Origin of the sequence: Stenotrophomonas thermophila, from assembly GCF_001499715.1 — a bacterium.
In the GTDB taxonomy this organism is placed as follows: domain Bacteria; phylum Pseudomonadota; class Gammaproteobacteria; order Xanthomonadales; family Xanthomonadaceae; genus Stenotrophomonas; species Stenotrophomonas hibiscicola.
The window spans coordinates 1-57,671 of record NZ_CVIW01000013.1 but is presented as its reverse complement, the minus strand read 5'-3'; the positions used below and the strand labels follow the sequence as shown (position 1 = coordinate 57,671).

At 66.6% G+C, this 57,671-nt stretch carries 45 protein-coding genes (1 of these 45 running past the window's edge); 31 read left to right on the top strand and 14 right to left on the bottom strand.

All coding sequences use genetic code 11. From position 1 onward, the window contains the following. The 7 genes from selB to fdnG all read right to left on the bottom strand — a co-directional run. Nucleotides 1–1,783, bottom strand: the 5' portion of a protein-coding gene (gene selB, locus BN1263_RS08580) for a selenocysteine-specific translation elongation factor (protein ID WP_058980534.1). It extends 149 nt beyond the left edge of the window; only the first 1,783 of its 1,932 coding nucleotides appear in the window; its start codon is at nt 1,781–1,783; the stop codon falls past the left edge of the window. Continuing rightward, nucleotides 1,780–3,204 (bottom strand): L-seryl-tRNA(Sec) selenium transferase, encoded by a 1,425-nt coding sequence (gene selA / locus BN1263_RS08575; protein WP_058980520.1) that lies wholly within the window; start codon nt 3,202–3,204, stop codon nt 1,780–1,782. Before selA ends, selB begins: the two co-directional genes overlap by 4 nt. 4 nt (nt 3,205–3,208) lie before the next feature. Next, the gene (gene fdhE, locus BN1263_RS08570; protein WP_058980519.1) at nt 3,209–4,192 is read right to left on the bottom strand and encodes a formate dehydrogenase accessory protein FdhE; all 984 of its coding nucleotides are present in this window, start codon (nt 4,190–4,192) and stop codon (nt 3,209–3,211) included. Beyond that, the gene (locus BN1263_RS20430; protein ID WP_144435333.1) at nt 4,173–4,391 is read right to left on the bottom strand and encodes a hypothetical protein; all 219 of its coding nucleotides are present in this window, start codon (nt 4,389–4,391) and stop codon (nt 4,173–4,175) included. The genes fdhE and BN1263_RS20430 overlap by 20 nt, the downstream gene beginning before the upstream one ends. A gap of 270 nt (nt 4,392–4,661) precedes the next feature. Continuing rightward, entirely contained in the window at nt 4,662–5,309 is a 648-nt protein-coding gene (locus BN1263_RS08565; RefSeq protein ID WP_058980518.1) for a formate dehydrogenase subunit gamma, read from the bottom strand. Further along, nucleotides 5,306–6,223: a formate dehydrogenase subunit beta gene (gene fdxH / locus BN1263_RS08560; protein ID WP_058980517.1), complete on the bottom strand. Its 918-nt coding sequence runs from the start codon at nt 6,221–6,223 to the stop codon at nt 5,306–5,308. The genes BN1263_RS08565 and fdxH overlap by 4 nt, the downstream gene beginning before the upstream one ends. Before the next feature lie 10 nt (nt 6,224–6,233). Next, complete coding sequence (gene fdnG, locus BN1263_RS08555) at nt 6,234–9,302, bottom strand: formate dehydrogenase-N subunit alpha (RefSeq protein WP_144435332.1); 3,069 nt, start codon at nt 9,300–9,302, stop codon at nt 6,234–6,236. A 290-nt stretch (nt 9,303–9,592) separates the two neighbouring features. On the opposite strand from fdnG, the gene gmk reads away from it, so the two are divergent. From gmk to BN1263_RS08475, 15 genes are all read left to right on the top strand, one after another. Further along, nucleotides 9,593–10,258, top strand: a complete 666-nt coding sequence (gmk, locus tag BN1263_RS08545) for a guanylate kinase (RefSeq protein ID WP_019661981.1) — start codon at nt 9,593–9,595, stop codon at nt 10,256–10,258. Nucleotides 10,259–10,368: 110 nt separating this feature from the next. Next, complete coding sequence (rpoZ, locus tag BN1263_RS08540) at nt 10,369–10,668, top strand: DNA-directed RNA polymerase subunit omega (protein ID WP_005410877.1); 300 nt, start codon at nt 10,369–10,371, stop codon at nt 10,666–10,668. Between the two features lie 105 nt (nt 10,669–10,773). Next, nucleotides 10,774–12,936, top strand: a complete 2,163-nt coding sequence (locus tag BN1263_RS08535) for a RelA/SpoT family protein (RefSeq protein ID WP_019661980.1) — start codon at nt 10,774–10,776, stop codon at nt 12,934–12,936. Nucleotides 12,937–13,119: 183 nt separating this feature from the next. After that, on the top strand, nt 13,120–13,506 hold the full coding sequence (locus BN1263_RS08530; protein WP_058980515.1) for a RidA family protein: 387 nt from the start codon (nt 13,120–13,122) through the stop codon (nt 13,504–13,506). 7 nt (nt 13,507–13,513) lie between these two features. Then, nucleotides 13,514–15,625: an ATP-dependent DNA helicase RecG gene (gene recG / locus BN1263_RS08525; protein ID WP_058980514.1), complete on the top strand. Its 2,112-nt coding sequence runs from the start codon at nt 13,514–13,516 to the stop codon at nt 15,623–15,625. A 392-nt stretch (nt 15,626–16,017) separates the two neighbouring features. Beyond that, on the top strand, nt 16,018–16,956 hold the full coding sequence (locus BN1263_RS08520) for a nucleoside hydrolase (protein ID WP_005410872.1): 939 nt from the start codon (nt 16,018–16,020) through the stop codon (nt 16,954–16,956). A gap of 88 nt (nt 16,957–17,044) precedes the next feature. After that, nucleotides 17,045–17,287: a type B 50S ribosomal protein L31 gene (locus BN1263_RS08515; RefSeq protein WP_005410871.1), complete on the top strand. Its 243-nt coding sequence runs from the start codon at nt 17,045–17,047 to the stop codon at nt 17,285–17,287. A 296-nt stretch (nt 17,288–17,583) separates the two neighbouring features. After that, entirely contained in the window at nt 17,584–18,861 is a 1,278-nt protein-coding gene (locus BN1263_RS08510) for a citrate synthase (RefSeq protein ID WP_058980513.1), read from the top strand. Between the two features lie 318 nt (nt 18,862–19,179). Further along, nucleotides 19,180–19,542 (top strand): NirD/YgiW/YdeI family stress tolerance protein, encoded by a 363-nt coding sequence (locus BN1263_RS08505; RefSeq protein WP_058980512.1) that lies wholly within the window; start codon nt 19,180–19,182, stop codon nt 19,540–19,542. Nucleotides 19,543–19,821: 279 nt separating this feature from the next. Next, nucleotides 19,822–20,319, top strand: coding sequence for a CS1 type fimbrial major subunit (locus BN1263_RS08500; protein WP_058980511.1), 498 nt, complete (start codon nt 19,822–19,824; stop codon nt 20,317–20,319). A 60-nt stretch (nt 20,320–20,379) separates the two neighbouring features. Beyond that, nucleotides 20,380–23,106 carry a TcfC E-set like domain-containing protein gene (locus BN1263_RS08495; protein ID WP_058980510.1) on the top strand — a complete coding sequence of 909 codons (2,727 nt, stop codon included), beginning with the start codon at nt 20,380–20,382 and terminating at the stop codon, nt 23,104–23,106. After that, entirely contained in the window at nt 23,103–24,236 is a 1,134-nt protein-coding gene (locus tag BN1263_RS08490) for a CblD like pilus biogenesis initiator family protein (protein ID WP_058980509.1), read from the top strand. The genes BN1263_RS08495 and BN1263_RS08490 overlap by 4 nt, the downstream gene beginning before the upstream one ends. Nucleotides 24,237–24,254: 18 nt before the next feature. After that, nucleotides 24,255–24,965 (top strand): hypothetical protein, encoded by a 711-nt coding sequence (locus BN1263_RS08485; RefSeq protein WP_058980508.1) that lies wholly within the window; start codon nt 24,255–24,257, stop codon nt 24,963–24,965. 61 nt (nt 24,966–25,026) lie between these two features. Then, nucleotides 25,027–29,460 carry an ESPR-type extended signal peptide-containing protein gene (locus BN1263_RS08480; protein ID WP_058980507.1) on the top strand — a complete coding sequence of 1,478 codons (4,434 nt, stop codon included), beginning with the start codon at nt 25,027–25,029 and terminating at the stop codon, nt 29,458–29,460. A gap of 69 nt (nt 29,461–29,529) precedes the next feature. Continuing rightward, nucleotides 29,530–30,273 (top strand): hypothetical protein, encoded by a 744-nt coding sequence (locus tag BN1263_RS08475; protein WP_058980533.1) that lies wholly within the window; start codon nt 29,530–29,532, stop codon nt 30,271–30,273. A gap of 281 nt (nt 30,274–30,554) precedes the next feature. Here the strand turns inward: BN1263_RS08475 and BN1263_RS08470 are convergent, their stop codons facing one another. Together BN1263_RS08470 and BN1263_RS08465 are read right to left on the bottom strand one after the other, a co-directional pair. Beyond that, nucleotides 30,555–31,199: a hypothetical protein gene (locus tag BN1263_RS08470; RefSeq protein ID WP_058980506.1), complete on the bottom strand. Its 645-nt coding sequence runs from the start codon at nt 31,197–31,199 to the stop codon at nt 30,555–30,557. 236 nt (nt 31,200–31,435) lie between these two features. Further along, nucleotides 31,436–33,859, bottom strand: a complete 2,424-nt coding sequence (locus tag BN1263_RS08465; RefSeq protein ID WP_058980505.1) for a penicillin-binding protein 1A — start codon at nt 33,857–33,859, stop codon at nt 31,436–31,438. 219 nt (nt 33,860–34,078) lie between these two features. Here BN1263_RS08465 and pilM point away from each other — a divergent pair, with 219 nt between their 5' ends. The 13 genes from pilM to tkt all read left to right on the top strand — a co-directional run bounded on the left by pilM (nt 34,079) and on the right by tkt (nt 50,085). Next, nucleotides 34,079–35,137, top strand: coding sequence for a pilus assembly protein PilM (gene pilM / locus BN1263_RS08460; protein ID WP_005410860.1), 1,059 nt, complete (start codon nt 34,079–34,081; stop codon nt 35,135–35,137). Continuing rightward, nucleotides 35,137–36,021, top strand: a complete 885-nt coding sequence (locus tag BN1263_RS08455) for a PilN domain-containing protein (RefSeq protein ID WP_058980504.1) — start codon at nt 35,137–35,139, stop codon at nt 36,019–36,021. Before pilM ends, BN1263_RS08455 begins: the two co-directional genes overlap by 1 nt. Next, nucleotides 36,018–36,695, top strand: a complete 678-nt coding sequence (gene pilO, locus BN1263_RS08450) for a type IV pilus inner membrane component PilO (protein ID WP_021203696.1) — start codon at nt 36,018–36,020, stop codon at nt 36,693–36,695. The genes BN1263_RS08455 and pilO overlap by 4 nt, the downstream gene beginning before the upstream one ends. After that, nucleotides 36,695–37,228, top strand: a complete 534-nt coding sequence (locus BN1263_RS08445; protein ID WP_019659994.1) for a pilus assembly protein PilP — start codon at nt 36,695–36,697, stop codon at nt 37,226–37,228. The genes pilO and BN1263_RS08445 overlap by 1 nt, the downstream gene beginning before the upstream one ends. Nucleotides 37,229–37,249: 21 nt before the next feature. Next, nucleotides 37,250–39,223, top strand: coding sequence for a type IV pilus secretin PilQ (locus tag BN1263_RS08440; protein ID WP_058980503.1), 1,974 nt, complete (start codon nt 37,250–37,252; stop codon nt 39,221–39,223). A 195-nt stretch (nt 39,224–39,418) separates the two neighbouring features. Beyond that, a complete protein-coding gene (locus tag BN1263_RS08435) occupies nt 39,419–40,444 on the top strand; it encodes an AAA family ATPase (protein WP_058980502.1) in 1,026 nt (341 codons plus the stop codon). 8 nt (nt 40,445–40,452) lie between these two features. Then, nucleotides 40,453–41,382 (top strand): DUF58 domain-containing protein, encoded by a 930-nt coding sequence (locus tag BN1263_RS08430; RefSeq protein WP_058980501.1) that lies wholly within the window; start codon nt 40,453–40,455, stop codon nt 41,380–41,382. Next, nucleotides 41,379–41,828, top strand: a complete 450-nt coding sequence (locus tag BN1263_RS08425; RefSeq protein ID WP_058980500.1) for a DUF4381 family protein — start codon at nt 41,379–41,381, stop codon at nt 41,826–41,828. The genes BN1263_RS08430 and BN1263_RS08425 overlap by 4 nt, the downstream gene beginning before the upstream one ends. Then, the gene (locus tag BN1263_RS08420; protein WP_058980499.1) at nt 41,825–42,829 is read left to right on the top strand and encodes a vWA domain-containing protein; all 1,005 of its coding nucleotides are present in this window, start codon (nt 41,825–41,827) and stop codon (nt 42,827–42,829) included. The genes BN1263_RS08425 and BN1263_RS08420 overlap by 4 nt, the downstream gene beginning before the upstream one ends. Next, nucleotides 42,826–44,664, top strand: coding sequence for a VWA domain-containing protein (locus tag BN1263_RS08415; protein WP_058980532.1), 1,839 nt, complete (start codon nt 42,826–42,828; stop codon nt 44,662–44,664). Before BN1263_RS08420 ends, BN1263_RS08415 begins: the two co-directional genes overlap by 4 nt. After that, a complete protein-coding gene (locus tag BN1263_RS08410; protein ID WP_058980498.1) occupies nt 44,661–46,376 on the top strand; it encodes a BatD family protein in 1,716 nt (571 codons plus the stop codon). Before BN1263_RS08415 ends, BN1263_RS08410 begins: the two co-directional genes overlap by 4 nt. Before the next feature lie 57 nt (nt 46,377–46,433). Next, a complete protein-coding gene (locus BN1263_RS08405) occupies nt 46,434–47,753 on the top strand; it encodes a dicarboxylate/amino acid:cation symporter (protein ID WP_058980497.1) in 1,320 nt (439 codons plus the stop codon). 334 nt (nt 47,754–48,087) lie between these two features. Then, nucleotides 48,088–50,085 carry a transketolase gene (gene tkt / locus BN1263_RS08400; protein ID WP_058980496.1) on the top strand — a complete coding sequence of 666 codons (1,998 nt, stop codon included), beginning with the start codon at nt 48,088–48,090 and terminating at the stop codon, nt 50,083–50,085. 115 nt (nt 50,086–50,200) lie between these two features. On the opposite strand, the gene ybiA is transcribed toward tkt, so the two are convergent. From ybiA to BN1263_RS08385, 3 genes are all read right to left on the bottom strand, one after another. Beyond that, on the bottom strand, nt 50,201–50,749 hold the full coding sequence (ybiA, locus tag BN1263_RS08395; RefSeq protein WP_058980495.1) for a riboflavin biosynthesis intermediates N-glycosidase: 549 nt from the start codon (nt 50,747–50,749) through the stop codon (nt 50,201–50,203). A 62-nt stretch (nt 50,750–50,811) separates the two neighbouring features. Further along, nucleotides 50,812–52,764 carry an acetyl-CoA hydrolase/transferase C-terminal domain-containing protein gene (locus BN1263_RS08390; RefSeq protein ID WP_058980494.1) on the bottom strand — a complete coding sequence of 651 codons (1,953 nt, stop codon included), beginning with the start codon at nt 52,762–52,764 and terminating at the stop codon, nt 50,812–50,814. Between the two features lie 33 nt (nt 52,765–52,797). Continuing rightward, complete coding sequence (locus BN1263_RS08385; RefSeq protein WP_058980493.1) at nt 52,798–53,355, bottom strand: flavin reductase family protein; 558 nt, start codon at nt 53,353–53,355, stop codon at nt 52,798–52,800. A gap of 118 nt (nt 53,356–53,473) precedes the next feature. On the opposite strand from BN1263_RS08385, the gene BN1263_RS08380 reads away from it, so the two are divergent. The 3 genes from BN1263_RS08380 to BN1263_RS08370 are packed head-to-tail and all read left to right on the top strand — an operon-like array spanning nt 53,474 to nt 55,633. After that, a complete protein-coding gene (locus tag BN1263_RS08380; RefSeq protein ID WP_058980492.1) occupies nt 53,474–53,839 on the top strand; it encodes a BlaI/MecI/CopY family transcriptional regulator in 366 nt (121 codons plus the stop codon). Further along, nucleotides 53,832–55,073 (top strand): M56 family metallopeptidase, encoded by a 1,242-nt coding sequence (locus BN1263_RS08375; RefSeq protein ID WP_058980491.1) that lies wholly within the window; start codon nt 53,832–53,834, stop codon nt 55,071–55,073. The genes BN1263_RS08380 and BN1263_RS08375 overlap by 8 nt, the downstream gene beginning before the upstream one ends. Further along, complete coding sequence (locus BN1263_RS08370) at nt 55,070–55,633, top strand: hypothetical protein (RefSeq protein WP_058980490.1); 564 nt, start codon at nt 55,070–55,072, stop codon at nt 55,631–55,633. Before BN1263_RS08375 ends, BN1263_RS08370 begins: the two co-directional genes overlap by 4 nt. A 57-nt stretch (nt 55,634–55,690) precedes the next feature. Here the strand turns inward: BN1263_RS08370 and BN1263_RS08365 are convergent, their stop codons facing one another. Both BN1263_RS08365 and BN1263_RS08360 read right to left on the bottom strand, forming a co-directional pair. Further along, the gene (locus tag BN1263_RS08365; protein ID WP_058980489.1) at nt 55,691–56,491 is read right to left on the bottom strand and encodes an MBL fold metallo-hydrolase; all 801 of its coding nucleotides are present in this window, start codon (nt 56,489–56,491) and stop codon (nt 55,691–55,693) included. 11 nt (nt 56,492–56,502) lie between these two features. After that, nucleotides 56,503–57,321 (bottom strand): S1/P1 nuclease, encoded by an 819-nt coding sequence (locus BN1263_RS08360; protein WP_058980488.1) that lies wholly within the window; start codon nt 57,319–57,321, stop codon nt 56,503–56,505. Nucleotides 57,322–57,671 lie beyond the last annotated feature (350 nt).

Here is a 57,671-nt window from a genome sequence, read left to right as displayed (position 1 = left end):
CCACCGTGCCGCTGGCCTGTGACAGCTGCGCGACGATCGCGGCGAGTTCGGCAATGCGTGCGGGTGCATAGAACAGGTCCGGCACCACCTGGAACAGCTCGCCACGTGCGGTGGCGCGGCGCAGGACGGCGCGGACCTCGTCTTCGGCCAGGCCGATCTCGGCAGCAAGGGTGCGCACCCACGGTGGATCGAAGCCACCGGCGTGCAGTTGCGGCAGCACGCGTTCCAGCAGCAGACGCTCGCGTTCCGGTGGCGCATGGTCATGGCCGGGCAGGCGCCACCAGGCACCCACGCGTTGCACGCTGCCGTCGTCCAGCAGGTCCTGCAGCAGGGCATTCCAGAGGCTCGCTGCAAGCGCGGGCAGGGTGCTGCGCTGCAGGCGGCCGCTGTCGACACCGGGTTCGTCGGGGCGTCGCTCATGCCAACTGCGCAGTGAGGTGACTACCTGCTCGCGCAGCAGCTGCCAGTGCGAGGCGAGGATGACCACCGTGTCTTCGCGGGTGATGACGCGCTGTGCGCCTGCGGGAAGAACGATCCGGTCGGCGGCGCGCCGGCAGTAGCGCTGCAGCGCGGCCATGGCAACACCGAAGGGCGCCTGCTGCAACAGTGGGCCGATTCCCGCACCCGCGGCCAGTTGCTCCAGTGCTCCCAGCCATGCGAGCCGTGCAGGACTGCGCCGGTGCCGCTGTGGCGGGTCCGGATCGAGCACGAGGCCGCCGCCCAGCGTGTGGGTGGCCGCTGAATCGCGGGCAATGAAGCGGTCGCCACACATCGCACAGACCGGAGCATCGAACACCAGCTGCACCAACTGCCCATCACCGTGGTCATGGTCCTCCAGCAGCACCACATGGGCCTGCCGGTGCATCGTGCCCCAGTGGATATGCAGCGGTGCCCAGTCGCGCAACGGTGCGGCCAACGCGGACAGCCGCAACCGCACATCAACGCGGGTGGTGGCCAGCAGTGCGCGTGCGTCGGCGATCCAGTCACCGCGGCGGATGTCATCACGGGCGATGGCTGCCAGGTTCAGCGCGCAGCGCTGCCCGGCCATCGCGTGGTCACTGGCCTGGTTCTGCGCGTGGATGCTGCGTATGCGCACTTCAGTGGCGGCCGGCATCAGCTGCAGATGCTCACCCACCGCGGCGATGCCGCCGTGCACTGCGCCGGTCACCAGCGTGCCGTGGCCGGCCAGCGAGAACACGCGGTCCACCGGCATGCGGAACAGCTCGCTGCGCAGTTCGGCCTGGCGCGTGCTGGCGTCGTCCGCCGCCCACGCGTGCAGCTGGGTACGCAGCGCGTTGATGCCAGCATCGTCGGGTGCGGTGCTGTTGCAGGTGAACACAGGGGAATCCTGCAGCGGCGTGCCGGCCAGCAGGGCAGCGACCTCGATCTCGACCCGGGCCAAGCGCGCCGCATCCACACGGTCGATCTTGGTGAGCGCCACCGCACCGCAGTTCACGCCCAGCAGTTGCAGGATGGCCAGATGCTCGCGGGTCTGTGGCATCACGCCGTCGTCGGCGGCGATCACCAGCAGGGCGACATCGATGCCGGTGGCGCCGGCCACCATCGTATGCACGAAGCGCTCGTGGCCTGGCACGTCGACGAAACCCAGGGTCGCGGCCGGGCCTTCGACGTCCCCGCTTTCCACCGGGACATAGGCGTAGCCCAGTTCGATCGATATGCCGCGCGTACGCTCTTCCCGCAGGCGATCGGTTTCGATGCCGGTCAGTGCCCGCACCAGGCTGGTCTTGCCATGGTCGATATGCCCGGCGGTGCCGACGATCATGCCTGCAGCGCGCTCCATTGGGCGAGGAAGGCCGCCTCGTCCCCGGGTTCCAGGCAGCGCAGGTCCAGCCACAACGCGTCATCGGCAATGCGGCCCAGCACCGGGCGCGGCAGCTGACGCAGATGCCTGGCCAGGCGATCCAGTCCGCCACGGCGCGCGCAGGTAATGCGCAGTCCGGCGCTGGCCAGCTGCGCCTGTGGCTGGGCGCCGCTGCCGACCTGGCTGTGCATCGAAGCAGGCTCGAGGGTGTAGTCCGCCGCCAGCGAGGCACGCATCGGCTGCAGCAGGCGCTGGGCCTGCGCATCGATATGCTCCTGCGTGCGCGAGAGCGTACGCAGTGTCGGCAGCCGCTGTGCCAGCAGCTCGGGTTCGCGGTACAGGGCCAGCACCGCTTCCAGTGCGGCCAGGCCCATCTTGTCCATGCGCAGTGCCCGCTTCAGCGGGTTGCGGTTGATCCGTGCGATCAGGTCCGCGCGACCGGCGATGATGCCGGCCTGCGGGCCACCCAATAGCTTGTCGCCGCTGAAAGAAACCAGATCGGCGCCGTCCGCCAGTGTTTCCTGCACGGTGGGCTCGTGCGGCAGGCCGAACATGCGCAGATCGCACAGGCTGCCACTGCCCAGGTCCACCACCAGCGGCAGGCCGTGCTCGTGCGCGATCGCAGCCATTGCCGCAGTGTCGACCTTGGCAGTGAATCCGGTGATCGCGTAGTTGCTGGCATGCACCTCCATCAGCAGCGCTGTGCGCGCGCCGATGGCGTTGGTGAAGTCGGCCGGATGGGTACGGTTGGTGGTACCCACTTCCAGCAGCCGCGCGCCCGCGCCGCGCATCACATCGGGGATGCGGAAGGCACCGCCGATCTCCACCAGTTCGCCGCGCGACACCACCACCTCGCGGCGGTTGGCCAGGCTGTTGAGCAGCAGCAGGACCGCCGCCGCATTGTTGTTGACCACGGTGGCGGCTTCGGCGCCGGTCAGTTCGCAGATCAATGCCTGCACCCGCGCATCGCGGTCGCCGCGACGGCCAGGGATGACGTCGAACTCCAGATCCACCGGCGCGGTCATCGCGCGGGTGACTGCCTGCACCGCAGCCTCGGGCAGCAATGCGCGACCCAGGTTGGTATGCAGTACGGTGCCGGTCAGGTTGTACATCGGTTGCAGGTCCAGCCGTGCCTCGGCTGCCAGTGCGGCCTCGACCGCTGCTACCAGCGCCGGGCCGTCGACCGCTTCCTGCAGCTGCGCGGTCGACAACTGGCCCGCGCTGACGCCCTCACGCAGCACCTGCAGGTGCGACCGCAGCAGCTGGGTGATGCGGCTTCGACCGTGGCCTTCGATCAGTGGCGCCAGTGCAGGCAGGCGCAGCACCCGGTCCAGCGAGGGCAGGGCGGCGGCCGATGCCGGGGCGGGGGGCATGGCTGTCATCGCCTCAGTCGCCGTCGGATTGCCACAGCAGCGGATTCTGGCTGGCACGCGCATAGCCTTCCTCGGCCAGCAGCAGATCCAGCGCCAGCGTGCCGAGGTCATCGGCCACCGGCTCCAGTGACGGGTCTTTCTCCAGATACAGGATCTTGCGATAGCTGTGGCAGTGGTCGCAGGTCTCGGCGCGTACCGCGCTCTCGCGCACCGCCTCGCCGCTGTCGCCATCCACATCGGCCAGGGCGCGATAGGCTATGTCCTTGCCGGCGGCACCACACTGGCTGCATTGCACGCGCACGTAGTGCCACTGGCAGGCGCACAGCGAGCACGACAGGTAACGGTAAGATGCATAGGGTGGGCGTGCCTGCACCACGCTGGTCACCGGCAACGTGCCGCACAGCGGGCACAGCCCTGGCGCATCAGCCAGCGGCTTCAGGTCGGTAGGGCGGAAGCTGGCTGCGAGCACCGCCCAGTAAACCTGCAGTGCGGTCATCACCAGGAGTGCAGCGACCGCATCCACCGATGGCGCGTCATCACGCTCCAGCACCGCGTGCGCCTGCGCATCCAGCCAGGCGTCGTCGGCCGCGGCGACGCGTTGCAGCTCCTGTCGGGTTTCCAGCGGCAGCCCCGTTTCGTCGGCGCAGTGATGGCACTGCGTGCGCAGCCAGTCGCGCCAGCATCCATCCAGCTGAAGCGTGTTGGCCGGCCGCAACGGCATGCCGGCGCCGGCCGCGGCACTCGACTGCTGCGCACGTGCCTGCCATTGCAGTGCCTCGCGTTGCTGTGGTGTCAGTTCGTCCAGCAGTGCCTGCTGTGCATCTGCCAACGCTGCCAGCAGCTGCAGGTAACCGCCGATGGCACTGTGCGCGGCCAGGCTGCGCAGGCGTGTCGCGCGCTCGGCGAACAGTGACTCGATATCGGGCAGGATGATACGCGGCACATCGCGCGAGGCGAGCGTCTCGATCTCACCGGGTTCAAGGATGCGTTGCGCCATGCAGGGCCAGCCAGAAGAACCAGCCTCCATCCTCGCCGTTGTCGGCGCTCGCGTCCAGCGTGTTGCCGGCCATTTGAAAGGTTGGGGTCAGATCCGTTTTCCACAGGAAAACGGATCTGACCCCATAGGCTGGTTGAAAGTGGATCCCGACCGTTGGCCGGGATTCGATCAGTGCCGACCAACGGTCGGCACCCACCATCAGATCGCAGGAAACTGTCGAAGGCGGGGTGGGCCGGTTGCGGGGGCGTGAGCCGCATGGATGCGGCGACCGAGCTTACATGGGTGAGGGCGCTTTGCTTGCGAAGCACTGCTTCGCAAGCGCCCGAACGCACAGCCGCCAGCGGCTGGGGCGGGCCCCGGAGGGGGACTTGCAGCGTCCCCCGCAACCGGATCCACCCCGCCATCCCACGGATAGCCGCTGTTGCTGTTGCCTTGGCTTGAAGTGGGTGCAGGGCCGCAGGCCCTGCCGCTACCCCTCTTCCCGCCGCCCGCGCAGGATGTCCCGGAACCACTGCCGGTGGTGCTTGTACGCCCACCCATAGGTCACCTTGCCCTGGGTCATCGCCCGCACAGACCCCTTGATCCAGAGCGCCGCATAGATGTGCACCACGATCGCGCAGACCAGCACCCAGCCGAACAGCGCGTGGGCAAGTACCGAGAAGCGGATCACCCCGATCGGGAAGAAGTGGCTGAAATACTGCCGCCAGATCACGAAGCCGGTCAGCAGCAGCGCCGACAGGCATCCGATGATGGCCCAGAACAACAGCTTCTGGCCGGCATTGAAACGGCCCACCGGCGGCAGCTTCTCATCCTCGTTGCGCAGTACATCGCGCATGCCGCGCATCCACGCGCGGTCGTCAGCGGTCGGCAGATTGTCGCGCCACATGCGGATTGCCAGCAGCGCAAAGCCCGTCACCATCGCCAGGCCGATGAACGGGTGCAGGATGCGTGTCCACGGGCCGCCACCGAACAGCTGCGTCAACGGGAACAGGGCAGGGTGGAACAGCGCCAACCCGGACAGCGCGGTCAGCACGAAGCAGATCGCCACGATCCAGTGATTGATGCGGGTCGGCGCGCGGTAGCGGATGATCTGGCGCGGGTGCGGGGCGTACTTCATGGCCGCTGCTCCTCTTCGATCTTCTTCGCCTCGTGTTCGGCTTCCTCTTCTTCCTCGTCATTGACCGTATTGCGGCCGATGCCGATGTAATGCAGGAAGCCGGCGAAGGCGGTGGCGGCGATCGCCAGCAGGCCCAGCGGCTTGGCCACGCCCTTCCAGACCTCCACCATCGGGCTGATGCGTGGGTCCTTGGGCAGGTCGGCGTACAGCTCGGGCTTGTCCACATGCTGCAGCACGTACATCACGTGGGTGCCACCCACGCCCTGCGGATCGTACAGGCCGGCGTTCTCGTAGCCGCGCGATTTCAGGTCTTCCACGCGTCCGGCCGCGTGCTCGGTCATCGCCTGCTTGCTGCCGAAGGTGATCGCGCCGGTCGGGCAGGTCTTCACGCAGGCCGGTTCCTGGCCCACCGCCACCCGGTCCGAACACAGCGTGCATTTGTAGGCCTTGTGGTCCTTCCTGGAAATACGAGGCACGTCGAACGGGCAACCGGTCACGCAGTAACCGCAGCCGATGCAGTTCTCTTCCTGGAAGTCGACGATGCCGTTGGCGTACTGGATGATGGCACCGGGCGACGGACAGGCCTTCAGGCAGCCCGGATCGCTGCAGTGCATGCAGCCTTCCTTGCGGATCAGCCACTCCAGCTTGCCCTTCTCGTCCTCGTACTCGCGGAATTTCATCACCGTCCACGACTGGTTGCTCAGGTCGGGCGGGTTGTCGTAGCTGCCAACGCAGCTGCCCACTTCGTCGCGCAGGTCGTTCCACTCCATGCAGGCGACCTGGCAGGCCTTGCAGCCGATGCACTTGCTCACATCGATCAATTTGGCGACCTGGCCGGTGTGCGCACCGCGCGCCTCCGGCGAGGGCGTGGTGGTGGCCGAGCGGCGGATGATGTCCAGTGATTGCAGTGACATGGCGTGTCTCCTACACCTTCTCGACCTTGACCAGGATGCACTTCGATTCGGGCGTCTGCGAGTTGCCGTCACCGATGGCGTTGGTCAGCGTATTGGCGATGTAGCCGGGCTTGGCCGCACCGAGGAAACCCCAGTGGATCGGCACGCCCACCTGGTGCACGGTCCGGCCATCGATCTGCAGGGCCTTGATGCGCTTGGTCACCATCGCAACCGCTTCTATGTGACCGCGCTTGGAACTGACCCGCACCCGGCTGCCGTTGTTGATGCCCAGCTCGTCGGCCAATGCCGCGCCGATCTCGACGAACTGCTCGGGCTGGATGATGGCGTTGAGCTTGCCGTGCTTGGTCCAGAAGTGGAAATGCTCGGTCAGGCGGTAGGTGGTGGCCACATGCGGGAACTCGTCCGGCGAACCGATCTGTGCACGATCGCTGGCGAATACGCGGGCGGCCGGGTTGTTCAGCGTCAGTGCCTGGCCGGGGCTGAGCGGGTTGCTGCGCAGCGGGGTATCGAACGGTTCGTAGTGCTCCGGGAACGGGCCTTCGGCCATGCCGGCCTTGGCGAAGAAGCGGGCGATGCCTTCCGGGTTCATGATGAACGGGCCCATGCCACCGGCAGGATCTTCGTCGGCCTTGAAGTCCGGCACGTCCACGTTGCCCCAGTTCTTCCCGTTCCAGGCCAGCAGCGTGCGGCGCGGATCGAACGGTTGGCCGGCCACGTCGCACGAGGCGCGGTTGTACATCACGCGGCGGTTGGCCGGCCACGCCCAGGCCCAGCCCAGCGTGTTGCCGATGCCGGTGGGGTCGCTGTTGTCACGCCGCGCCATCATGTTGCCGGTCGGGCCCCAGGCACCGATGTAGATCCAGCAGCCGGAGGCGGTGCTGCCGTCGTCGCGCAGGTCGCCGAATGCGGCCAGCTGCTCGCCGGCCTTGCGCACCAACCTGGTCGGATCCTTCGGATCGAACACGTCCGTCAGCGCCTTGCCGTTGTATTCCATCGCCAGTTCTTCGGGCGTGGGTACCTCAGGGTTGGCGTAGTTCCAGGCCAGGTCGCGCACCGGCTCCCACCACGCACCGCCGTCCTTCTCGTACAACGCTTTGATGCGATGGAACAGCTCGGACATGATCTCGATGTCGCTGCGTGCTTCGCCCGGTGGGTTGGCCCCCTTCCAGTGCCACTGCAGCCAGCGCGAGGAATTCACCACCGCGCCGTTCTCCTCGGCAAAGGAGGTGGTCGGCAGGCGGAATACTTCGGTCTGGATCGTGCTCGGGTCGACGTCGTTCAACGCACCGTGGTTCTGCCAGAAGGCGATGGTCTCGGTTTCCAGCGGGTCCATGCTGACCATGAACTTCAGCTTGGAGAACGCGCTGATCAGCTTGCCCTTGTTCGGCGCCGAGGCCAGGGGGTTGAAGCCCTGGCAGATGTAGCCATGGATCTTGCCCTCGTTCATCAGCTCGTACGCCTGCAGCATGTCGTACGGCTTGTCCAGCTTGGGCAGGTAATCAAAGCACCAGTTGTTGTCGGCGGTGGCGGCGTCGCCCCACCACGACTTCATCAGGCTGACGTGGAACTTTGGGTAGTTCTGCCAGAACGACATCTGGTTGGCGCGCAGCGGCTTCTGCGTGCGCTTGGCGATGTAGGCGTCGTAGTCCTGCTCGTCCTGCCTCGGCAGCGTCAGGTAGCCGGGCAACAGGTCGGACATCAGGCCGATGTCGGTCAGGCCCTGGATGTTGGAGTGCCCGCGCAGCGCGTTCATGCCACCACCGGCCACGCCGATGTTGCCCAGCAGCAGCTGCACCATGGTGCCGGCACGCACGTTCTGCGCACCGATCGAGTGCTGCGTCCATCCCAGCGCGTACAGGATGGTCATCGCCTTGTCCTTGCCGGCGGTGGACGCGATCATGTCCCAGATCTGGCGGATGCTGTCGGCCGGCGTGCCGCAGATGCGTTCGACCATCTCCACGGTGTAGCGCGCGTAGTGCTGCTTGAGCAGGTTGTAGACGCAACGCGGGTCCTTCAGCGTCGGGTCGCTGCGCACGAAGCCATCGTCACCGTAGGCGTAGTCCCAGCTGGAGCGGTCGTAGCTGCGCTTCTCTTCGTTGTAGCCCGAATACAGGCCGTCCTTGAAGGCGAACTCGTCCTTCACCAGGAACGACATGTCGGTGTAGTTCAGCACGTACTCGTGCTGGATGCGGTCCTCGGTCAACAGGTAGTTGATCAGGCCGCCCAGGAACACGATATCGGTACCGGTGCGGATCGGCGCGTACACGTCGGCCACCGCAGCCGAGCGGTTGAAACGCGGATCGACCACGATCAGCCGGGCCTTGTTGTGTGCCTTGGCCTCGGTCACCCATTTGAACCCGCACGGGTGTGCTTCGGCGGCATTGCCACCCATGATCAGGATCAGGTCGGCATTCTTGATGTCGACCCAGTGATTCGTCATCGCACCACGGCCTAGCGTCGGGGCAAGACCTGCCACCGTCGGGCCGTGTCAGACACGTGCCTGGTTGTCGAATGCCAACATGCCAAGGGAGCGGACGACTTTGTGGGTCAGCACCGCGGTTTCATTGCTGGTGGCCGAGGCCGCCAGCATGCCGGTGGTCAGCCAGCGGTTGACCGTCTGCCCGGCCTCGTTCTTCTGCACGAAGTTGGCGTCGCGGTCTTCCTTCATCAGCCGCGCGATACGGTCCAGCGCATCGTCCCAGCTCAGCCGCTTCCACTCGTTCGAGCCCGGCGCGCGGTACTCGGGGTAGAGCAGCCGCGACTTGCTGTGGATGATGTCGGCCAGGCCGGCCCCCTTCGGGCACAGCGTGCCGCGGTTCACCGGATGGTCCGGGTCGCCTTCGATATGGAAGATGCTGGGCTCGGCGTTCTTGGCACCATCGCCGAGGCTGTACATCAGGATGCCGCAGGCCACCGAACAGTAGGTACAGGTGTTGCGGGTCTCGGTCGCGCGGGTCAGCTTGTATTGCCGGACCTCCGCGAGCGCGATGCCGGGCGCGAAGCCCATCAGTGCCAGGCTGGAGCCGACCAGGGTTGTCCCGGTCACTTTCAGGAACTGGCGGCGGCTCATCGATGGCATGCCGTTCTCCTGGGATGGCGGGGAGGCACGGGCCTCCGGGCTGTCGTTGGGTACGGCCCGGTTATAGCACAGGCACCCGCATACCCATGTGGCGCAAGGCCCGGCGCCTGGCGGACGGGCGCGCAACAGGGCCGCTCTGGTAAAGTTGCGTGCCCGCACCCCGGGGAAGCGTCTGCCGGGCCTGGTTCCAGGATGTTCCGCGCAGCCCCCGCCGTCCTGGCGCGATCCGCCGCGCCGGACCTGGAACATCGAGGAAAAATTTTGCGAAATCAACCCGTTGGATCCCGCGCATGAGCGCCCCGTCGAAGCCGTCGGACACCGTTGCGCGCGGCACGCTGTACATCGTGGCCGCCCCCTCCGGCGCGGGCAAGAGCAGCATCGTCAATGCCACCCTGGCGCGCGACCCGCAGATCGCCCTGTCGATCTCCTTCACCTCGCGCGCGATGCGCCCCGGTGAGGTGAACGGCCAGCACTACCACTTCGTCAGTGCCGAGAAGTTCGAGCAGATGATCGCCGCCGGCGACTTCTTCGAACACGCCTGGGTGCACGGCGACTGGAAGGGCACCGCCCGCCAATCGGTGGAGCCGCAGCTGGCCGCCGGCCAGGACGTGCTGCTGGAGATCGACTGGCAGGGCGCGCAGCAGGTGCGCCAGCTGGTGCCGGGCACGGTCACCGTGTTCATCCTGCCGCCGTCCAAGCAGGCCCTGCAGGACCGCATGCGCAAGCGCGGCCAGGACAGCGAAGCGGTCATCGCCCAGCGCCTGGGCGCGGCCCGCGATGAAATGCTGCACTTCAACGAGTTCGACTACGTCATCGTCAACGAGGTGTTCGACACTGCCGTGGACGAGCTGTGCGCCATCTTCACCGCCAGCCGCCTGCGACGGGAGGCCCAGAAGGTCCGCCACGCCAGCCTGATCCAGGCGTTGCTGACCCCCGATCCGGGTGCAACTGACTGATTCCAAAAGAATCGGGTGGGGGTTGGCTTGATTTTGTCCAGCTCCTGCCAGTACACTCCGTCCCCTTTCCCTCATTCGACTGAGCGGCCGACCGGTCGCCGGGAGCCCGTATGGCCCGCATCACCGTAGAAGATTGCCTGGAAGTCGTTAACAACCGTTTCGAACTGGTCATGATGGCATCCAAGCGTGCCCGCCAGCTCGCCAACGGCGTGCAGGCCACGCTGGACAACAGCGAGACCGAGGACAAGCCGACCGTGCTGGCGCTGCGCGAAATCGCCGCCCGCAAGATCGACAACGCGCTGATCGACGAAGTCGAGAAGGCCGAGCGTGAGCGCGCCGAGCGCGAAGCGCTGGAGTGGGCTGCCGCCGAAGTGGTCGCCGACGAAGACATGTCCAAGAACGACGATTGATCGCATCGATCAACGTCATTGCTGGATCGCCGAACAGCCCGCCCCGTGCGGGCTGTTTCGCATTCAGGATTTGCCGTAAACGTCGCGCTGGAATAGGCTTCGGGCATGAACCCAGGCCCCACTGCCAAGGTCGCCGCAGCCCCCGCTGCCGCCGTACCCGACTACGTCCTCCAGCTTGAACGCGCCGCCCATTACCTGCCGCCGGAACAGCTGCCGCTGTTGCGCCGCGCCTGGGAAGTCGGAGCCGCCGCGCACGCCGGACAGACGCGCAAGTCGGGCGAGCCCTATATCACCCATCCGGTGGCCGTGGCCCAGGTGCTGGCCGAGCTGGGCCTGGACGTGGAAGCGCTGATCGCCGCGATCCTGCACGACACCATCGAAGACACCCCGCTGACCCGTGAGGCGCTGGCCGCCGAGTTCGGCGAAGCCGTGGCCGAGCTGGTCGACGGCGTGACCAAGCTGGACAAGCTGAAGTTCCGCGACCGCCAGGAAGCGGCCGCCGAAAGCTTCCGCAAGATGCTGCTGGCGATGTCGCGCGACCTGCGCGTGATCATGATCAAGCTGGCCGACCGCCTGCACAACATGCGCACGCTGGGCGCACAGAGCCGCGAAGCGCGCGGCCGCATCGCCCGCGAGACGCTGGAGATCTACGCGCCCATCGCCCAGCGCCTGGGCATGAGCCTGGTCAAGAGCGAACTGCAGAATCTTGGCTTCAAGGCGCTGTACCCGTGGCGCCACGCGATCCTGGAAAAGCACATCCGCAGCCAGCCGGTGGTACGCCGTGAAGCGCTGGCACAGGTGGAAGTGCAGCTGTCGCAGCGGCTGGCGAAGGAAGGTATCGAGCACCGCCTGGTCAGCCGCATCAAGACCCCGTGGAGCATCTACAACAAGATGCGCGACGAGAACAAAACCTTCGACCAGGTGATGGACGTGTTCGGCTTCCGCCTGGTGGTGCGCAGCGTGCCCAGCTGCTACCACGCGCTGGGTTCGGTGCACGCCACCTTCAAGCCGCTGGATGGCCGCTTCCGCGACTTCATCGCCATCCCCAAGGCCAACGGTTACCAGTCGCTGCACACGGTGTTGTTCGGGCCGTATGGCTCGCCGATCGAAGTGCAGATCCGCACCGAGGAAATGGACCTGATCGCCGAACGCGGCGTGGCCGCGCACTGGACCTACAAGTTCGGCGGCGATTCGCCCAACAGCGCGCAGAGCCGCGCGCACGCCTGGATCGTCGAACTGATCGACTCGCAGCGTGCTGCCGGTTCCTCGCTGGAGTTCCTCGACAACGTCAAGGTCGACCTGTTCCCGGACGAGGTCTACCTGTTCACCCCGAAGGGCAAGATCCTGGCCCTGCCGCGCAACTCCACCGCGCTTGATTTCGCCTACGCCGTGCACACCGACGTGGGCAACATGGCGGTGGCCTCCCGCGTGGACAAGAAACTGGTGCCGCTGCGCACCAAGCTGGTGTCGGGGCAGTCGGTGGAGATCATCACCGCGCGCTCGGCCACGCCCAAGCCGCAGTGGCTGGAATTCGTGGTCACCAGCAAGGCACGCACCGCCATCCGTCACCAGCTCAAGCAGCTGGAGCACGAAGATGCCGTGCAGCTTGGCCATCGCATGCTCGACCGCGCGCTGGAAGCGATGGATTCGTCGCTGGAACGGCTGCCGAAGGGGCGCCTGGACGCGTTCCTGGCCGAGCACCGTTTCCCGCGCCTGGAGGCGCTGCTGGCCGAGGTCGCACTGGGCAACTGGATGCCGACCCAGGCCGCGCAGGCGCTGATGGCCTACGCCGAACTGCGTGGCGGCCCGCATTCGCGCCACCACTCGCAGGAGAAGATCCTGATCAACGGCAGCGAGCGCGGCGTGGTCACCTTCGCCGGCTGCTGCCAGCCGATTCCCGGCGACGAGATCATGGGCTACCACACCGCCGGCAAGGGCATCGTGGTGCACCGCATGGACTGCCCGAACCTGGCCGAGCTGCGCAAGTCGCCCGAACGCTGGGTGCCGATCGGCTGGGACACCACCGTCTCCGGCGACTACGACACCTCGCTGGTGGTGGAAGTGGAGAACGGCACCGGCGTGCTGGCGCAGCTGGCCGCCGCCATCGCGCAGAGCCACTCCAACATCGAGCGCGTGGACTACCTGGACCGCGATTTCAACGCCGCCGTGCTGGCGTTCAATATCCAGGTGCGCGACCGAAACCACCTGGCCGAAGTCATGCGCCGCCTGCGTCGCCTGTCGGTGGTGCAGTCGGTACGCCGCCAGTAGGCCCTGCGCGTACCCGGTAGTGCCGGCCGCTGGCCGGCAACTTCGCGGCGCTTCCGACGTTCATGAGGTTGCCGGCCAGCGGCCGGCACTACTGGAGCGGCGCGGTAGATCCACGCCATGCGTGGATGCACCCCCACCCGGTACAATCACCGCTCTGTTTTCCCCCAAGCACCGGAGCGACCCATGTCCCGCCAGATCATCAACACCGAAAAGGCCCCCGCCGCCATCGGCCCGTACTCGCAGGCCGTGCGCGCCGGCAACACCGTGTACTTCTCCGGCCAGATTCCGCTCGACCCGGCCACCGGCGACATCGTCGGCACCGGTGACGTCGAGGCGCAGGCCCGCCGCGCCTTCGACAACCTCAAGGCCGTGGCCGAAGCCGCGGGCGGCTCGCTGGACAAGGTCGTGCGCCTGGGCCTGTACCTGACCGACCTGGGCGAGTTCGCCAAGGTCAACGCGGTCATGCAGGACTATTTCCAGGCCCCGTACCCGGCCCGTTCCACCATCGAAGTCTCCGGCCTGCCGAAGGGCGCCAACTTCGAGGTCGACGCGGTGATGGTCATCGACTGACCGCCACGTGGCACGCAAGGCGGCGGTCACCCCGGTCCTGTCACCGTCCGGCGAAGCATCCCTGGCGATGCTCGCGGGCGTCGGTCCGGCCGTGGCCGCCAAACTGCAGGCGCGTGGCCTGGCCACCCTGCAGGATCTCTGGCTTCATCTGCCACTGCGCTATGAAGACCGTACCCGGCTGACCCGCATTGAAGACCTGCGCAACGGCGTACCGGCGCAGGTGGAAGGGCGGGTGGTCGCAGTCGAGCGCGGCATGCGCTACCGGCCGATGCTGAAGGTGGCGGTGGAAGACGAAGGGCAGGGCACCCTGGTGCTGCGCTTCTTCCATTTCCGCCAGCAGCAGGTCGGTCAGTTCGCGGTCGGCAACCGGTTGCGCTGCTTCGGTACGCCCAAGCCCGGCCACCTCGGCCTGGAAATCGTCCATCCCAGCTACCAGGTGCTGGGCCGCAACGACGATCCCGAACTCGGCGACCGCCTCGACCCGGTGTATCCCACCGTCGAAGGCGTCGGCCCGATGACCATGCGCAAGCTGATCGGCCAGGCGCTGGACCGCCTGCCCGAGGAAAGCACGCTGGAACTGCTGCCCAGCGGTTGGCTCGATGGCCTGGGCCTACCTTCGCTGCGCAGCGCGCTGCTGACCGTGCACCGTCCACCGCCGGATGCCGATCTGGCCGCGTTGGCGGCTGGTACCCACCCGGCGCAGCGTCGCCTGGCGATGGAAGAACTGCTGGCCCATCACCTCAGCCTGCGTCGCCAGCGCATTGCCTTGCAGGCACACCATGCGCCGCCGCTGGCCGGTCCTGGCAAGCTGGCCAAGGCGCTGCTGAAGCAGCTGCCGTTCGCGCTGACCGGGGCGCAGGCACGCGTGTTCAAGCAGATCCGTGAAGACCTCGCGCGGCCCAGCCCGATGCTGCGGCTGGTGCAGGGCGATGTGGGCTCCGGCAAGACCGTGGTCGCCGCGTTGGTGGCGATGCTGGCGGTGGAGCAGGGCAAGCAGGTTGCATTGGCTGCGCCCACCGAGCTGCTGGCCGAACAACATCTCAACAACCTGCGCGGCTGGCTGGAACCGCTCGGTGTGCGCATCGCCTGGCTGGCCGGCAAAGTCACCGGCAAGGCGCGCGCCAAGGTGATGGAGCAGGTCGCCAGCGGCGAAGCGCAGGTGGTGGTTGGTACCCACGCGCTGATGCAGGAGGCAGTGGTGTTCCAGGACCTGGCACTGGCCATCGTCGACGAGCAGCACCGCTTCGGCGTGCACCAGCGGTTGGCGCTGCGCGACAAGGGCGCAGGCGGCAACAGCGTGCCGCACCAGCTGGTGATGACCGCCACACCGATTCCGCGCACGCTGGCGATGTCCGAATACGCGGACCTGGATGTGTCGGCCATCGACGAACTGCCGCCGGGGCGTACACCGGTGCAGACGGTCGCACTCAACAATGACCGGCGCCCGGAACTGATCGAGCGCATCGCGCTGGCCTGCCAGGAAGGGCGGCAGGTGTACTGGGTGTGCACGCTCATCGAAGAAAGCGAAGAACTCGATGCAACGCCCGCGCAGGCCACCTACGAATCGCTGCAGGCACTGCTGCCCGGCGTGCGCGTGGGGCTGGTGCATGGCCGCCTCAAGGCCGCCGAAAAGCTGGCCACGATGGTGGCGTTCAAGGCCGGACAGATCGACCTGCTGGTGGCGACCACCGTCATCGAAGTGGGCGTGGACGTGCCGAATGCCTCGTTGATGGTGATCGAGAACGCCGAGCGCCTCGGCCTGGCCCAGCTGCACCAGCTGCGTGGCCGCGTCGGCCGTGGTTCGGCGGTGTCGCGCTGCGTGCTGCTGTACCAGGCGCCGCTTTCGCAGATGGCGCGCGAGCGCCTGCAGACCATGCGCGAAACCAACGATGGTTTCGTCATCGCCGAGAAGGATCTGGAACTGCGCGGCCCCGGTGAATTGCTGGGTACCCGGCAGACCGGCCTGGCCGGTTTCCGCATTGCCGACCTGGCCCGCGACGCCGGCCTGCTGCCCGGCGTGCATGACCTGGCCGAGCGCCTGCTGGACCAGCAACCCGCGCTGGCCGATCGTGTGGTGCAGCGCTGGATCGGCACCGCCGTGCGTTACGCCTCGGCGTAGCGCCACCTTGATGGGTGTGGACCTTGGTCCACGCATCCACGCATCCACGCGTGGCGTGGATCTACTCCATGTTCATCCACGCATTGCATGGATGTGTCGACCAAGGTCGACACCTACCAACAGCCGCGGAAATCTGTCGAAGGCGGGGTGGATCCGGTTGCGGGGGCGTGAGCCGCATGGATGCGGCGACCGAGCTTACAGGGACGTACTTGCAGCGTCCCCCGCAACCGGATCCACCCCGCCATCCCCCAGGAAACCCGCTTTTGCCGTTGCTCTGGTGTATGCCGTTGATTCGGCGGGGGGGGGGCACAGCCCTGCCGAACCCCAACCCCCGTACTTGCAACGGTCATCATCCCGGTCCACACTTCGTTGCCGATCTGAAGACGGCAACGATGACCCACAAGATCCCGCTGTTGATCGACACCGACCCCGGTGTGGACGACGCCCTGGCCCTGCTGATGGCCTTCGCCGACGAACGGCATGACGTGGTCGCCCTGACCATCGCCGCCGGCAATGTCGGCCTGCAGTACACCGTCCGCAACGCCCTCAAGCTCTGCGACATCGTCGGCCGCACCGACGTACCGGTGTTTGCCGGCAGCCCGGATCCGCTGCTGCATCCCTCCGTCGACGCTGCCCACGTGCATGGCCGTGACGGCTACGGCGACGTGGACCTGCCGCCGCCGAGCCGCCAGGCCGAAGCCGAGCACGCCGCACTGGCCATCCTGCGCCTGTCGCACGAGCACGCCGGCGAACTGATGCTGGTGATGCTGGGCCCGCTGACCAACCTTGCCCTGGCACTGAAGCTGGACCCGACCCTGCCCGAGCGCATCAAGCGCATCGTGGTGATGGGCGGCGCGGTCACCTGCCACGGCAACATCACCCCGGCGGCCGAATTCAACATTGCGTTCGACCCGGAAGCGGCGCACGTGGTGTTCACCTCGTTCAAGCACCTGCTGGTGTCGGACTGGGAGGCCACCGTCGCCCATGGCCTGCCGCTGCAGGACGCCGAGAAGTGGCTGCAGGCCGATTCCGATCGCGCCCGCTTCTACGAACTGATCTCGCGCAAGACCCGTGGCCTGTCCGAAGACAGCAAGGGCGGGCGCTGGTACACCGCCGATGCGGTGGCCATGGCCTGGGCGCTGAACCCCGAAGGGCAGCTGCGGGTCGAGTCGCGCCCGCTGAACGTAGAGCTGAACGGCACGTTCAGCCGCGGCGCCACCATCGTCGACTGGAACCGCCAGACCGGCCAGCCGGACAACTGCGATCTGCTGATGGCCTACGACCAGCAGCGTTTCGAGGCCCTGGTGCGCCAGGCCCTGGGCGCGGACTGACGTCCGTGGCCCGGCACCGGTTGCCCCGGGCGGCAACCGGTGCTTATAATGCCGCTCTTGACCACCAGCCCATTTACGGTGTGAGCCCATGAAGGCCGATATCCATCCGAACTACCGCGACGTCGTCTTCCATGACGTCACCTCCGATTTCAAGATCCTGACCCGCTCCACCATGGCGACGAAGGAAACCATCCAGTGGGAAGACGGCAACGAATACCCGCTGGTCAAGGTTGAAATTTCCTCGGCTTCGCACCCGTTCTACACGGGCAAGCACAAGGTCATCGACACCTCGGGCCGTATCGACAAGTTCCAGAAGCGCTACGCGCGCTGATCTGTCGATCCAGCTTCGAACCAACGGCCGCGCTCTGCGCGGCCGTTTGTTTTTCCCCAACGCCAACCCAACGGGCGTTTGGATGGACGGAACACTGCGTTCGTGGGACAACGCTTTTGCCGATCCGGGCCGCTCAACGGCCTGTGTCTGGCTGCCTGTCGTATACGACTTCTGTCTAGCGCCGGGCAAATGCTGCTGTGCGATAATGACCTGATCCCCGGCACAGGCCGAGGACGTCATTCACGTGCCTGACCAATGCGCTTGGGCAGGCGCCTTCCCATGAAGGAGCGCACACAGTGTCCGATCTTGATCAGGTCACGCTCAACGCCGGCGACAAGTCGGTCGTTCTGCCCGTCATCAAACCCACCCTTGGCAACGACTGCGTCGACATCGCGAAGCTGACCAAGGAAACGGGATTCTTCACCTACGATTCCGGCTTCACCGCGACGGCCAGCTGCAAGTCCGCCATCACCTACATCGACGGCGACAAGGGCGTGCTGCTGTACCGTGGCTACCCGATCGAACAGCTGTCGGAAAAGTCGAGCTACGTCGAAGTGGCCTACCTGCTGATCAACGGCGAGCGCCCGAGCGCCGAGCAGCTGAAGGCCTTCACCGATGAGCTGACCGCCGAAGCCAACGTCGATGAGTCGATCAACACCCTGATCGGCAGCTTCGCCAAGGATGCCCACCCGATGGCGATCCTGGCGGCCGCGATCGCGCAGCTGTCGGCCATCTACCACGACTCGCTGGACCTGTCCGACGCCGAACAGCGCCGCAAGGCCGCCGTGCGCCTGATCGCCAAGGTGCCGACCCTGTCGGCGCTGATCTACCGCCACGGCAAGGGCCTGCCGGCCAACAAGCCGGACACCTCGCTGGACTACGTCAGCCGCTTCCTGAAGCAGACCTTCGAGTCGGCCGACGGCCAGTACGACCTGAACCCGGACGTGGTGAAGGCGCTGGACCTGCTGTTCATCCTGCATGCCGACCACGAGCAGAACGCCTCGACCTCGACCGTGCGCCTGGTCGGTTCGACCGGTGCCAACCCGTACGCGTCGGTTGCCGCGGGTGTCACCGCGCTGTGGGGTCCGGCCCACGGTGGTGCCAACGAAGCCGTGCTGAAGATGCTGGAAGAGATCGGCACCGCCGACAACGTCGAGTCCGCCGTGGTCAAGGCCAAGGACAAGACCTCCGGCTTCCGCCTGATGGGCTTCGGCCACCGCGTCTACAAGAACTTCGATCCGCGCGCCAAGGTCATCGGCGAGATGACCAGCAAGGTGCTCAAGCAGCTGGGCGTGCAGGATCCGCTGCTGGACGTGGCCGTGAAGCTCGAACAGGCTGCGCTGCAGGACGAGTACTTCGTCGCCCGCAAGCTGTACCCGAACGTCGATTTCTACAGCGGCATCATCTACAAGGCGCTGCAGATCCCGACCGAAATGTTCACCGTCATGTTCGCCCTGGGCCGTACCTCCGGCTGGGTGTCGCATTGGCTGGAACAGCAGGTCGATCCGGAAATGAAGATCGGCCGTCCGCGCCAGGTCTACACCGGCAGCGACGTGCGCGACTACCAGGGCTGATCGCCCGCGTAGGTCGTGCCGAGAACGCCCCGCATCCGCGGGGCGTTTTTTTGTGCCCTGATCGTGTTCGACGGAGGGTGGGTGCGGACCGTTGGTCCGCACGATTCCCGGATGGTCGCTGTAGAGCCGAGCCCATGCTCGGCTGGCGCCCGTCCACACCGCGCAGCCGAGCACGGCTCGGCTCTACAAGAGCCCGCTTCCGGGTCTGAACGCGCTCTGACAATGAATGTCGCTTTCATGTCTTTTCGGATCTATTGCATGGGGATCACATCGAAGGCGATAGAACCTGTGCGTACTCATCCCTGTATGGAGAACGCCATGAACCGACTGATCGCCATCGCTTTCATCGCCACGCCGCTGGCCCTGCTGAGCCCGCAGGCCGCCGCGCAGTACACCGGGCCGGGGGCAGGGGCCGCTGCCAGCACTGTCGCCGACGCACGCGCGCAACGTGATGACCACCCGGTGGTGCTGCGCGGCACCCTCATCGCCAAGATCGGTGACGAGCGCTACCAGTTCCGTGATGCCAGCGGCCAGATCGACGTTGAGATCGATGACGAAGATCTGCCGCCGCAGGCCATCGGCGCCGACACCGTGGTCGAACTGCGTGGCAAGGTCGACACGCATCGCTTCAAGCCGACCGACATCGATGTTGATCACGTCACCGTCGTGCCGGCAGGTTGAAGCGAACGGCAGCCGAGCATTGGCTCGGCTCTACAAATTCAATGCAATGAGGTTTATTGCATTCAAGCAGTGAGGGAGTTTGCATAACCCTCAAACGTTGAACACATTCAAGAATTCTCCTTAACGTTCCACGTTTTAGGAATGCTTGAATGGTCTGCATGGCAATGGATTCCTAACATTCTCTCCGTCGCCCGCAACCACCTCTGCGGGCGGCGCCTCCCTCCCTTTCTCCTTAGGGGAGGGGGGCTTTCATATTCCCCCTGTCCGAGAGAGACACCCATGCACGCCATTCTCAAGAAGGCCGCGCTCGCTGCAGCGCTGGCCACTGCTTCGCTGTCCGCGCACGCGCTGGAAACCAAGATCACCGTCTACGCCGACGTCGACCCGACCCTGGCACTGCTGCTCGAGGACGGCACCCCGCTGCCGGACACCGTGCAGCTGACCCACGATCCGCTGCGCGGCCTGCTGCCGTCGACGCAGCAGGTGCGCATCCACTCCAATGACGAAACCGCGGACATCGAAGTTCGCCTCGGCCACGATCCGGTACTGCTCAATGGCAGCACCCGCGTGCCGCTGGCCGTCAGCCTGAACACCGATGCGCTCAGCACCTCGGTCACCGAATTCAAGGCGGCTGACCTGTTCAACGGCGCCAGCTCGACCCCGGGTGCCTCCATCTCGATGCCGCTGACCATCGCCCAGGCCGGTACCGGCGGGCCGCTTACCGTCAACGGCCGCTATGAAGGCATGGTCTACATCGTCATGAACCAGAAGCCCTGATCCACGGCTTCCCCGCGCCGGTCCGCATTCCGGGCCGGCCGCTTCTGCAGCGATACCCCCATGACTCCACACGCCCCCGCCGTTACCCGGCTGGCGGTCGCGCTCGCCCTGGCAATGGCTGCTCCTCTGGTCGCGGCCCACGGCGTCCCCGCCGGCTTCGAGGATCTGGTTGAAGGCCAGACCGAACAACTCGACATCCAGCTGTTCGGCCGCTCGGCCGGACTGTCGCCGGTGCGCGTGACCCTGGAGCACGTGCAGCTGGAAGATCCCGCGCGCGTACTGCAGGCGCTGGACCTGCCTGCCGAAGCACAGGCAGCCTTGCTGCCGGCGTTGTCGCAACCACTGCCGCGCAACAGCCACCTGGCCTGCCGCTTCGGTGGCGCCACGGCCGGCTGCGGTTATCTCGACCCACCTGAAGACCCCGCCGCCGCGCGCGCGCTGTACGACGAAGGCGAGGGCGCGGTGCGCCTGTTCGTGGCGCGGCAGTGGATTCCCGGCGAGCCGCCCGCCGAGCGTTACCACACGGTCACGGCCAATGCAGAGAACGCCTTCCTGCACCAGCAGACGCTCAACGTCAGCGGCGGCCGCGACTACCAGGCACTGTCCGCGCGCGGCGTAGGCACGCTGGGACTGTTTGATCGCGCTCACCTGTCCGCCGACTGGTACTACACCCAGCAGCGCTACCGCAGCCGAAGCGACGACGACTTCCAGTTCGACAACGTCTATTACCGCCATGACCTGGGCCAGGCGCACTACCTGCAGGCCGGGCGCATGGACCGCCGCAACCTGTCCAGCCCGCAGGGCGGCACCTTCAGTTTCAGCATGCTGCCGCTGGACCGTTTCCAGGGCGCACGCGTGGGCACCACCCAGGCCTATGTGGACACCGATGCCGCCGTGCAGGCCACGCCGCTGACCGTGCTGCTGGCCCGCGATGCCCGCGTCGACGTGTTCGACGGCGAGCGCCTGCTGCAGACCTTCTACCTGCAGGCCGGCATCAACCAGATCGACACCCGCAGTTTCCCGTTCGGCAACTACCTGGTACGCATGCGCATCTACGAGGACGGCGTGCTGGTGCGCACCGAGGAAGCGCCGTTCGACAAGGGCGGGGACTGGACCAACAGCCAGTGGCAGTGGTTCGTGCAGGGCGGCCGCCGCAACGAGCGCCGCAGCGACCGCTTCGATGGCGAACGCGTGGCGATGGCCGGCCTGCGCGTGCCACTGGGCCGCGACGCCGCGCTTACCGCCGGTGTCGCCAACCTCGGCGGACACAGCTACGGTGAGCTGCGCGTGGACCTGCGCCGCGTGCTGGCCACGCATGAGATGCGCGCCACGCTCAGCGGCATGCGGGGCAGTGATGGCAGCAATGGCCAGCAGCACCAGCTGTCATACCGGCGCAAGGCGTCGTGGAATCTCTACCAGCAGCGCATGCGCGGCAAGGCCTGCCAGTTCGAGGCCGATGCACGCGACCAGCTGGGCTGCACCAACTCACTCAGCGGCTCGATGTCGCTGCCGCTGGCCGGTGGCAATGCCTACGTGGGCTACACCCGTCGCCAGACCTGGCGCACTGGCTGGCATCGGCCCGAATTCGATCAGGACCCGTTGTTCGGGCTCGACCCGCTGTTGCCGCCCGGGCCGCTGGAGCCGCGCCGCGAGCCCGTGCTCAGCCGCACCTGGCAGGCCAGTTTCAGCCGCAGCCATCGCTGGCAGGACTTCAGCGTGTCCACGCGCGTGGGCCTCTGGCAACAGCGCAGCACCGACAGCGTGCGCGGCAGCAACGAACGCGATCGCGGCATCTACTTCAACTTGAGCCTGACCCGCCTGCAGCGCAACCATGACAGCAGTGGCCAGCGCCGCTACGCCGTGGATGTACGCCAGCCCCAGCATCAGCGCCCGGCCATCGATTACAGCGTGGGCCAGAGCCTGCGCCAGGAGCGGGATACGCACTATCGCGAGCTGAATACCGAACTGCGTGCCAACAACAATGACCGCTACAGCGCCTCGCTGAGTGGCCAGCTGCAGAACGGCATCGGCAATACAACCGCCAGCATTGCGCACTATCAGCAGCGCGGGCGTGGCGAGACCGGCTACAGCGCCAGCCACAGCTCGGGCTTCGCACTGGGCCGCCGCGGTTTCTACTGGAGCGGTGCCAACGGCGCGGAGGCCGGCCTGGCCGTGCAGGTGGACGGTTTCGACGATGCCGACCTGCATGGCGTGGCCGCAGAACTGCAGGTGGGCGGGTTGCGCCGACAGCGTCTGCAGATCGGCGAGCGCCGGCTGCTGCCGCTGTCGTCGTACCAGTCGCATCGCGCCGAAGTACAGGACGCCAGCACGCTGGACAGCATTGCCGCGATCCGCGTGACCGGTGTGGGCGGCGCACGGCCGATGTTCCTCACGCCCGGCAAGCTGATGCGCTTGCCGGTGCCGATCGAAGTGACCTACACCTTCATCGGCAATGCCAAGGACCTGGCGGGGTCGCCGCTGGGCGGCGCCCGCATCCTCAACGCGCCGGTGCCCGGCACCAGCGCCAACGGCAGCTTCGTTGCCGACTTCCCGCGTCGCGAAACAACGCTGTACCTGCTGCAGGACGACCGCCTGCTGCATTGCCCGCTGCAGGTGCGCGAGCGCCGCCAGGTGGTGCTGCTGGTCGGCGCCGTGCACTGCGAGCCGCTGGCCGTGGCCCAGCTGCCGCCCGAGATCCGCCAGCAGGCCCGCGTGACCCGCCTGCTGCAGGAACGCGCGTTGATTGCCGCCACACCCCAGACCGCTGCTGCAGGAGGTACGCGATGAGCCGGCGTTGGATGTGTGTGTTGATGCTGGTATGTGCACTCGTACTGGTGATGCCACGGGCGTGGGCGCAGTGGCCGCCCGAGACGCATCCGACGGACCAGAGCCGGGACATCGTGATGAGCTGGGATCGCTCGGCGGTGCCGGGTGATGTGGAGCTGTGGGCGCCGCGGACGGTGCTGGGGTTCAGTCACGATCTGGCGATGAAATATGGGCAGATCCATGCGGTTTGTGGGTCTGCTTCTGATAGTGAGTTTGGGAAGTGTCCGACCGAAAGTGAGCTGAGGCCGTCAGGGGGAACAACAGAGATCGTGTTACGCCTCGTTGATCTGAGGACTGGCTTCCATACGGAGATTAGCGCAGTAGGAAGCCTGCAGCGGGTTATGTCGGGCGCCGGCTGCAATATCGATTACTGGGACCGTCAGAAGCACATTATCAATAGCGCGTTCTGGTACCGATGTGCATTGGACGAACCGATCGGCACAGGTGCTGCTCTGATTGTTCCGGCATCTGAGCTTGCGAGGCTCGTGGCCGGCCGCTGGAAGGCCACGATGCGCCTGAACATCAAAGCCGACCCTGCCGCAGCACCCGTAGCCACAGCCACCTTCAACTTCGATTTCACCGTCACCGACTACGACGCGATCTCGATCTACTTCCCGGGCTTCGACGGCATTGCGCCGCTGGTCAACATGGACCTGCGCTACGACCCCATCCGCAAGATGGTCGGCGGCTACAAGGAAGTGGACATGTGCCTGTACGACGGCGTGGGCTCGCAGAGCGAGTTCCTCGGCGTCACCGTGCGCGATAGCGGGCCGCGACCACCTCCAGGGCGTGACTACGCGGTCTGGCACGGGGATGGTGGCAGCGATGACACCCAGCGCCTCGACTACCAGGTCAGCCTGAACTACGGCGGCAACCGCCTGGCGATGAAGAACGGCGAGGAACAACTGCTGCGCGGCATCGACAGCGCACAGCTGCGGCTGGTGATGCTGCCGGGCATCAGCCAGCCCGTGTACTGCGTGCCCACGCCGTTGACGCTGGAAACGCCGCCTACGCCCATCGCCAGCAAACGGCCCGGCCTCTACGACGGCGAGCTGACCGTAGAGCTGCGCGTGCCGACCGCCAAACCCTGATCCCCACGGAGCCTCATCATGAAGAAGCTGCTGTTCTGTCTGTTGCCGTTGAGCGCGCTGCTGGCCCCGCCGGCGGCACATGCCAACCTCTCGATCCATCCGATGCGCGCGGCCGTCGATACCAAGCGTGGGACTCAGATCCGCGTCTACTCGCACTCCACCCAGCCGCAGTACGTGCAGGCACGCCTGCTGCGCATCTGGAATCCCGCGCAGGTTGGCGAGGAAGAGGTGGAAGTGGAGGCGGCCGACGCCGCGGTCGCCATCACCCCTGGGAAGTTCGCACTGAGTGGCGGAGGCAATCGCCTGATCCGGGTCATTCCACTGCGCAGCGTGGAGAAGGAAGTGGCCTACCGCGTCTACTTCGAGGGTGTAAGGGGCCCGGACGGGACCTTGCTTGAGGGCGACGAGCAGGCGGCACAGGCCAACGTCGGCGTCAGCCTGGTCTGGGGCGCGCTGGTGAACGTGTTGCCCACCAACGGCAGCGTGGATCTGCAACTGCAGGGCGACACCCTGCGTAACGTGGGGACCTTGCGAGTTGGCATCACAGGGCTGGCCGAATGCAGCGCCAGTGGTGCCTGTACGACCCACGACTTTGCCAAAAGCCTGTACCCGGACGCGGAGCTGAAGCTGCCGTTCCAGCCTCAACCGGGCAATACCGTGCAGCTGCATTACCGCCTGTCCAAGGACGGCTACCGCGAGCACACAACCACCCTGGCGCCGAGCGCCTGAAGTTCTGGCCCTGCGTCATGTGCAGGGCCTCACTTTCGATGTCCTGTTAAGGAGAGAGAGCATGAACCACATCTATCGTCGTATCTGGAGTGCCGCCAAGCGTTGCTGGGTGGTTGGAAGTGAGTTGACCAAGCGCGGGCCAGCCGCGCGACGCTCGGTCAGCGTGGCGGCGAGTGCCGCAGTGCTGGCGCTGTCCGCAAATGCCATGGCGGTCGAAGGTGCCGAGAAAGAAGATCCAGGCGAGGAGACTGAAACGATTTGGAATGAACAGGAAGATTCCAGGCGTTCAGGCATGTCCATGAATCCCTTTATGACTGGCGGACTGAATGCTGGGCTCTCGTTGACGTCGATTTCCCCGCAGTCCACGTATTACCAACTGGCGATTGTCAACGATGTCGCCTATCGCGATTCAACAGCGACCGGCGATGACACGGTCGTAGTCGGTTCGCGCTCCGCCATCTCTGGCAAACGATCAGTTGGTTATGGCAACGGCATCCGTTCAACGGGAGAGCGCAACGTCGCGATCGGCACGAACGTGAAGATCGAACATTGGTACGCAACTGCGGTGGGTGATGGCGCGTATGCCGGCGGTGGCTGGGGTGCCACGGCCTACGGCAATGATTCACGAGCCGACGGCGGCAACGCGATTGCCATTGGTAGCGGCTCGCGGGTGTCTACCGGAGGTGGTATCGGTGGAATCGCGTTGGGGGGTGACGCCCGTGCCGGCACAAGCGGCTATTCGGGAGCCATCGCTGTAGGCAACAAGTCCAATGCGTCCTATGACGCGATGGCGATTGGTTATGAGTCACGCGCTTCCGTGTCGGGATCGGTGGCATTGGGTACGCGGTCGGTCGCCAACGAGACCGACACCGTATCGGTGGGAAGCAGCACGCTCAAGCGGCGCGTGATGAATGTGAAGGATGCTCGATTGACTGGCTCCAGTTCCGACGCGGTCACCGGCAGTCAGCTGTACTGGGCCAAGCAGGACATCAGCAGGGCGCAGACTGCGGCAGATACAGCCAAGACAAACGCAAGCACGGCGCAGAGCACGGCGAACACGGCCAAGAGCACGGCTGAGAACGCGATGTCCGCAGCCAATGCAGCAGGCTACCTGACCGCCAGCGGCTCGCCGGTGACGTCCTCGCAGCGTGCCCAGGCATCGGGAACGGGGGCGCTTGCCTCAGGCCTGAACGCGCTTGCCAGTGGCTCGGGCGCGAGCGCGCATGGATACAACGCCAAGGCCAATGCCATCGGCTCGATTGCCATCGGCTCCAGCGCGAAGATCGAGGCGAGCTCCTCCAACTACGGCATCGCCATCGGCGCCTCGGCGAGCACCGGCCCGACCGCGTACCAGGTTGCGATCGGTTACCAGGCATCTGCTGCAGGGGGGGCGAGCTCCATGGCGCTGGGTGCATCCACCAAGGCCAATCATTCGCGTTCGGTGGCTCTGGGTGTGCTTTCGGTTACTACCGCGAATGATCAGGTATCGATCGGCAGTGACTCGGTGAAGCGGACGATCAGCGGGATGAAGGACGGGTTGCTGAGCGCCACCAGTACCGAGGGTGTCACCGGCAAGCAGCTGTTTGACACCAACGCCAAGGTGGGCGAGGTGGAGCACACGGCGAAGGCGGCGCAGACGGCGGCCGCTACGGCAAAGGAAGAAGCCGGCAAGGCGTTGACCGCAACGACTGTGCTGGGTGGCCTTGTGGGGCAGGTGTCTGCCACAGGCAATGTCCGCCTGGGGGAGAAGAACAGTGGCACGGTGCTGGATGTGCGCAATAGTGCGAATGAGAACCGGCAGCTGACCGGCGTGGCCGATGGCGTGGTCAGCGCCAGCAGCTACGAGGCGGTCAACGGCAGGCAGCTCAATGCCACCAATGACAAGGTGACGACGGTGGAGGGTGTGGCCAGGTCTGCGGGGGAAGACGCTGCCGTGGCGAAGACGGATGCGACCAAGGCGCTGGCCGAAACAGCGGCGCTGGGCGGGCTGGTGGCGCAGGTGTCTGCATCTGGCGATGTTCGTTTGGGTGAGAAGAATAGCGGCACGACGTTGGATGTGCGCAACAGTGCCAATGCCAATCGGAAGATCAGTGGTGTGGCAGATGGAATCTTGAGCGCCAGCAGTGCTGAGGCTGTGTCTGGTAGTCAGCTCTATTCAACCAATTCACGCGTCTCAGATCTTGAGGATGTCGCGCAGTTTGTGAGTATCGGCTCAGCGCCCTTCAGTGAACGCGCCGAAGCGGGTGTGGCAGGTGTTGCGGTGGGAAATTCAGCAAAGACGGGGCTGGAGGGAGGCACTGCGGTAGGCACGTTTGCGGGGGCGATGGGGAGGAACTCTACCGCAATTGGTAGAGGGGCAACTGTCTCTGTGGATTCCGAGAATGGATTCGCGATGGGGGTGGGGGCACAGGTCGGTGGAGGCGCGGGCGGTGCGAACGAAGGTGTCGCGATTGGTGCTGGCGCAAGAGTCGGAAGCGGAGCTGACGGCTCGCTGGCACTTGGAACTAGCTCTCTGGCAGATGAAGAAGGAGTTGCGTCATTTGGCGGTGTTGGCATCCAGCGCCGCCTTGTAAACATCGCGCGTGGCACCGCCGACCATAACGCCACGACTGTCTCTCAGCTTAAGGATTCCCTCGCCACACTCGGGGGCGGCGCAGACGTGGACGCCAGCGGCAACATCATCGCCCCGACCTATGCGATGCAGGGCGGAACGCAGAGCACCGTCGAGGACGCGCTGATGACACTCGATGGCGCCGTCATCACCGCAGGTCGTCGCGCGGAAAAGGTGGAAGGCCAGCTGAGTTCGATCTTCCAGGAATCACCTTCGACCCGTGCCGACGGCATGAACCAGATCGCGCTGAATGGCGCGAATGGCATGGTGCTGACCAACCTGGCTGACGGCCGAGTGGCACCAGGAAGCCGTGATGCCGTAACCGGCAGTCAGTTGTACGCCGCAGAGCAGAAGATCTCGCAGAATCGGAATGATCTGGAGGCGATGCGCAAGGAGCAGGAGATGGGCGAGCAGGCCATGCGTGGATTGGAGGCGAGCGTCATCGATTACGGCGGCGCACGTTTGACTGGAGTGGCCGAGGCGAAGCTGTCGGCTGACAGCTCGGATGTTGTGCGCGGCAGTCAGCTCTTCTCGACGAACAATCGATTGGGCCTGGTTGAAAGCAAGGCTGAGTATTTTGATTTTGGGTCAAGTATTCCGGGGCTGGAGTGGAGGTCTCCACGCGCCGGACGTGCCGGGGTCGCGATTGGCGAGGGGGCGGTGGCGTCACTATTAACTGATGGCGCTGTCGCAGTTGGCTTCTACGCAACCGCGCACGGCGAAAACTCTGTGGCTCTTGGTCGTGGGGCTTGGGTTCAGGCCGGCGCCGATCATGGATTTGCGCTCGGTACACGGTCCGTAGTTGAGGAACGTGGCGGCATTGCGCTTGGCGCGGGCAGCCTCGTGAGAAAGGGGGCGCTGAGCAGTGTTGCTGTCGGAGGCAACTCCGTGGCTCATGAAAGCCATACCGTGTCTTTTGGAGATGGATTGCTGCAGCGCCGCCTTGTAAACATCGCCAACGGCACCGCCAACCACAACGCCGCCACCGTCGGCCAGCTGCGCGGCGCACTTTCCGCTCTCGGCGGCGAAGTCGATGCCAACGGCAATATCGTCGGCCCCAGCTTCAATGTTCAGGGCCAGTCCCAATCCACGCTCAATGGCGCATTGGAAACGCTGGACAGCGCAGTCGTCAGCACCACCTCGCGCGTGAATCAGGTCGAATCCCAGCTCCGCTCCGTGTTCCAGGAAACCCCCTCGGCCCGCGCAGACGGCACCCACCAGCTCACCCTGGCCGGCGCCAACGGCATGGTCATTTCCAACGTGGCCAACGGCCTGATCGCGGCCGGCAGCCGCGATGCGGTCAATGGCGGCCAGCTGCATTCGATGCAGCAGCAGCTCAACGGCCGCATGGATGGGCTGGAGCAGCGCATTGACGATCAGCCGCAGGCCCGCGCCATGGCCGCAGCGTCCACGCCTTCGCAGTCCACCGAAGAGATCGCGTCGACGCCGGAGACCAGCGGCTCGCCGCAGATTGCCTCAACCGGTGAAGGTGACAAGCTGACGCCGCAGCCGAAGTCGAAGCAGGACGAGACGCCCAAGCCGCAGGTCGACACCGCTGATCTTGAAAAGATGCTGGCCCGTGCCAACGAGTACACCGATGGTGCGATCAGCAACTTTGAGCGCCGCTTGGACAAGATGGACAAGCGCTTCAACCGCATGGCGGCAATGAGCAGCGCGCAGAGCGCGATGGCGATGAACACCGCCGGTCTGGCCACCTACAACCGCCTGGGTGCGGGCGTGGGCTACAGCGAGGGTGAGTCGGCAATGGCGGTGGGCTACCAGCGCGTGCTCAACGAGAAGGGTTCGGCCACCTTCAGCCTCAATGGCGCGTTCACCAACAGTGGCGAACGCAGCATGGGTGTCGGCGTGGGCATCGGCTGGTAAGCCATGCAGCCCCGGCGTGGTGCGCGTAATGAACCCCGCCGCGCCGGGGTCCTTGCCGAGGAGATGGCAATGTACAGATGGGTACGCGGAATTATCAGCTATCGCACGTTCTATATCTGGCGGGCGCGCTTTCGCTACTACACCCGGAACCTGGATCTATGGACGCTGATGAGCGGGCTATGCATCGCCGGTCTGCTGCTGGTGCTGTGGTACCTGTGGCAGATGCTGGGCGTGCCGCCGCCGCGCGTGCACCCGAAAGCCGCGGCGCTGCGCATCGAAGGTGTCTCCAGCGAGGCGATCCATCGCATCGTGCTGGTACGCCACGCGGGCAGCACGCCGGGTGCACCGTTCACCACGCCGGAGGAGGTAAGGGCGAGCACGTTGCGCACGATGCGGGTGCGGCAGGTGATGGACAGCGAAGTGGTGTGGCGGCTGAAAGCCGACATGCTGGCGGACATCGCCGACTACATCACCGCCACGGGTGGGTGCGTCCCGTACGACTGCCGACGGATTCGCGCTCGATTTGAGGATGTGCGCAGGGCGGGTGTTGAGAATGCGCAGATCAACACAGCACTGTCGACGATCCTTGAGGTGTCGCTGGATCAGATGCCGCCGTTGGAGTCGGTCGAGCATGAGCGTGTGAAGAGTGGGTGGTCGGATGGGTTCAACGACATCTATGACCAGATCTGGTTGCTGCGGGGCCTGCAGGTCATGCATGCACAGATGATGCGGGAGTATCCGCAGCGAGCCGCCGCGCCGTGGTTGCCGCGGTTGCTCAGCGACCCGCTGCGCGATACCCGTTTCGTCTGGTAGTGGGAGCAAGATAGGCGTCATCTGCCAGCGCAGGTAGCGCAGCTTTTGTAGAGTCGAGCCGCGCTCGACTGCTTTTCGGCCAGCAATCGAAATGCCTGAAGCATAGTGCGGACCACGGTCCGCACCCACCGAACGCGGGCGCAACGCTCCTGTAGAGTCGAGCCGCGCTCGACTGCTCTTCGGTCGGCAATCGAAATGCCTGAAGCACGGTGCGGACCAACGGTCCGCACCCACCACTGGCAGGTACCGCCGCGCTCGCCGGCCATGGGCCGGCGCTACTGTCATCCGCCGATGTACGCGGTGATCTCCGCTTCGGCCAGCAGCTGCCGCAACTGCGCGACAGACGCGCGTCGCATCGGCTTCTCATCCACCGGTGACAGTGGGGCCTGGCGCAGGGCGTCATACGGCAGTACGGCCAGGTCGAAGGTCAGCTCCTCGGCACTGAACACCCACACCGGTACATCCAGGCTGCGTTCGCGGTCCATGCGCAACCGGCGCGTCCGCGATTCGGCGGGAATGCCGTGCTCGTCGAGGAAGCGATGCACGGCTTCCGGGTCGTCGCTGTGCAGGTGCAGCTGCACGGGGCTGTTGGCGTCGGCGGTGCCCTCCAACACTGGGCCAGCCAGGCGCGGGGAGAAGCCTTGCAGGAACTCCAGCGCACGCATGGCAGCCTCGCGGCGGCGCTGCAGTTCATTGCCGTGTTGGGGCCCGGAGAACAGTCGCTGGTACTCGCGCAGGGCGTCTTCGATCTCGGTGTTGCGGGGCAGGGAGGCATCGTCGTGGATGCCGAGCCGGCTGGCGGCCTTCAACTTGGCCTGGTGGTAGTCGCGGATGCCGCCTTCGGCCATCAGGCGGGCGGCTTCGTGGGCGAGGCGGTGACGCCGCTCGCGGGTCTGGCTGGCAGCATGCTGACGGGCGCGATGCATGCGATGACTCCCTGTTGCGACCTGGCTACAGAGTAGCGCACGGATGTGACATCCGCGTGGGTATGGCGCGGAGATGCCAACCAACGGTTGGCACCCACCACGGCAAACGGGTGCCGTTGATCCTGTAGAGCCGAGCCCATGCTCGGCTGCTCTACCGCGGACGCCCGGAGCCGAGCATGGCTCGGCTCTACAAAGGTGACACCAACCCAAGGTTGGCACCCACCCATACCTGCCTCTTAGAAGATATCGAACGCGGCGGCGTCGGCCTGCGGCGTATTGAGGTTCAGGTCGTAGTCGGTCAGGCGGTCCATGTCTTCCACCTTCACCCACTCGGTCGCGCCGTTGAGCGTGGCCTGGACCATGCCGCTGGGCGGCTCGTTCTGCGCGATCGGGGTGTCCTTCAGCGCGGTGCGCATGTAGTCGATCCAGATCGGCAGCGCCGCCTTGCCACCGTACTCGCGGTAACCCAGCGAGCGGAAGTCGTCGCGGCCCACCCACACGGTGGTCACGTACGGGCCACCGAAGCCGGAGAACCAGGCGTCGCGGTGGTCGTTGGTGGAGCCGGTCTTGCCGCCCACGTCCTCGCGGCCGAGCACCTTGGCCTGCACGCCGGTACCGCGCTGGACCACGTCGCGCATCATGGATACCAGCTGGTAGGCGGTGCGGGCGTCGATCGCGCGCGGGGCAGTGCGGGCGTCCGGGTTCGCCGGAACGGCGGCAGTTTCGGTCTTGGCTTCGGCCTTGGCCGCAGCGGCCGGGTCCACCTTCGGGGCCGGGGCGCCGAAGTTGAAGCCATCCACTACCTGGTTCACCGGCTGGTCGCTGCTGCCGGCGCAGTCGCGGCAGGCCAGCGCCGGGTTTTCCTTGAACACCAGGTTGCCGTCGCGGTCGTTCACTTGGTCGATCAGCCAGGTGTCCACGCGCGAGCCGCCGTTGGCGAACACGGCGTAGCCACGGGCCACCGACAGCGGGGTGAGCGAAGCAGTACCCAGCGACATCGACAGGTTCGGCGGCAGTTCCGATTCGGCGAAACCAAATTCGCTGATGTACTTGCGCGCGTAGTCCACGCCCATGCCATCGAGCAGACGCACCGAGACCAGGTTGCGCGACTGCACCAGCGCTTCGCGCAGGCGCATCGGGCCGCGGAAACCGCCGCCGTCGTTCTGCGGGGCCCAGGTCTTGCCGCGGCGGTCGCGGAACACGACCGGGGCGTCGAGCACGATCGAGGCCGGGTTGTAGCCCTTGTCGAAGGCTGCGGCGTAGATGAAGGGCTTGAAGCTCGAACCCGGCTGGCGGCGGGCCTGGGTGGCACGGTTGAACTTGTTGCCGGAGAAGCTGAAACCGCCCACCAGCGCCTTCAGTGCACCGCTGTGGGCATCCAGCGAGACCAGCGCGGACTGGCCGCGCGGGATCTGGTCCAGCAGCCACTCCCCTTCCTTGGCACCGGCACGCACGCGCACGATGTCACCGCGCTGCACCAGCTTGCCCGGGGTCTTGTTGGTCCACTTGGCGGCACCGGCCGGCAGCACGATCTCGGTCCGGTTGGCCAGCACCACCGTGGCGCTGCCATCGGCACCGGTGCTGGCGACGATGGCCGGCAGCAGGCCGGCCTGGCCGTACAGGCCACGCAGGTGTTCGGCCAGGGCGGCGGCGTCTTCACCGGCACCCACCTGCACCTGCTTCTCCACGCCGTGCCAGCCGTGGCGGTGGTCGTACAGCAGCAGGCCGTCGCGCACCGACTGGTTGGCGGCGGTCTGCAGGGTCGAATCGATAGTGGTAGTGACGTGGTAGCCCTTGTTGACCACGTCACCGCCGAAGCGGGCGATCATTTCCTGGCGCACCAGCTCGGCCACGTACGGGGCATCGACCTGCACCGGCGGCTCATGCGCGGTGGCGTGCATCGGCACGGCCTTGGCCGCGTCGGCCTCGGCCTGGCTGACGAACTTCAGGTCGGCCATGCGCTGCAGCACATAGTTGTCACGACGCTGGCGGGCGCGCTCCGGGTTGGAGATCGGGTTGCCCGAGGAGGGGAACTTGGGGATGCCGGCCAGCGAGGCCATCTCGTCCAGGTCCAGCTCGTTGAGCTTCTTGCCGTAGTAGAACTCGGCGGCGGCGGCCACGCCGTAGGCGCGGTTGCCGAAGAAACTCTTGTTCAGGTACAGCTCGAAGATCTCGTCCTTGCTCAGCTCGGACTCGATCTTCCGTGCCAGCAGGATCTCGGCCAGCTTGCGGGTGTAGCTGTACTCGGAACTGAGGAAGAACTGGCGGGCCACCTGCTGGGTGATGGTGGAGCCACCGGGGACGCGCTTGTCGTTGGTGGTGGCCAGCAGCCAGACCGCGCGGCCGATGCCCTTGTAGTCCACACCGCCATGCTCGTAGAAGCGGGCGTCCTCGGTGGCCAGGAAGGCCTGCTTCAGCTTCTCCGGCACGTCCTTCATGGTGATCGGGGTACGCCGGGTCTCGCCGAACACCGCCATCAGCTTGCCGTCGGCGGCATAGACGTACATCGGCTCCTGCATTTCCACGTCGCGCAGGGTCTGCACGTCGGGAAGCTTGGAGGACACGGCGTAGTACAGACCGCCCACGGCGGCCGCGCCGATCAGCGCCAGGACCAGGACAATCAGGAAGATCCAGCGCAGCCAGCGGCGGAGTCGAGTCATCGGGTTCAGATTCCGATTGCGAATTTCGTGGTCGCAGAGTATAGATTACGCAAGGTGGCGGCTGGGGTCGGCACCGGGGAGCGCAAGGGGAACAGTCAGGGGCTGCATCGTGAATCCGTGAGGAACTTCACAGCAGGGCCGTTGCCATTTGCTAAGAATACGTTATTAATGCTCGGGCGCAGGTCTTGCGTCCAAGTGCCCGTCGGCAGGGGAGAAACCGTGGGGCTCATCCCAAAAAGTCAGTCGCCGCTTGTAGGCGTCGACATCAGTTCGACTGCGGTAAAGCTTTTGCAGCTGTCCCGCAGTGGCAACCGTTTTCGCGTGGAACACTACGCTGTGGAACCTCTTCCGCCGAATGCGGTGGTGGAAAAGAACATCGTGGAAGTGGAGGCCGTAGGTGAGGCCATCCGCCGCGCGATGAACCGCTCGGGGAGCAAGGCCAAGCTGGCCGCTGCCGCCGTTGCCGGTTCGGCGGTGATCACCAAGGTGATCCCGATGCCGGCCGAGCTCGACGAGAACGACATGGAAGCCCAGATCGAGCTGGAAGCGGTCAACTACATTCCGTACCCGATCGAGGAAGTGAACCTGGACTTCGAGGTGATCGGGGCGATCCCGAACAACCCGGAGATGGTCCAGGTACTGCTGGCCGCGTCGCGTTCGGAGAACGTGGAACTGCGCCAGTCGGCCCTGGAACTGGGTGGCCTGCAGGCCAAGGTGATGGACGTGGAGGCCTTCGCGGTCGAGAACGCCTACGCCCTGGTCGCCAGCGAGCTGCCGGTGTCCATCGACGGCGTGGTCGCGCTCGTGGACATCGGCGCCACCATGACCACGCTCAATGTCCTGCGCGGCGGCCGCAGCCTGTACAGCCGCGAACAGGTGTTCGGTGGCAAGCAGCTGACCGACGAGATCATGCGCCGTTACGGCCTGAGCTACGAGGAGGCCGGCCTGGCCAAGCGCCAGGGCGGGCTGCCGGAAAGCTACGAGATGGAAGTGCTGGAGCCGTTCAAGGAAGCCACGGTCCAGCAGATCAGCCGCCTGCTGCAGTTCTTCTATGCAGGCAGCGAGTTCAACCGCGTTGACCACATCGTGCTGGCCGGCGGCTGCGCCGTGCTCGGCGGCCTGCCGGAAATGGTCGAGGAACAGCTGGGCGTGCCGACCGTGGTCGCCAACCCGCTGGCGCAGATGACCCTGGGGCCGAAGGTGAACGCACATGCGCTGGCCCAGGATGCCCCCGCGCTGATGATCGCAACCGGTCTGGCGCTGAGGAGCTTCGACTGATGGCACGCATCAATCTATTGCCCTGGCGCGCCGAGCGGCGCAAGCAACGCCAGCGCGAGTTCTACGCAATGCTGGGCATGGCCGCGATCGGTGGCCTGCTGCTGTCGCTGGTGATCTGGTTCTATTACGACCGCCAGGTGAGCGGCCAGATGGACCGCAACGCCTATCTCGAAGCCGAGATCGAAAAGGTCAAGGAACAGAACAAGGAGATCGACCGCCTTGACGCGCAGAAGGAACGCCTGCTGGCCCGCAAGAAGGTCATTGAAGAACTGCAGGCCAAGCGCTCGCAGATGGTGCACCTGTTCGATGCGCTGGTGCGCACGATTCCCGATGGCCTGGTGCTGACCGCGCTGAAGCAGGAAGGCGACGTGCTGACCCTGGAAGGGCGCACCCAGTCCAACGCCCGTGTTTCGGCGTACATGCGCAACCTGGAAACGTCCGGCTGGATGACCAACCCGGAACTGTCGATCATCGAAGCGCGTGACCCCGAGAAGGACAAGGACGGCAAGACCGGCCCGGTTGCGGACATCAAGGCGCTGCCCTATGTGTTCGTGGTCAAGGTGAAGCTGCCGGCGCAGAGTGAGGAAGTGGCCGGAACGCCAGGCCTCAACGCCGATGGTTCGGTGGCAACCCCGGCGCCGCCCGCAGTGGCCCCGCTTGCCGCCGGCCCGGATGCAGCGGCGCCTGCTGCACCGGCCGCAGGTCAGCCCGCTGCTGCACCGGCTGCACCGGCCGCCGCGCCGGTCAACGCACCTGCTGCCACCCCGGCCGCGCCGAACCCGCCGGCAGCCCCGGCTGCCAAGCCTGCGCCGAAGCCCGAGGGCAGCCGCCTGGCGCAGCCGCCGCAGGCCTTCAACGCCCCGCTGCAGGGGGATCGCGCATGAGCCAGAAAATCGATCTGAAGAACCTGGATTTCAACGATATCGGCAACTGGCCGCAGAAGGCCAAGATCGTCTTCTGCTCGCTGTTGGCGCTGGTGATCATGTTCGTTGCGTGGATGCTGCTGATCAGTGGCAAGCGCGAGGAACTGGCCGGCCTGGAATCGAAGGAAGTCGACCTGCGTGCCGAGTTCACCAAGCAGCAGGAGCGCGCGGTGAACCTGGCACCGCTGAAGCAGCAGCTGGCACAGATGGAACAGGTGCTGCAGCAGATGTTGCGGCAGCTGCCCAGCAAGACCGAAATGCCGGACCTGATCATCGACATCTCGCAGACCGCGTTGTCCAGCGGCCTGACCAACGAGCTGTTCGAGCCGGAGCAGGAGCAGGTCAAGGAGTTCTACGCCGAAAAGCCGATCAAGCTGCGGATGGTGGGCAGTTACCACCAGTTCGGTGCCTTCGTCAGTGGCGTGGCGTCGCTGCCGCGCGTGGTCATCCTGACCATGCACGACATCAACCTCAAGCCCAAGGACAAGGCCAGCGGCAACGCCCGCAGCGGTGCGCTGGAGCTGTCCGGCACGGTCAAGACCTATCGCTATCTGGATGAGACGGAAGTGCAGGCGCAGCAGGCTGTCGCCGATGCCGAAGCGAAAAAGAAGAACGGCAAGGGGGGCAAGAAGTGATGCGCACGTACATCGCACGCAGTGCAGTGGCGTTGGCGGTCCTGTTGCTGGCCGCCTGTGGCCGCGGCGTGACCAGCACGCCGGGTGATGCGCCGAATCTTGAAAAGTGGGTGGAAGGCGAGCGTGCACGACCGGCGCAGCCGCTGGAGCCGCTGCCGGTGATGCAGCAGTTCGAAACCTTCGAATACTCCGCACAGGGTCTGCGCGACCCGTTCACCGATGCCTGGACCAATCCGCAGCAGGGGAATGGCGGATTGCGTCCGGATCCGAACCGGCGCAAGGAGCCGCTGGAAGGCTTCCCGCTGGATGCACTGGACATGGTCGGTACCATCGGCACCGGCGCCGCTACCGTGGCGCTGGTGATGGGGCCGGACAAGGTGACCTACCGGGTACGCCCGGGTGGGTACCTGGGGCAGAGCGACGGGCGGGTCACGGCGGTCTTCGAAGACCACGTGGAGCTGATCGAACTGGTGCCGGATGGCGCGGGCGGCTGGCTGGAACGGCCTGCAACGCTCTCGCTTGAAGATCAATGATCGTTTACTGGGGATAGCACGATGACCTTTCACCAAGCCAAGGGGCTGCGTCCCATCCGGCGCTCTACCTTGAACCGTGTCAGCGCGTTGGGAGTCGCGCTGATGCTGGCCTGCGCTCCGGCGCTGGCCGCCGCACCGGCCGAGAAGCCGGTGGGCGCCACCGTGGCTCCGGCGGCAGCGCCGGCCGGCCTGTCGGTGGCCAAGATCGATTTCAAGCGCGGCGATGATGGCGCCGGGCGCCTGATCGTCCAGTTCGACGGCCAGGGCGCGGTGCCGGATCTGCGTACGCAGGGCAACAGCGTGGTGGTCGATGTCGGTAACGCTCGGCTGCCGGCCAACCTGCAGAAGCCGATGAACGTCACCGACTTTGCCACACCGGTGCAGCGCATCGACGCCAAGCCGTCCGGTGCCGGTACGCAGCTGGTGCTCAGTACCGGTGGCGCGGTGGAGTCGCTGGCCTACCAGAGCGGCAACGAGTACGTGGTGGAGATCAGCCCGCGGCAGGCGCCCGCCGCGGGGGGCGCGGTCACCGCCGGCAGCGTCACCCAGGCCGCCAAGGCGGTGGGGCAGCGTGGCTTCACCGGCAAGCCGGTGACCTTCAACTTCCAGGACGTGCCGGTGCGCACCGTGCTGCAGTTGATCGCCGAGGAATCCAATCTCAACGTGGTGGCCTCCGATTCGGTACAGGGCAATGTGACCTTGCGCCTGGTCAACGTGCCGTGGGACCAGGCGCTGGACATCGTGCTGCGCGCCAAGGGCCTGGACAAGCGTCGCGATGGCAGCGTCATCTGGGTCGCTCCGCAGGCTGAGCTGGCCAAGTTCGAGCAGGAGAAGGAAGACGCGCGCATCGCCATCGAGAACCGCGAAGACCTGGTCACCGATTACGTCCAGATCAACTACCACAGCGCCACGCAGATCTTCAAAGCGCTGACCGAGGCCAAGGGCATCGGTGGCGGTGGTGGTGGCGGCAATGGCGGTGGCGGCGGTTCGTCGCAGGAAGACAGTGGTTTCCTGTCCTCGCGCGGCCGTATCGTGGCCGACGAGCGCACCAACACGCTGATGATCAGCGACATCCCGAAGAAGATCGCGCGCATGCGTGAGCTGATCGGTGTGATCGACCGTCCGGTTGACCAGGTGCTGATCGAAAGCCGTATCGTCATCGCTACCGATACCTTCGCCCGCGAGCTGGGTGCGAAGTTCGGCATCAGCGGCAGCCGCGACAACGTGTACTTCAGCGGCAGCCTGGATGCCAATGCCGAAACCCGCAAGTCGCAGGTCGATACGGCGCAGGCCAACGCCAAGGCGATTCGTGAGTGGCAGGCCGGCGGCAGCGTCGGCCCGGCGCCGATTCCCAGCGGCCCGACCATCAAGCGCGGCCTGAACTGGAACCTGCCGGTGGCCGCAGCCAACAACCCTGGCTCGCTGGCGCTGTCGATCCTCAACGCAGGCTACCTGCTGGACGTGGAGCTGTCGGCCATGCAGGAAGAGTCGCGAGGTGAGGTGATCTCCAACCCGCGCGTGGTTACCACCAACCAGCGCGAGGCGATGATCAAGCAAGGCAAGGAAATCGGCTACGTCACCATCAGCGGCACCGGTGCTGCCGGTGGCGCCGGCTCCACACCGAACGTGCAGTTCAAGGAAGTGGTGCTGGAACTGCGGGTGACCCCGACTATCACCAACGACAACCGCGTGTTCCTCAACATGCAGGTGAAGAAGGATGAAGTCGACCGCCTGATCGAACTGCAGGGCTACGGCACGGTGCCGTCGATCAACCGCCGCGAGGTCAACACCGCGGTACTGGTCGAGGATGGGCAGACCGTGGTCATCGGTGGCGTGTACGAGTTCACCGACCGCAGCAGCATCAGCAAGGTGCCGTTCCTGGGCGACGTGCCGTTCCTGGGCAACCTGTTCAAGAAGCGCGGCCGCAACAAGGACAAGGCCGAGCTGCTGGTGTTCGTCACGCCGAAGGTGCTGCGCGTGGCCAAGCAGAACTGAGCCCGCGCCACCCGCGCAACGCAGAAGGGCCGCCATGCGCGGCCCTTCTGCGTTTCCACCCGTAGATCCACGACGCCCATGTCCAGTAGATCCACGTCATGCGTGGACGCTGTTCATCCTTTCTTGATGCCAATCGCAAGGCACCCTGCGATGATGTCGGGAACCCGTGCCGTCCCGCGCCGGTCAAAGGCCCCCATGAACCTGCCACCGCCGATGCCCGAAACCGTCTCGCCGCCGCCCGCGCCGGCCGCCTCTCGCCTGCATGGCGCCTTCACCCAGCTGCGCGATGCCCTGTCGGCCGAGATCGTCGGCCAGGCGGCACTGGTCGAACGCCTGCTGATCGCGCTGCTGGCCGATGGCCACCTGTTGGTGGAAGGCGCTCCGGGCCTGGCCAAGACCACGGCGATCCGTGCGCTGGCCTCGCGCCTGGAGGCGGATTTCGCCCGCGTGCAGTTCACTCCGGACCTGTTGCCGGCCGACCTGACCGGCACCGAGATCTGGCGCCCGCAGGAGGGCCGCTTCGAATTCGTACCCGGCCCGATCTTCCACCCGATCCTGCTGGCCGATGAAATCAACCGCGCGCCGGCCAAGGTGCAGTCGGCGCTGCTGGAAGCGATGGGCGAGCGCCAGGTCACCGTTGGCCGCCACACCTACGCGCTGCCGCCGCTGTTCCTGGTGATGGCCACGCAGAACCCGATCGAGCAGGAAGGCACCTTCCCGCTGCCCGAAGCACAGCTGGACCGGTTCCTGATGCATGTACGCATCGGCTACCCGGACCAGGCCGCCGAATCGGAGATCCTTCGGCTGGCCCGCGACCGCGCCCGTGGCGCGCTGGGCGAAGCCACACCGGCGGCGGAAAAGCTGCCGATGCAGGATGTGTTCGATGCCCGCCGCGAAGTGCTGGACCTGCACATGGCGCCGGCGCTGGAACGCTATCTGATCGAGCTGGTGCTGGCCTCGCGTGATCCGTCGCGCTATGACGCTGGCCTGGGCCGCCGCATTGCCTGGGGCGCCAGCCCGCGCGGTTCCATCGCGCTGGAACGCTGCGCACGTGCGCGCGCCTGGTTGGCCGGCCGCGACTTCGTCACGCCCGATGACGTGCGAGCGGTTGCCGCCGACGTGCTGCGCCATCGCGTACTGCCCAGCTACGAAGCCACCGCCGAAGGCTGGGACGGCGAACGCCTGGTGCAGGAACTGCTGGCCCGCGTGCCGGCACCCTGAGCCTGCGCATGGCCGATCCATCCCTGCACCACGCCTCTTCCGTCAGCGACGGTGACGGGCTGCGCCCGCAGCTGGCCGAACTGGTAGCGCTGCGCCGCCTTGCACAGCGACCGCCGCCGCCACGCCGTGGCCGCGCCGGCAACGCGGGGCAGGCGCCGTCGCCGCTGCGTGGGCGTGGCATGGAGTATGCCGAGTCACGCGAGTACGTGGCCGGTGATGATGCGCGCCATATCGACTGGCGGGTGACCGCACGCACCGGTCGTGCCCACACCAAACTGTTCCAGGCCGAACGCGAGCGGGTCAGCCTGATCGTGGCCGATACGTCGCCGGCGCTGTACTTCGGCACCCGCGTGCGCTTCAAATCGGTGCAGGCCGCACGTGCCGGTGCTGTCGCCGCGTGGTCGGCACAGCGTCGTGGTGATCGCATCGGCGCCCTGCGTGGCAGCGACCGTGAACCACCGATCGCACCGGCAGGTGGCCCGCGCGGCGTGCTGCGCGTGCTGGATGCGCTCACCCGGTGGTATGCGCAGCCCCCGGCCGATGACCTTGGCCTGGAGCGCGCGCTGGACCATGCCGGTCGCGTCCTGCGCCCGGGTGCACGCGTGCTGGTGCTGGCCGACCCGCAGCAGGCCATCCGTATTCCGCCTGCGCGCTGGAGTGCGCTGGCCCAGCACCATGACCTCAGCCTGGTGCTGCTGGTCGATCCATTGGAACTGCAGCCTCCATCGGCCGCGCTGCAGTTCCAGACTGCGCAGCAGCGCATCGGCCTGGACCTGCGGCGCAGCGAGGTGCAGGCGCACTGGCAGGCCCACTTCGTCGAACCATTGCAGGAACTGCGGCGCCAGCTGGGGGCGCGCCGTGTCGATGTGCAGGTGCTGACCACCGATGCGCCCAGCGATGCCTGGTTGGCACCATCGCCCACCGAGGTGCCGGCATGAGTGCCAACCTGCCGCTGCGCGATGTCCAAGTGCCACCGCCTCCGTCGTGGTGGCCACCGGCACCGGGCTATCTGATGATCGGCGGCGTGGTGCTGCTGTTGCTGGTGGCGATGGGCTTCGTGTGGTGGCAGCGCCGCCGACGCCGCCAACGCTGGTTGCAGCTGTTCGATCAGGAGCTGGCAACCACCGCCGATGCGGCTGCCGAACTGGCGGCGATCGCAGGGCTGCTGCGTCGCGCCGCGCGCCAGGCACAGCCCGGCAGTGAATCCCTGCGCGATGACGCCTGGTGGCAGCGCCTGGATCCGGAAGGCACGCTGCCCGCGGCACGTCGCAGTCTGCTGGCCGAAGGTGCCTATCGCCCGCGGGTGGACGCCAACGATGTGGCGGCGCTGCGCAGCTGGGCGCGCGAGCGCTACCTGGCCATGCTGCTGGAGCGCCGCCGATGAACCTGCTGGCAAGTTACTGGCCATGGCCGGACCTGCAGCTGGCGTGGCCGCTGGCCCTGCTGGCGCTGCCGTTGCCGTTGCTGATGCGCTGGTGGAAGCGTCGTGCCGACCCCGGCGCTGCGCTGCGCGTGCCCTATGCAGCGACGGAATTGGAAGCGCTGGCCGGTGGCGGCCGCGTTGATGTGTCGTGGCTGCGCACGCTGCTGTTGTGGCTGGGCTGGTGCGCGCTGTGCGTCGCACTGGCACGCCCGCAACAGCTGGGCGAAGCAATCACCCCGCCGCAGCAGGGCCGGCAGATGATGCTGGCGATGGACGTGTCCGGCAGCATGGGCGAGGGCGACATGGTGCTGGGTGGACAGGCGGTGGACCGCCTGACCGCAGCCAAGGCCGTGTTGGCCGATTTCCTGGATCGACGTGCCGGCGACCGCATCGGCCTGCTGATCTTCGGCGACCGCGCTTACACGCTTACGCCGCTGACGGCCGATCTGGCCAGCGTGCGCGACCAGCTGCGCGACAGCGTGGTTGGCCTGGCGGGTCGCGAGACGGCCATCGGTGATGCCATCGGCCTGGCGGTGAAGCGCCTGCGCAGCCAACCGGAGGGGCAGCGCGTGCTGATCCTGCTGACCGACGGCGTCAGCAACGCCGGGGTGCTGGAGCCGCTGCGTGCGGCGGAAGTGGCCCGCGCCGAAGGTGTACGCATCCACACCGTCGCGTTTGGTGGCGATGGCAGCATGCGCCTGTTCGGCATTCCCATTTCCGCCGACCAGGATCCGGTCGACGAGGCCACGTTGAAGAAGATTGCCAGCATGACCGGTGGCCAGTTCTTCCGCGCCCGCGATACCGCGCAGCTGGCCGGCATCTACGCCGAACTGGACCGGCTGGGGCCGATCGCGGCGAAGGGGCCAAGCCTGCGACCGCGCGAGGAGCGCTATGCCTGGCCGTTGGGCCTGGCGTTGTTGTTGGGTGCGTTGGCATGGGTGTGGCCGGAGCGCCGCCGATGATCGCGTTGGCATCCCATCTTCCCGACTGGAATGCGCTGCACTTCCTGCGCCCGGAATGGCTGTGGGCCTTGCTGGCTTTGCCGGTCATTCTTGCACTGGCGCTGTACCGGCAGCGGCGCAGCGATGTGTGGCGAACAGCGGTGGATGCCCACCTGTTGCCGCATCTGCTGGCCGCGGGCACGCGCCGCCGCGTACGCCTGCCCTGGGCCGTCCTGCTGGGCTGGACGCTGGCCTCGCTGGCCATGGCCGGGCCAAGCTGGCGCCAGCAGGCACAGCCGATGTTCCAGGCCAGCGCGCCGCTGCTGGTGGTGCTGGATCTATCCAGCCGGATCAATGCCACCGACCTGCCGCCGTCGCGCCTGCTGCAGGCGCGGGCGAAAGTGGGTGAGCTGCTGCGTGTCCGCCAGGGCGGACAGGTGGGCCTGGTGGTCTACGCCGAGGACGCCTACACCGTGGCGCCGCTGACCGACGACGGCAGCAATGTGGCGCTGTATCTGGACGCGTTGTCGCCGGATGTGATGCCACGTGACGGCCAGCGTGCCGACCGCGGTATCGACTGGGCAACGCGGTTGATGCGCCAGATCGGGGCGCTGCGGGGGCAGATCCTGCTGGTCAGCGATCACGCCGATGATGAAGCGGCACTGGCCGCAGCGCAGGCGCGCAGCCTGGGCCTGCAGGTGTCGGTACTGGGCCTGGGCACCCCCGCCGGGGCGGCCTACCGGGATGGCAGTGGGCAGATCCGCCAGGCTGCGCTGGATGAAGGCAGCCTGCGTGCCGTGGCCACCGCGGGCGGTGGCCGCTATGCCCGCATCGCCGCCGATGCCAGTGATCTGCGCGCACTGGGCGTACTGGATGCACGCGAAGGCACTGCAGCGCAGCGGCCGGGCGAGGGCAAGCAATGGCGTGATGAAGGGTTCTGGCTGCTGCCACCGGTGATGCTGCTGGCGTTGCTGGCCTTCCGCCGCCGCGCGCTGCTGGCGGCAGTGCTGGCGGTGGGCCTGCTGCCATGGATGAGCGACGTGCAGGCGCAGGCGCCTGCCGCGCCCGCCGCACCGCCAGCGCAGGGCACGCTGTGGAAGCGCGCCGACCAGGTGCAGCACCAGCGCTTGGCCGAAGGTGCGCAGGCGTACCGCAATGGCGATTTCGCCGGTGCCCGCAAGCAGTTCGAGGGCATCGACAGCGATGCGGGCTGGTACAACCTGGCCAATGCACTGGCCCGCCAGGGCCACTACGACGAAGCCATTGCCGCCTACGACCGCGCGCTGGCGCTGCATCCCGGCATGGCCGATGCGGTCGCCAACCGTGCCGTGGTCGATGCCGCGCGCAAGCGCAAGCAGTCCGGTGGCAAAGGCCAGGATCAGCAGAAACCACCGCAGAACGGGCAGCAGAAGCCACCGCAGAACGGCCAGGGGCAGCAGAATCCGCAGGGCCAGAAGCCGCAGCAGGGCCAGCAGGATCCTGGCCAGGGCCAGCCGCAGTCGGGCCAGCAGGGGCAGCCCAAGCCCGGTGACGACAAGAACCCGTCGAGCCCGCAGCCCGGCGAGCGCGGGCGCGATGGACAGCAGGCGCCACCACAGGTGGAGGATGCCAAGGCACAGGCCCGGGCCGATGAGCAGCAGCGCCAGCGCATGCAGCAGGCAATGCAGCAGGCACGTGAGGGCAAGGGCGAGCAGGATGGCAAGCCCGTGCCAGGCAGCGACGGCACCACCCCGCGCCAACGCGAGGAGCAACAGGCGGTGGAGGCGTGGATGCGGCGCGTACCGGATGATCCGGGCGCATTGCTGCGGGCCAAGTTCCAGCTGGAAAACGAACGCAGGAAGAGGGAAGGGCGATGACGCGGGCGATCAACATGCACAGGCACTGGCCCCGACAGGTACTGGCGGCGTTGCTGCTGTGGCTGCCGCTGCTGGCCTGGGCGCAGCCGCGCGCGTGGCTGGACCGCGACCGCATCGCGTTGGGTGACACGGTCATGCTCAATGTCGAGAGCGACCAGGGCACGCCGGACTTCACGCCGTTGCGTACCGACTTCGATCTCAGCGGGCAGACCAGCAGCCGCCAGGTGGAGTGGCGCAATGGCAGCATGCAGCAGCGCACTCTGTATGGCGTGGCACTCTCCCCACGGCGCAGCGGTGCACTGGTGGTGCCGGGTCTGCAGGTGGGCAGTGCACGTACCGCGCCGCTGACCCTTCAAGTGGATGCCGCTGCCGTGGCCGGCCCCGACAGCAACGCGGTGGCCTTCATCGAAACCGTTGTCGATGACGAGACGCCGTACGTGCAGCAGAGCGTGGGCGTGGTGGTGCGGCTGTATTTCGCCTCGCAGCTGGCGTCCGGCGAACTGGTGCTGGATACCCCGGCAGGCGCGTCGTTGCAGCGGGTGGGGGATGACCGCACCGATGTGCGGCAGGTCAATGGCCGTCGCTACAACGTGGTCGAGCGGCGCTTCCTGCTTGTTCCCGAGCGCAGCGGTGCACTCCGGCTGGCCGGTGCGCGCTTCAGTGGGCGCAGTGCCGGTGGCTTCTTCGACGATTTCTTCGGCGGCGGCGACGGGCGCATGAATGCCACCGGCGCCGACCGCACGTTGCAGGTACAGGCACAGCCGGCGCAGGCGCCGCAGCCATGGTTGCCGCTTCAGGGCCTGCAGCTGCGCTACACCAGTGCACCGGCCCGCGCCCATGCCGGTGAGGCGGCCAACGTGGTGGTCGAGGCGATTGCCGAAGGTGCCACCCGCGCGCAGTTCACCGACCTGCCGGTGCCCGATGTCGGCAACGCCGCACAGGTGTTCGCCGAACCCGCACAGTACGAAGAGAGCTTCAACGGCAGCACGCCGCGCCTGAAGATCACCCGCCGCTATTCGATCGTGCCGCGCCAGCCGGGTTCGCTGGTGGTGCCGGGGCCGCGCCTGCCGTGGTGGGACGTGCGCAATGGCAAGGCGCAGGAAGCAACGCTCCCGGACCTGACCCTGGCCGTGGCGGCCGCTAATGGCGGGGGCAGTGCTTCACCTGCGCCGCTGCCGCCGATCGATACCCAGGCTGCGCTGCCGGGGGCCGATGGCCAGGACAGCCGCATCGCGGCCACCGATCCGCGTGCCAGCGGCCTTGCCGAGCGTCCATGGCCGTGGATGGGCGCCGCCATTGGCCTGGCCTTGCTGTGGCTGCTGACGCTGTTGTGGGGCTGGCAGCGTGGCCGTCGCCCGCGCGTGGCGGCGCCTGTAGCGAGCAAGGGCGCCGTGCCGGCTGTGGCGACGGGGCGTGCCGGCGTGGCCGAACTGCGCCGCGCCTTGGATGGCGAAGGGTTCGACCAGGTGGAAGCACACCTGTGTGCGATGGCCGGCGTTGACCGCATCGAGCAGGTCATCGCGCGGCTCGATGACCCGGCCCAGCGGCAGGTGCTGCAGGATCTGCAGCAGGCCCGTTGGGGCGGGCAGGGTGATCTGGCGACCTTGCGTACGCGCCTGCGCGAGGTCTTCCGTGACGGACCGCACTGGTCGAGCGTTGTCGACGCCGCCAACACTGGGCTGCCGCCGCTGTACCCGCCGCGGCGAACCTGAACCGGCGCCGCTTGCGCGCTTTGTTAGAGTGCATTCATTTTTCGAGGAAACCCGCGCATGACAGCAGCTGCTGCCGACAAGAAGAAGTTGCCCCTGCATTGGAAGATGGGCATCGGCTTTGCGATCGGCCTGGTCCTGGGATTGATCGTGCACGCCCTGGGCGGCAGCGTCGAAGGTCTGCAGGCCGGTGCCAAGTGGGTAATGGACTACGTCACCACCCCGGCTTCGGGCCTGTTCCTCAACCTGATCTTCATGCTGATCGTGCCGCTGATCTTCTCGGCGCTGATCATGGGCGTGTCGGAGATGGGCGACATCCGCGCCCTTGGCCGCATCGGCTGGAAGACCCTGGCCTATACCGTGCTGCTGTCCGGCATTGCCGTGGGCATCGGCCTGGTGCTGGTCAACCTGCTCAAGCCGGGCGCCGGCGTGGATCCGCAGGTGGCCGCGATGATGCTGTCGGAGAACGCAGAGCGCAGCAAGGAAATCGTTGCCGGCATCCATGGCACGCCGAAGGGCATGGACATGCTGTTGTCGATCGTGCCGAGCAACGTGCTGCAGGCCGCGTCTGACAACGGCGCGATCCTGTCGCTGATGTTCTTCGCGCTGATGTTCGGCATCGGCATGGTGTTGACCGACGACGAGAAGGTCGCCCCGCTGCGCCGTGCCATCGAAGGCGTATTCGAAATCTCGATGACCCTGATCAACCTGGTCATCCGCCTGGCCCCGTATGCGGTGGCCTGCTTCATGTTCAATCTGGCCGCGCTGTTCGGCTTCGAACTGATCATCCGCCTGGGCGCCTACGTGGGCGTGGTGGTGCTGGCACTCGGCCTGCACATGGTGGTGACCTACGGTACGGCAGTGTGGCTGTCCGGCCGTTCGCCGCTGTCGTTCTTCCGCGATACCCAGGAAGCGACGGTGATGGCGTTCTCCACCGCTTCCAGCAACGCCACCCTGCCGACCGCACTGCGCGTGGCCGACCAGATGGGCCTGCCGCAGCGCGTGTCGCGCTTCGTGCTGACCGTGGGCGCCACCGCCAACCAGAACGGCACCGCGCTGTTCGAGGGCGTGACGGTGATCTTCCTGGCCCAGTTCTTCGGCGTGGACCTGAGCATCGGCCAGCAGATCATGGTGATGGCGGTCTGCATCCTCGGTGGCATCGGAACCGCCGGCGTGCCGTCGGGCTCGCTGCCGGTGGTGGCGATGATCTGCGCGATGGTGGGCGTGAACCCGCTCGGCATCGGCCTGATCCTGGGCGTGAACCACTTTCTGGACATGTGCCGTACCGCGCTGAACGTGACTGGCGACCTGGCCCTGACCACGCTGGTGGCCAAGGGCGAAGGCCACGATGGCCCGGCGCTGGGCCCGCAGCAGGACTGAGCCCGGATTCCCGCCCCGGACTCCGGGGGCGGTAGTGCCGGCCGCTGGCCGGGTACGCGTCATCACATGCGCGCTGCCGCTCCCACGTTTCGCGATGCGAATCGTGGGCCCCCCTTACCGGCCTCCACACCCCCGCGCCTAGGGCGCAGCCCCCGGACTCCGGGGGCGGTAGTGCCGGCCGCTGGCCGGCAACTTCATGATCTTCATTGAATTCTGCGCAGTTGGCGGCCAGCGGCCGGCACTGCCGGGCAAGGTGAACCGACCCCCGGCCCGGCGACTATGGGACAATAGGCCGCCCGCACGTCCGCGGCCGCCTCCCGATTCCGACAGAACCATGACGCAGCCTACCCGTCGCCAGTTGGCCAACGCCATCCGCTTCCTTGCCGCCGATGCGGTTGAAACCGCAAAGTCCGGCCACCCCGGCATGCCCATGGGCATGGCCGACATCGCCGAAGTCCTCTGGAACGACTACCTCCGCCATAACCCGAGCAACCCGCACTGGTTCAACCGCGACCGTTTCGTGCTGTCCAACGGCCATGGTTCGATGCTGCAGTACGCGCTGCTGCACCTGAGCGGTTACGACCTGCCGATCGAGCAGCTCAAGCTGTTCCGCCAGCTGGGCAGCCACACCGCCGGCCACCCGGAGCGCCACGAGACCCCGGGCGTGGAAACCACCACCGGTCCGCTTGGCCAGGGCTTTGCCAATGCCGTGGGCTTCGCCCTGGCCGAGAAGCTGCTGGCACAGCGCTTCAACCGTCCGGAGCTGGAAGTGGTCGACCACCGCACCTGGGTGTTCATGGGCGACGGCTGCCTGATGGAAGGCGTGTCGCATGAGGCCGCTTCGCTGGCCGGCACCTGGGGCCTGCACAAGCTGGTCTGCTTCTGGGACAACAACCATATCTCCATCGACGGCAACGTCGAAGGCTGGTTCACCGACAACACCCCGGAGCGTTTCGAGGCCTATGGCTGGAACGTGGTGCGCGATGTCGATGGTCATGACCCGGAGAGCATCAAGGCCGGCATCGAGGCCGCGCTGTCGCAGAGCGACAAGCCGACACTGATCTGCTGCCGCACCACCATTGGTTTTGGTTCGCCGAACAAGGCGGGCAAGGAATCCAGCCACGGCGCACCGCTGGGCAAGGACGAACTGGAAGCCACCCGCAAGCAGCTGGGCTGGGAATACGGCCCGTTCGAGATTCCGCAGGCGATCTACGACGGCTGGCGTGCCAACGGCGCCGGCACCCTGCGCCAGGCCGAGTGGGAACAGCTGTTCGACAAGTACGCCAGCCAGTACCCGGGCGAGGCCGCCGAACTGACCCGTCGTTCGCACGGCGAACTGCCGGCCGACTTCGTTGCCAAGGCCGATGCCTACATCGCCCAGGTGGCGGCTGAAGGCCCGACGATCGCCTCGCGCAAGGCCTCGCAGCTGGCCATTGAAGCCTATGCTCCGCTGCTGCCGGAAATCGTCGGCGGCTCGGCCGACTTGGCGCACTCCAACCTGACCCTGTGGAAGGGCAGCAAGTCCGTTGCCAGCGACGACGCCAACGCCAACTACGTGTACTACGGCGTGCGCGAGTTCGGCATGACCGCCATTGCCAATGGCCTGGCCCTGCACGGTGGCTTCATTCCGTTCGACGCCACCTTCCTGGTGTTCAGCGACTACGCCCGCAACGGCGTGCGCATGAGCGCGCTGATCCCGGCCCACGCCATCCACGTCTACACCCACGACTCGATCGGCCTGGGCGAAGACGGCCCGACCCACCAGCCGGTGGAGCACCTGGCTTCGCTGCGCTACATCCCGAACAACGACGTGTGGCGTCCGTGCGATGCGGTCGAGTCGGCGGTGAGCTGGAAGGCTGCGATCACCCGCCAGGACGGCCCGAGCTGCCTGGTGTTCAGCCGCCAGAACCTGCCGCACCAGCCGCGCAGCGCCGAGCAGATTGCCCAGATCGAGCGCGGCGGTTATGTGCTGGCCGATGCTGCTGGTACCCCGGACGTGATCCTGATCGCCACGGGCTCGGAAGTCTCGCTGGCCACCGAAGCCAAGGCCCAGCTGGACGCGGCCGGTATCAAGACCCGCGTGGTCTCGATGCCGTCCACCGACGTGTTCCTGCGCCAGGATGCGGCCTACCGTGAATCGGTGCTGCCAAATGCCGTGCGCAAGCGCGTGGCGGTGGAAGCCGGCGTCACCGGTTTCTGGCGCCAGTTCGTCGGCCTGGACGGTGCTGTGGTCGGTATCGACACCTTCGGTGCCTCGGCGCCGGCCGATCAGCTGTACAAGCACTTCGGCATCACCACCGCCCACGTGGTGGAAGCGGCCAAGTCGCTGTAAGCAGCATCGCAGCGTGATGCAGGAAAGGCCGGCGCACGCCGGCCTTTCCTTTTTTCTGTGGGGCGAATCGAATCGGTCGCCGTGCCGGTGGATCCACGCCATGCGTGGATGAGCGTTACATCGCGTCGCGCACGTCCATCAGCGCAAACCCCAGCAGGTTCAATCCGCGCCACCGCGCCGGGTTGTGCGCGTCGGCGTGGTCCTTGGCCAGGCCGATGCCCCAGATGAAATCCACCGGGCTGGCTTCCACCAGCACCCAACGCGCAGTGGCGCGCAGGAAGGCGCCCAGTTCCGGGTTCTGGCTGAACTTGGCGAGGTTGCCAGCCACCACCAGGTCGTAGCGCGCCTGTACCCAGCGCGCTTCATCGAAGCCTTCGATCTGGCGGCCCAGCGCCTTTGCCTTGTCCGGTGTGGCGCTGGTGATGATCTTGTCGAGCAGCGCGCTGGCGCCGAACAACCGCGCCTTGCCGGCCATCATGTAGTGCTCGGCGGTGCGGTAGTGCACGCCATCAATGTCGAAGCCGGCGTCATACCACTGGCTGAAGCAGGACGCAGACACACCGCTGCGCGGCGGCTGGTGGCCCCAGAAACACAGATAGCGCAGGTCTTCGCCTGCGGCCTGGCGTTGCTGCAGGTCGTGCAGGAAACGGGAATCGTCGCTCATAGGCATACGATAGCGCGTTGGGCACCACGCATCCGCCGGGCACGGCCCGGCGCTGCCCCTGCCTACGCGGTGCGGGCGAGGGCCAGGCGCAGCAGTCGCGCATCCAGACGCTCTGCGAAATCCTTCGGCGCCTGAAGGCCCATGCGCTGCAGGTACACCGCATCGCCGTCGCCTGCCGGTTGGCGCAGCGCTGCCCAGACGGTACGCAGCTTGTCGGCGCGCGTCTGCGTATTGGCCTTCAGCCAGGCCAGCGCCTTCACCAGCACCTGCTCGATCTCGTTGAAGTCGCTGCCCAAGGGATAGTCGGGCAGGCTACCATCGGCGCGGAACGGTGCCAGTGCCGCGGCCAGTGCCTGCGGCGTATTGCGCTGCAGGCGCTGCGGGTCGGGCTGGGACACCGCCAGCAGCTTGCGCGAGGCCTGCGCCTGCTGCAGCAGCTCATCCTGGAACGGCGCCTCGGTGATCGCGGTCATTGCGTGCACGCAGTCCTCGTCGGTCAGCCCGCGCAGGTCGGCGATGCCGTATTCGTTGAGGTAGATGTCGCGCAGGTGGCGGGGGATGGTGGTGTGCCCGTAGTTCCAGCGCACGTTGGATGCGCGCTGGCCCTTGTCATCGCGCGCGGCGCGGAACATCAGCACGCTGCGCGCTTCCGGCAGCGCATGTGCCATCGCCACGAAGTTGTATTGGCCGCCCACGCCGGATACCACGCGTCCATCGTCCAGCGCGTCCGACACCGCCGCGCCCAGCGCGGTGGCCATCATGCAGGAGTTGAAGAAGCGCGCATGGCGGCGCTGCAGGCGTTCCAGCGTTTCGTTGCCGCCGTACAGCTGGTTGATCTCGCTGATGCGGCGCATGCCGATCGCGCGGCATTCGTCTTCCGGCAACGTGCGCAGCCATTCGTAGAATTCCGGCGAGCCCAGGTAGAACGCGCCGTGCAGGTACTCACCCTCGGCGGCCAGGGTGGCGTGGTCGATCGACAACGTGCTGCCGTTCTCGATGCGCTGCATCAGCGCCAGGTCGTCGTGCACCTTGCGCTTGATCACCCCGGTCTGCACCAGTCGGCGGAAGCCCTCGTTGAGCATCTCGCTGCAGCCGTACAGGCCCACCTCGAACGGATCCAGCCCACCGATTTCCTGCACCAGCGGGTGGCTGACCAGCTGCGGATCCAGCGCATGCAGCACGCGGCGGTAGCGCGCGTTGTCGGTGTGCCGCAGCACCAGTGCATGGCTGAGTGCATCAGCCAGCGTGCCGATGCCGATCTGCAGGGTGCCGCCGTCGCGCACCAGCGTGCTGGCATACAGGCCGATGGCATAGTCGGCGTCGCCGACCGGCTGCCTCGGCAACCCGAACAGCGCGGGGTACGGCGGTGGGGGGGTGATCACCAGATCGAAGAACGTCACATCCACCGTGGCCGAGCCGCCCAGATAGGGCAGCTGCGGATCGATCTCGGCGATCATCAATGGGCGCGGCAGGCCGCGCGCGGTCATCGCATCCAGCGTGTCCTGGGTGATGTCGTTGTTGCACGACAGCGAAAGCCGGCGATCATCCGGCCGCATTGCCACCTTCTGCACGATCACCTGCGGCGCGCGCTGCGCCACCGCATCGGCGGCGTGGGTGTAGTTCAGGCTGGTATAGCTGGACTGCGCCTGCCGTGAACCGAGCAGGGCGCCGGACTGCATGTAGAACTCTTCCACCTGTACGTGCGCCGGCAGCGCGTCACGCGCGATCGCATCGGCATAGGCCAGGCGCGGGAAATCGTCGCCGAAATGGCGCTGCGCGAACGGTGCAAGGAAGCGCGCTTCCAGGCCGTTGCCACGTGCCTTGGGCGGGTTCAGCGACAGCGCGGTATACAGCTGCAGCGGCCGCGAAGGGTCGTGCTCGACGCGTGCGTACAGGGCATTGAGCAGCCGGTGCGGCTTGCCCAGTGCCAGCGGTGCCCCGACCCGCAGCGGCCCGTCCACGCGCGCAAACAACCAGTCGACAGCGGCGTCCAGGTCGGTGAGGTGTTCGGTCATGCGGGGCGGTCCTGCGTGTGGGGAGTGCAGGCATTACAGCATGTCGGGCTTGAACCGCCGTCGACGCGACACTTCGGTGCCGGCCACCATGAACTGCCCATCGCCGCGGTAGTGCACCGTGCGCGGCAGCTTCGGCCGTGGCGCTACGTGTGCGCGCACGATTTCCCAGATGAACAGATTGCTCGATGCAACCTGGCTATCGTCGTACAAGCGGCATTCGAAATTCGAGTGGCATTGCCCGACCAGCGGCGCGCCGACCTCGCGTGCGGGCAACGCGTCGAGCCCGAACCGGGCGAATTTGTCGACCTCGCGACCGCTGCAATTGCCGATGTCGACCACGGTATCGAGCAGCTCCACGCCGGGTACGTTGATCACGCACTCGCCACTGCCGACGGCCAGGGCATGGCTGTGGTTTTCATTCCAGAGGTAGGTGGCGACCAACGACGGCGAAAAGCCCATCACCATGTGCCAGCCCATCGTCATCAGGTTGCGCTGGCCGCGCCAGGCGGTACTGACCAGCACGATCGGGCCGGGTTCGAGGAAGCGGCGGGCCTGCTCGACCGGGAAATCCTTCTTGGGCAGCGCTTTCATCCGGGGCCTGGGGCGGGAGGAATCGATGCTGGCGCAGCCGGGATGAAACCGGAGTCGAGGGGCTTGACAGGCAGGACGATTACGCGCGTAATCGAAGAATCGATTACGGATGTAAACCATGATCCCTATCAGCGAAGCCGAAGCCGTTGTGATGGAGGTGCTGTGGCAGCAGGCACCGCGTAGCGCCGACGAAGTGATCGCCGCGCTGGCCCACCGCGACTGGGCCGAACCGACCATCAAGACCCTGCTCAACCGCCTGCTGACCAAGGGCGCGATCGCCGCCGAGCGCGATGGCCGGCGCTACCTGTATCGACCCCTGCTGCAACGCCAGGCATGGGTGGAAGCGCAGAGCCAGGACTTCATCGGGCGTGTCTTTGAAGGGCGCGTGGCACCGCTGGTCGCGCACTTCAGCGAACGCGGCCAGCTGAGCGCGCAGGACATCGCCGAACTGAAGAAGCTGATCCAGGAGCTGGACCATGAATGAGCTGCTCGACGGGTTGTTGCAGTCCAGCCTGTGGCTGGCGGTGGGCGTGCTGTTGCTGGCGGCGCTGCGACCGTTGCTGGTGCGGATGGGCGGCGCAGGGCTGGCCTACCGTAGCTGGTGGCTGCTGCCGATGCTGCTGGTGGCACTGATGCTGCCGTTGCCGCAGGTTGCGTTGTTGCAGCAGGTACCCACGCTGCCGCTGAAAGTGATGCCCGGTGCGCTTGATAGCGTGGCCGGGCATTCGCTTTCATGGGCCGGGCTGTTGTTCGCGCTGTGGGCGCTGGGCGCGGGCATCTGCCTGCTGCGCGACCTGCGCGCACAACGCCGTTTCGAACGGCGGATGGGTCCACTGACGCCGCGCACCGATGGCAGCTGGCAGGCCAGCGGCGATCCCGGCCTGCCCGCGCTGGTGGGCCTGTGGCGGCCGCGCATCGTGGTCGGCCCGGCATTCGACCAGCAGTTCAGTGCACAGGAGCAGGGCCTGATCCTGCAACACGAGCGCAACCACCGTCGCAACGGCGATCACTGGGCCAACGGCGCTCTGCTGCTGGCGCGCGTGGTGTTCTGGTTCCACCCGCTGCTGCCATGGGCCGCACGCCGCTTCCTGCGCGATCAGGAACTGGCCTGCGATGCCCGCACCATCGGTCCGCAGCCTGCGCTGCGCGGCCTCTATGCCAGCACGCTGCTGAAGGCGCAGCTGGTCCACCCGGTTGCGCCCGCGGTCTGCCATTGGCGCAGCCAACCCGTGTTGAAGGAGCGTATCGCCATGTTGAAGCAGTCCAAGCGGAAGGCATTGCCGTGGGTGTCCGGGCAGGTGCTGGTGGTCGGGTTGTGTGTGGGCATGGGCGCGGTGGCATGGGCCAGCCAGGGCGGTGCGGCCGGTGGCACCCGGATCGGTGTCGAGCCGTTCGAACATGCGCAGGACGATGCGGCCAAGGCGGGGTTGGACCGGCCGATCCAGGTGGACAAGATGCCGCCGCCGTCCTATCCGAAGTCCGCCGTCGAGCAACGCCAGGTAGGTGTGGTCAATCTGCGCATCGAAGTGGATGCACAGGGCCATCCGACCGATGTGCGGGTACTCAGTGCGACCAATCCGGGGGTGTTCGACGCCGTCTCCGTCGCCGCCGCGCGCAGCTGGACCTATCGTCCCGCGGTGAAGAACGGCAAGCCGGTGGCCGGTGCCGTACGCATTCCGATCACCTACGCCATGGATGACACCGAGGACGCGAAGTGAAGTCCGCGCCGCTGATGATGATGGCGGCGCTGCTGGTGGGGTGTGCAACCCAGGATCGCCTGACCACCGTCGATACCCGCAGCGAGAATGTCGGTCACCAGCGCCTGCAGCCGCAGGCGGGCGGCGGCAGTGGGCAGCTGCAGGTGTATTCGCTGGGTGCGACCGAGGGCTACCGGATGCCGCAACTGTACGCGGCACCGGACCCGGAGGTAGGCGATCGCGACCCGCGCGCGGAACTGGCGCCGACCACCATCTGCCTGCAGGTGGTGGTTGATGCCAACGGCGACGTCGAGCGCAGCCTGCCATTGACCGATCGCCCGGAGTGCGCGGCAGGTGCTGCGGGCGAGAATGCGCCCCTGCTGCAGGCAGCGCAGGAAGCCGTGGCGATGTGGAAGTACTCGTCCGCAGCGGTCTGCCACTTCGCGGCCGGCAAGGTGCCTGCCAATCGCGGTGACTGCCGCGGCGCCGAGCGTGTCGAACCGGTGGCCGTCACCCTGCAATACGCCTTTACCTTCGAGATCGTGAAGGGCCAGCACGTGGTGCGCACGCAGGGAAAATGATCGCTCGCGATGACCGGGGTAGCGCAGGGCCATGCCCGGCGGGCGCAGCGGCGTGGATCAGGCCCCGCCCTGGATGTTGGCCTTCACTGCGGGCTGCATCAGCTTCGGTTCTTCCAGCGTCGCATCGCGGGCCTGGCGCACGCTGACGAACTCCGCCTCGGCCACGCCGTCGTGCACGTGGATGTTGTGCGCGCGCTGTTCGCCGATGGTGGTCTCGTTGGCGAACCCGCGGCCACCCGGGCCGTAGTCGTGGCAGACGAATACGCGCGTCGCATCGGGCAGGGCCAGCAGACGCTGGATCGAGCGGTACAACTGCGCGGCATCGCCGCCCGGGAAATCGCAGCGGGCAGTGCCGCCATCGGGCATGAACAGCGAGTCGCCGGTGAACAGCGCATCGCCGATCAGATAGGCGATGCTGTCGCTGGTGTGGCCGGGCACGGCGATGACCTGACAGCGCAGTTCGCCCAGAGCGAAGGTCTCGCCATCGCTGAACAGGCGATCGAAGATCTCATCGGCGGCCGGAAGCTGCAGGCCGTAGCGCGGCGCAAAAGTGGCCTGCACCGCACGGATGCCTTCGCCGATGCCCAGCGTGGCCTGCGGAAAGCGGTGCTTGAGCCGGCGCCCTGCCGACACATGATCGGCGTGGGCATGCGTCTCCAGCAGCCAGCGCAGCTGCAGGCCTTGTTGTTCGATGGCCTTCAGCACGGCGCGCAGCGGTGCTTCGCTGCTGGCGTCGGTATCCGGGTCGTAGTCCAGTACCGGGTCGATCAGCGCTGCCTCGCCACTTGCCGGGTCGCTGACCAGATAGCTGAAGGTGTTGCTGTCACGGTGGAAGAACGACTGAACCTGGACCGACATTGGAACGCTCCTCAGCGCGTGCCGAGCACGCGGTTCAGCAACTGCGCCAGGTTCTCACCGGCCAGTCGCAGCTGCGCTTCGGCCAGCGGCCGGTAGCGCTCGGTGTATTCGTCACCGATTTTACGCGTGGCCGGATAAACGCCGGCTTGCATGGAAATGCGGCAGCTGGCCTCGGCCCACGTCTGCGGGTCGCGCTGCGGGTTGGACTGGCGCGCCAGCTTCGGCGCGCGCTGGCTCTGCAGCACCGGCAGATAGCCGGCATCGTCCAGCTTGCGGGTGTTCAGCATGCCGCTGTCCCACAGCGAATGCAGGTTGGTACCACGGTTGCCGAACTGCAGCTGGAAATCGTTGCCGCCCTTGTCGTGGGCGTAGCCGGCGTGCATCGGCTGGTGGATGTCGCCGACCAGATGCACGACGAACTTCAGCGCCTGCAGGCGCTCGCCGTCGGTCAGGCTGCGATCGCCGAGGATGGCGCTCTGTGCCTTCAGGGCCTCGACGATGCAGTTGCCGTTTTTGCAGTGCTTCGGTGCTTCGTAGTGGCAGTTGTCTTCGGCGATGTTGACGTAGTGCCAGCCGGCCGAGCGGCGGCCCAGGCCCGGGTCCTTGGCGCGCAGCTGGTCAGCCCACGGCGCGATGCTGGCCAGCGTGGCGTCCGGTTCGGTGGCCAGCAGGCGGTCCACTTCGGCGCGGGCGGCGGGGCTGAGGCGGGCGTCGGCGACTTCGGCAACAAGGCGGTGGCCTTGCGCGCCCCAGGCATGTGCGGGGGCGGAGACGGACAGCAGGGCCGGCGCCAGGGCGACGGCGAGGAACAGGGAGTGCAGGGCTTTCATGTGCACATTCTAGCGGGGGGAGATGGATTGGAGAGCGGCGCGTTCCTGTCTGCTTAGGGCTGGCTGCAGGGGCAGGCGCTGCGGGACACGCTGCAAGTACATCCCTGTAAGCTCGGCCGCGGCATCCATGCCGCGGACGGTCCCGCAGCGCCTGCCCCTGCAGCCCCCATCCAACATGGCCGCGGAGGCGGATGCAAACGTCAAAGGCAACATCAAAAACGAATGCAGGATCAAAATCCGCCTTCTGCAATTGCAGGCAACCATTACGCCTCGGATGCACGGTTCTGCTCTTGCCTTTGCTTGAGCTGGCACGCGCGCAGTGGTTGGACGGGGCCCCGCTCCCCGCCTCG

Excerpts from the sequence above, each read along its gene's own strand:
- BN1263_RS08375 (WP_058980491.1), top strand. The coding sequence starts at position 53,832 with ATGAATGAGCTGCTCGACGGGTTGTTGCAGTCCAGCCTGTGGCTGGCG.
- pilO (WP_021203696.1), top strand. The coding sequence starts at position 36,018 with ATGAGCCAGAAAATCGATCTGAAGAACCTGGATTTCAACGATATCGGC.
- BN1263_RS08520 (WP_005410872.1), top strand. The coding sequence starts at position 16,018 with ATGACCCACAAGATCCCGCTGTTGATCGACACCGACCCCGGTGTGGAC.
- ybiA (WP_058980495.1), bottom strand. The coding sequence starts at position 50,749 with ATGAGCGACGATTCCCGTTTCCTGCACGACCTGCAGCAACGCCAGGCC.
- BN1263_RS08380 (WP_058980492.1), top strand. The coding sequence starts at position 53,474 with ATGATCCCTATCAGCGAAGCCGAAGCCGTTGTGATGGAGGTGCTGTGG.
- BN1263_RS08365 (WP_058980489.1), bottom strand. The coding sequence starts at position 56,491 with ATGTCGGTCCAGGTTCAGTCGTTCTTCCACCGTGACAGCAACACCTTC.
- BN1263_RS08530 (WP_058980515.1), top strand. The coding sequence starts at position 13,120 with ATGTCCCGCCAGATCATCAACACCGAAAAGGCCCCCGCCGCCATCGGC.
- BN1263_RS08390 (WP_058980494.1), bottom strand. The coding sequence starts at position 52,764 with ATGACCGAACACCTCACCGACCTGGACGCCGCTGTCGACTGGTTGTTT.
- BN1263_RS08465 (WP_058980505.1), bottom strand. The coding sequence starts at position 33,859 with ATGACTCGACTCCGCCGCTGGCTGCGCTGGATCTTCCTGATTGTCCTG.
- gmk (WP_019661981.1), top strand. The coding sequence starts at position 9,593 with ATGAGCGCCCCGTCGAAGCCGTCGGACACCGTTGCGCGCGGCACGCTG.
- BN1263_RS08480 (WP_058980507.1), top strand. The coding sequence starts at position 25,027 with ATGAACCACATCTATCGTCGTATCTGGAGTGCCGCCAAGCGTTGCTGG.
- BN1263_RS08430 (WP_058980501.1), top strand. The coding sequence starts at position 40,453 with ATGGCCGATCCATCCCTGCACCACGCCTCTTCCGTCAGCGACGGTGAC.
- BN1263_RS08565 (WP_058980518.1), bottom strand. The coding sequence starts at position 5,309 with ATGAAGTACGCCCCGCACCCGCGCCAGATCATCCGCTACCGCGCGCCG.
- BN1263_RS08490 (WP_058980509.1), top strand. The coding sequence starts at position 23,103 with ATGAGCCGGCGTTGGATGTGTGTGTTGATGCTGGTATGTGCACTCGTA.
- BN1263_RS08410 (WP_058980498.1), top strand. The coding sequence starts at position 44,661 with ATGACGCGGGCGATCAACATGCACAGGCACTGGCCCCGACAGGTACTG.
- tkt (WP_058980496.1), top strand. The coding sequence starts at position 48,088 with ATGACGCAGCCTACCCGTCGCCAGTTGGCCAACGCCATCCGCTTCCTT.
- fdhE (WP_058980519.1), bottom strand. The coding sequence starts at position 4,192 with ATGGCGCAACGCATCCTTGAACCCGGTGAGATCGAGACGCTCGCCTCG.
- BN1263_RS08475 (WP_058980533.1), top strand. The coding sequence starts at position 29,530 with ATGTACAGATGGGTACGCGGAATTATCAGCTATCGCACGTTCTATATC.
- BN1263_RS08440 (WP_058980503.1), top strand. The coding sequence starts at position 37,250 with ATGACCTTTCACCAAGCCAAGGGGCTGCGTCCCATCCGGCGCTCTACC.
- BN1263_RS08455 (WP_058980504.1), top strand. The coding sequence starts at position 35,137 with ATGGCACGCATCAATCTATTGCCCTGGCGCGCCGAGCGGCGCAAGCAA.
- BN1263_RS08385 (WP_058980493.1), bottom strand. The coding sequence starts at position 53,355 with ATGAAAGCGCTGCCCAAGAAGGATTTCCCGGTCGAGCAGGCCCGCCGC.
- BN1263_RS08470 (WP_058980506.1), bottom strand. The coding sequence starts at position 31,199 with ATGCATCGCGCCCGTCAGCATGCTGCCAGCCAGACCCGCGAGCGGCGT.
- BN1263_RS08435 (WP_058980502.1), top strand. The coding sequence starts at position 39,419 with ATGAACCTGCCACCGCCGATGCCCGAAACCGTCTCGCCGCCGCCCGCG.
- BN1263_RS08515 (WP_005410871.1), top strand. The coding sequence starts at position 17,045 with ATGAAGGCCGATATCCATCCGAACTACCGCGACGTCGTCTTCCATGAC.
- BN1263_RS08425 (WP_058980500.1), top strand. The coding sequence starts at position 41,379 with ATGAGTGCCAACCTGCCGCTGCGCGATGTCCAAGTGCCACCGCCTCCG.
- BN1263_RS08360 (WP_058980488.1), bottom strand. The coding sequence starts at position 57,321 with ATGAAAGCCCTGCACTCCCTGTTCCTCGCCGTCGCCCTGGCGCCGGCC.
- BN1263_RS08500 (WP_058980511.1), top strand. The coding sequence starts at position 19,822 with ATGCACGCCATTCTCAAGAAGGCCGCGCTCGCTGCAGCGCTGGCCACT.
- fdxH (WP_058980517.1), bottom strand. The coding sequence starts at position 6,223 with ATGTCACTGCAATCACTGGACATCATCCGCCGCTCGGCCACCACCACG.
- BN1263_RS08495 (WP_058980510.1), top strand. The coding sequence starts at position 20,380 with ATGACTCCACACGCCCCCGCCGTTACCCGGCTGGCGGTCGCGCTCGCC.
- BN1263_RS08415 (WP_058980532.1), top strand. The coding sequence starts at position 42,826 with ATGATCGCGTTGGCATCCCATCTTCCCGACTGGAATGCGCTGCACTTC.
- selA (WP_058980520.1), bottom strand. The coding sequence starts at position 3,204 with ATGACAGCCATGCCCCCCGCCCCGGCATCGGCCGCCGCCCTGCCCTCG.
- BN1263_RS08485 (WP_058980508.1), top strand. The coding sequence starts at position 24,255 with ATGAAGAAGCTGCTGTTCTGTCTGTTGCCGTTGAGCGCGCTGCTGGCC.
- BN1263_RS08420 (WP_058980499.1), top strand. The coding sequence starts at position 41,825 with ATGAACCTGCTGGCAAGTTACTGGCCATGGCCGGACCTGCAGCTGGCG.
- BN1263_RS08535 (WP_019661980.1), top strand. The coding sequence starts at position 10,774 with ATGAACCCAGGCCCCACTGCCAAGGTCGCCGCAGCCCCCGCTGCCGCC.
- BN1263_RS08505 (WP_058980512.1), top strand. The coding sequence starts at position 19,180 with ATGAACCGACTGATCGCCATCGCTTTCATCGCCACGCCGCTGGCCCTG.
- BN1263_RS08405 (WP_058980497.1), top strand. The coding sequence starts at position 46,434 with ATGACAGCAGCTGCTGCCGACAAGAAGAAGTTGCCCCTGCATTGGAAG.
- BN1263_RS20430 (WP_144435333.1), bottom strand. The coding sequence starts at position 4,391 with ATGGTGGGTGCCGACCGTTGGTCGGCACTGATCGAATCCCGGCCAACG.
- rpoZ (WP_005410877.1), top strand. The coding sequence starts at position 10,369 with ATGGCCCGCATCACCGTAGAAGATTGCCTGGAAGTCGTTAACAACCGT.
- BN1263_RS08445 (WP_019659994.1), top strand. The coding sequence starts at position 36,695 with ATGCGCACGTACATCGCACGCAGTGCAGTGGCGTTGGCGGTCCTGTTG.